Raw genomic sequence first — 57,671 nt, 5'->3', positions numbered from 1 at the left:
TCGTAGTTGCCCACGCCCGTATCCATTTTTAGGTTGGCTCCGTAGTGAGGGCCGTCTTGAGCGACCATAGGCATAAACGTCCCTTTTTTAACTTTACCGTTATCTAGGTTTTTTAGCTCGTAATTAACTTTTAGATAAGGAATCCACTCGCCGGCCGCAAAACCGTTTTTGTTTCCCTCGATAGCGTGTATGTCGGCCTCTAGGTGGATGTCGGCTTTGCTAGGAGCTAGGTCGATGCCTTTTGGCTCCATATCTATAGGCTCTAGATAAACAGCGGCTATCTCCATACCGTTGATCTCTACCGGATCGCCGATAGGAAACTCACCTGCTAGGGCAACTGAAGCAGCAAGGCTAAACGCCAAAGCTGTTTTAACAAATTTATTCATGTTCTCTCCTTTAAATTGGTTTGTAAATTTACTTTTATGCTTCGCGGCAACCCGTGAAAGCTAGAAACGTCAAATTTAAGCCTCTTTGGCTTGCTTTTTTTTCATTATGATCACGCCAATGATTAGCGCCGATATCATGATAGCCTGCGGTACCAAGCTCTCGTAATACGGATAAATGCCCAGCCACTCGATAGTAGGGAAGCCTTCGATCTTAGTCGGAACGAAAATTTTACCCTCGACGAACTCCATAAGTCCCTTGCCCACAAACACGATCGACATATAAAAGATGATCGTCGAAGTGACCAAGAAAAACGGTTTGATCGGGATTTTGATAGCAAAAATTTTAAATACGTAGTAAGTAACAAGCAAGACGGCTAGCCCCACTACAAATCCCAGCGCTATCATCGAGTAGCCCGCGCTATCTTTAGCGTCGAAAATCAGCGCCTGATAGAAAAGCACGGTCTCCGCGCCCTCTCTAAATACGGCTAAAAATACCGTCCACCAAAGCGCCTTAGCAGAACCAGCCGATATCGACTCGCTGACGTGACTTTGGATATATTTGCTCCATTTTTTCGCGCCTGCGTTTGAAAGCAGCCAAAAACCTACGTAAAAGAGCAGTCCCACGGCGATAAGCATTACCGCGCCCTCCATCACCTCTCTTTTTTGACCTGCAGCGCCGGCAAATATCAAATTCATAATCCACGCCATAACAAAGCTTAGCACGACCGCTACGCCAAGCGAGCTATAAACGATACTCATGCGCTTTTCGTTGCCGGTTTTTAGCAGATACGCCACGACTGCCGCCACGATGATAAGCGCCTCAAATCCCTCGCGAAGTATGACCGTAAGCGCGTAAACAAATAGCGCCCAAGGCGAGCTACTGCCGCTTGTTTTTTCTAACGCGGCGTCTAAATTTGCGCCTAGGTTATCGGCTGCTTGCTGGAGTCTCTCGACGCTCACGCCCGCTTTCATCAGCGCGACTACTTCGCCGAAATTTCCTTCTATCTTAGTTTTTAGGCCTACGTCTATCGCGCCTACTTTGTTTTCCATGCCGCTACCTTCGAACTCGTCGAAGTAAATATCCTGCGCATCGCTCATAGCTTTATCTACGTCTTTTGCGGCGTAAAGTTTGATCGCATCGGCAATTTTTGCCTTTATGTTTGCAACGACGGGCGCAAAATCAGTAGCCGCGTCATCCTCGGCGCTATCAGGCAAAACTACGTTGGTAGCTAGCGAGCCCGAGTCCATAGGTAGCTTGGCGACGTTTTCGTATATCAGCGCATCAAGCTCTTCCAAATTTGACTTTAGTACGTCGGCGGCTACATCGTTGTTTATCGCTATTATCGCCGAACCCATGCGTTTTTGGATGTCGCCGTCGATACCCTGACCGCCGTCTATAAATCTACGGATAGCCTCTTCTAACTTCGTGTTGCGATATAGCTCAAATTTGGCTTTGTTGTTTATCTGCTGTTTTGCTGCGTCTTTATCGCCCTTTTCGTAAGCCGCGCCCGCAGCGCTAAGGGCTGTTTTTATGTCGTTATAAACCACTTGCCAGTGCGGCTCTATAGCGGCGATACTTGCAGGCTGAGCCGTAGCTTGGCTAGCTTCGGGTGCTTTAGCTGTCTGCGCGGCGTCTGCGTTTTTAGGATCTGAGTACTCGCCGACTAGCTTATGTCCGGTGTTTATAACCGGCAAAACCTCATCCATTTCTTTATTTAGATCGTCCATTATGGCTTGTATCTCTTCTACCGATTTTTTGGCGATGATTGCCTTGCGGATCTTGCCGAATTTAGACTCCATCGAGTAGGCTTTTTCTCTCGAAAAATTTACCCTGATTGCTGCTTCGATATTTTCAAAATGCCCAAAATAAGCATTTTGCGTAGCGGTTTTGGCTTCGTCGATCTTGCCCTCTTTATACTGCTGCATGATACTTACGAATGAATCTTTTATACTCTGTATCTCAGGCGTGTAGTCCGTATCCGCTGCATTTAGCGCAAACGGGATAAACAAAGCGAATATAAATCTCAAAATTTTAGTCATAAAAACTCCAAAAAAATATGTTTTGTGTGCGTATTCTATCATTAAAAAACTTTAGCGAAAATAAAAACGGCTATCAAGTACCTATAGTATCAACAAGCTGTTTTTTTGATTATCAAGTCTCTTTAAATTTTGATTTTAGCGAGTAGAAAAGTAACTAAATTTTAAAAATTTGGGATAATTATAGAAAAGAAATTTAGGAGCGAGATCGCTCCTAAATTTATTACGACATCGCGACGGCTTGTCTTAGCATAACGCGCTTGCGAAATACGTTTGAAACCTCGGCCGCGTCGCCCACAAGTAGAGCGTTCGTAGCGCAAACGGCGGCGCACATCGGCACTTTGCCCTCAGACATCCTATTTTGTCCGTATAGCTCTCGCTCCTCGTGAGAGTTCGTCTCCTCCGGTCCTCCGGCGCACATAGTGCATTTATCCATAGAACCCTTGACGCCAAACGCCCCGTCTCTAGGAAACTGCGGCGCGCCAAACGGACACGCATAGAGGCAGTATCCGCAGCCTATGCATTTGTTTTTATCGTGAAGCACGATACCGTCGGCTCTGATGTAAAAACAATCCACCGGACAAACCTGTTCACAAGGAGCGTCGGTGCAGTGCTGGCAAGCTATCGTAGTAGATAGCTCTTTGCCCTCTATGCCGTCAAAAAGCGTGATAACCTTGCGGCGATATAGTCCCACAGGTAGCTCATGCGCAGAGGAACAAGCGACCTGACACCCAAAGCAGCTGATACATCTGTTCGTATCTACGAAAAATTTCATTCTTGCCATCTTTATGCTCCCTCTTTACCTTGCGCATTGTTTTCGCCGTATTCGTGGAAGAAGGTCTTAAAGCCCTCTCCGTCTGCTTTTTCTATCCTACATAGACCGGCGTTAAACTCTGAAATTTGAGTTACCGGGTCAAAGCCGTAGTTGGTTACGGTGTTAAAGCTTTCGCCTATAGTATAAGGCTTGGTGCCCTCTGGATAGCGGTCTTCTAGGCTAACGCCTTGCATAACTCCGGCGAAGTTATACGGCATACAAATTCTATCCGGAGTTACCATGTAGCTGTGGTAACAGCGGACTTTGATCTTAGTGCCTTGCGGAGAGTGTATCCACATCATGTCGCGATCTTGGATACCGTATTTTAAGGCAAGCTCAGGGTGAACGTTAGCAAACATCTCAGGCGTTATCGCCGCTAGATATTTACTGGTTCGCTCTATCATTCCGGCGCCGCTTAAATTTACTACGCGCTGCGTACTAAACACGATAGGGAATTCCTTGCTCCAGTCTTTTGCCTGCTGCTCGGTTTTAAATTTAGTCTCTACGCGGAAATTTCTAGCCTGATCGTCGAATGTCGGATACTTTTGAACGAGATCCCAGCGCGGAGAGTGGATAGGCTCGCGGTGTTTAGGGATCGGATCTAGGAATTCCCAAACGATCATTCTAGCTCTTGCGTTACCGTAAGGCACTACGCCTTTTTCGCGGCATTTTTCTAGTATAAGTCCGCTATAGTCCATACTCCAGCTAGCGCCCATCTTTGCTTTTTCCTCTTCGGTTAGAGTTATGCCTAGTACTTTTTCGATATTTTCTTTGGTTATTTGCGGATAGCCGCCTTTTACCTGCGAGCCGACTAAGGTTGCATCCTCGCTAGCTAGTTGGCTAACGCCGTTATGCTCTAAGCCGAAGCGATTTCTAAATCCGCTGCCGCCTTCGGCATAAGGCTTACTCATATCGTAAAGTATCGGCGTACCAGGGTGTTTAGTATCCCATGCAGGCCAAGGTTTACCGTAGTACTCGCCTTTTACTTCTCCGCCGATACCCATTAACGTATCGGGATCGAAATTTTGCCAGTTAGCCTGATGCCTTCTAAACATCTCCGCCGTTCTACCGCCGTATCCGATAGAGCTTCCTATGCGAGCGATTTCGTTTGTCGCATCGTCAGGCCATACGAAGTCGTCTTTTACCTGCTTTATCTCGCGGTCCACGATGCCCATCTTCATGCCGCGGACGTATTCGTCGTAAAAGCCGAATTTTTTAGCGAATGCAAACATAACCTCTTGATCGGGCTTACTCTCGTAAAGCGGATCTACCACCTTAGTTCTCCATTGTCCGGAGCGATTCGTAGAGTTTAGGTGTCCCTCGTTTTCAAACGCGGTAGCAACCGGCAAGATATAAATTCCGTCTTTTCTATCGCTTAGAATTGCAACTTCGTTTACGAAAGGCTCAGCTACGACTAGCAAGTCAAGCTTATCTACGGCTTGTTGAATTTTAGTTAAGTGCGCCATAGAAGTTAGACCCGTTCCTTGCACCCAAAGAACGCGAAGCTTACCGCTAGTATATGTTTTTTCTTCTTTTAAGACGCCTTGCCACCATTTTGATAGCGACCAACCCTTTTCGTTTCTCCAGTTTCTATCCTCAGGATTTTGCGGATCGTGATAAAAATACTCTTCAAATACGGTATTTTTTACCGGAGCGCCGCCTTGTTTAGGTTCTTTCGTAGATACCGCGAAGCGTTTAATAAATTCGTCGTAATCAACGCCCCAGCCCTTACAGTAGTATTTCCATGCCGCGTCGGCTAGCCCGTAATACATCGGCAAGCTATCTGAAAGATTACACATATCGGTAGAGCCTTGGACGTTATCGTGACCGCGAATAATATTACAGCCGCCGCCCGGTTTACCCATGTTGCCTAAAATTAGCTGCATGATAGGTAAAATTCTCGTATTTGACGTACCTACGGAGTGCTGAGTGATACCTAGCGCCCAGATAACCGTTCCCGGTTTATTGTGAGCCATTATGCGCGCGGCTTGCATTAGCTTATCTACCGGTACTCCGGTAACGTCCGAAGTTACCTCAGGCGTCCAGTGCTCGGCCTCTTTTCTAATTTCCTCGATACCGTAAGTTCTATTTTCTAAAAATTCCTTATCTTCCCAGCCGTTTTTAAGGATAATATGAATTAATCCGTAGATTAACGCTACGTCCGTTCCCGAACGCTGTCTTAGATAAAGATCCGCTTTTGCCGCAGATTTCGTAAAATTCGGATCGGCTACGATAAGTATCGCGTTGTTCCTGTCTTTGGCCTGCAAGCTGTGCTTCATACCGCCGACCGGATTTGCGACGGCCGAATTTGCGCCTATCATAAAGATGGCTTTTGAGTTTGCAGCCATATCTCCGAAGTGATTCGTCATAGCGCCGTAACCCCAAGTATTCGCCACACCGGCGACTGTTGCGCTATGTCAAATGCGTGCTACGTGATCGTTGCTGTTTGTACCCCAAAATGCCGCAAATTTACGGAAATAATAACTCTGCTCGTTGTTAAATTTGGCTGAGCCTAGAAAAACCACGCTATCAGGACCGTCTTCTTTGCGGATTTGTAGCATTTTATCGCCGATCTCGTTTACGGCTTGCTCCCAGCTTATTCTCTCCCATTTACCGTTTACTTTTTTCATCGGGTATTTTATGCGCTGTTTGCTCTTGGTTAAGTCGATTTGATCGATACCTTTTGAGCAGTGGCTGCCTTGAGAGATCGGGTGAAACATCGCCATATCTTGGCGAACCCATACGCCGTCTTTTACCTCGGCTTCGATGCCGCAGCCTGCAGAACAAATAGAACAAATAGTTCTAACTTTTTTTGAGCCTTCAAAAGGATTTTTTATCTCCTCGTTAGTTGCTTTTCTAAACGTCTCGTTTTCACCAAATGCCATCGTGCTACCGGCACCAAGAGCGGCAAGCTTTAAAAACGAGCGTCTTCCTATACGTGAATCACTCATGGTTTTCTCCCTTAGTAAGCGATCTTATAGTAGTATTCCCACTCTTTGCTTTTTCTGTAAAGCACCTCTTTTTTGTTCGACTTACCCACGACTACGCCGTTGTCGTCGGGAGCAAGCTCGTCGCTAGTCGGCTTTGCGATAGCTGCGGCGGCTAACATAGTTCCGCCTACCGCGCCGACCTTCAGAGATTTTTTGAGGAAATCTCGTCTTGATCCTTGCATGTTTTCTCCTTTTTATCCCAAATTTGAAATTTTTGAGACGTTTTTAGAAAGATATTGTTCAAATTTTGCATATTTCCTGAGCGTAATGCGCCTTACAGACGCATATTTTAGGATACTTGCATATTTTAAAATATCACTGTGCAAATTTAGCATATTTTGAGAATAAACGAAGTAAAAATATTAGATTAATTAAGAAGCTTAATAAATAATTAAGAAAACCTAAAATTTAGCTTAAACTTCGATACTACGTATCAAGTTATAAACGTATATTTTATCAATTTCCAGAGGTTTTGAGCCAAATTTATCAAATTTAGCTCAAATTTTTATTAAAGATTATTTTTGTAAATCGCTTAAATTTACTATATAAGGCACGGAGCGAACACCTGCGGCAGCATATTTTTTACGTAGCTCATCCATAGTTTTTACGTTTTCTTCGCTAACGGCTCCGTCTGCTACGGTATAATCGCTTGCATAATACTTTCGTAAAATTTGGATTTTGTCGCTATCGGTTTTTGCGCTTGCAACATCTTTATATATCAAAAAGCTCTTTTGCAAAGACGAAACGTCGTGCACCGGAGTTAAAATCACGTTTACGTTACTTTCTTTTAGCGTTGCTTCTATTCTATCTAGCTCGGCTCGGCAGTACGGGCATTCAGGATCTGAAAACATCACGATAGTAGGTTTATTTTTGTCGCTTCCCAGCGTGATGATATTTTCTTTTTTCTCGTTCTTATAGGCTTTTGAGATATTTTTCGTCGCTATTTCATTTTTCATATCTTGCAGATACGATTTATGCTCTTTTAAATCTATAATGTCCGGAAAAAGCAAGTCGTCTTTAGCAAAGATAACCTCGTCTTGGCTGACTTGGCCGTTGCTTAAATTTACCGTGATCGCTTCTATACCGCCGGCTGCGGGTTTGCGACCGGTTACGGACACCTTTACGCCTTCGCCGAGCATCTGAGAGTAAAAATCGACCACTTGCGCGTCGGTAGCGGCAAACACCGCGCAGGCCGCCGTCAGCGATAATACTACTTTTTTCATTTCATTCCTTTTTTAAAAATTTGCGCGGATTATATTTGCTTTTTTTAAATAGATAAAAAATCACGCTTTTAAAACTCGGTCGGTGCCGTTTTTAACGATATTTGGATCTAGATCGAGCTGCTCGAGGTAGGCGATTATGTATTTTCTGCTCAAATTTAACGCCTCTTTCGCGTTCGTTACGTTTACGAATCCTTGCGCGGCGATGACGGCTTTTAGCTTGGCAAGCGCCTCGTTTAGGGCTTTTGACGTTACGAAAAGATTATGCGCGAGCCTCACCACGCGTCCGATGCCCGTTAGCTTTTTTAGCGCGTTATCGCCGCTAACTCGGTCTATCTCAAGCTCGTCGTAGATGTTATAGGGCGCTAGGGGAGCTAAATTTCCGCTTTGCAAGATCTCGTAAATTTTCTCTTCGAGCCTGATTTTTAGCTTGCTCATATCGACGCCCGTTTTGGTATAGACGCCGTCGTTTTTGGTTATCGCGCCCGCGCTTTCTAGCTCGTCAAGCGCCTTTTGGGCGATGTTTTCGCTAGCCCATGAGAGCTTTAGGCTGATGCTAGTAGCCGAAAATACAGCAAATTCGTTCTTTTCTATCATAAATTTGACCGCGCTTTTTATCCGATCGACTGCGCTTAGATCGTAGATGTTTAGCGCTTTTTCATCGACGAATACGTTTGGCGTTTGTTTTGCTATAGCTACGGCCTCCTCGTGATTTAGCCCGAAGCGCTGATAGGCCGAGATGATGCCAAAGCCGTTTTTATGCGTATCTTTTAGCATCGCAAAGGCGCTTACGAAATCCTTTTTAAGCAGCGAGTTTAAAAACGAAATTTTGCTTGATTTTTTCATCGGTTCGCTCACGGCGTTTAGCACCCTGCCGCCGCCTATGACGCGACCGTTTGCGATGAGCACGAAGGATTCGTCAAATTTCAAAAACATATCCCGCTCAAATTTAAACGTCGCAAATATCCCGCCGTCTTTTTGGCTTAAAATCAGCGCTTTTGCAGCCGCGGCCTTTGCGCCGACGCAAAACGTCACATTCTGCCCGTGCGTTAGCTCGCGCGCGAAAACGATCGCGTCTATCTCGCGAAATCCCCTAAAAAAGCCCTTTTTACTAAGCAATTGGCCTTTTTTTAGATCATTTAGCTCGATACCCGTCAAATTTAGCGCCACGCGGCTGCTAACTCCCACGCGGTCTACGAATTTATCGTGGCTCTGCACGCTTCGCACCTGCGCTTCTTTGCCGGCGTCATAGTTAAACAGCTTCTCGTTTTTGCTCACGCTGCCCTCTATCACGGTGCCCGTGACTACGTTTCCGATACCTTTTAGGCTAAAAACGCGGTCGATGTAGTATCTAAAAACGCCCTCTTGCTCGCGGTTAGCCGCCTTTAGCGTGAAAAGATAATTTCGCAGTTCGTCGATGCTCGCGCTATCCTTGATACTAACCGGGAAAATCTCCAAAATTTGCAGATTTTTGTAGTTTTGCGCGGCGGCGTAAATTTCGCCTTTTCGTTGTTCGATCAGCTCGGGAGTAGCCAAGTCGCACTTGGTAAGAGCTACGACGAGCGAACGAACGCCAAGGATATTTAAAACCTCCAAATGCTCCAAAGACTGCGGCATTAGCCCGTCGTTTGCCGCCACGACGAAGAGGCACGCGTCAAATCCGTACGCGCCGCTGATCATAGTTTTGATCAAATTTTCATGCCCCGGCACGTCGATAAATGCGATATTTTCGCCGTTTTTGCTCAAATTTGAAAAGCTAAGATCGATCGTGATCCCGCGCTTTTGCTCCTCCTCTAGCCTGTCGCCCTCAAAGCCGTTTAGTTCCTTTATCAGCGCCGTTTTGCCGTGGTCGATGTGCCCGGCCGTTCCTATTATTAAGCTCATTTTTCATCCGTTTCGTTGATTTTTTCTATCAAATTTTGTACGTCCGCGTCCAGCACGCTGCGAAGATCGAGCAAAAACTTACCCTCCTCTATACGCCCGATCACGAGATTTTTCCTAAATTTAGCCTCGTTTTCGTTCGCGTTTCCTTTGACGGCTAGAGCGATGCTAGGTATGCGTTTGTTGGGCATCGTGCCGCCGCCCACATAGGTCGTAGTGCGCACGACTTCAAGCGGATTTTTTAGTTGCGAGTTTATGAAATTTGCCGTGTTTTCCAGCTCCTCTACGCTTTTATATAGCTGCTTTATCGTCGTTATAAGCTCAAATTCGCGGTTTGCGTAGGCTTTCGCGCTTTCAGCCAGTAGCGAGATGATCACCTTATCCACGCGCAGCATTCTTAAAAGCTGATTTTTCTTTAGTTTTGCTATTAGTTCTCGTTTGCCTAGGATTATGCCGCACTGCACGGAGCCAAAGAGCTTATCGCCGCTAAAGCTAATGAGCGAGGCGTCTTTTAGATTTTTTAGATTCGGCTCGTTGCGCCCCAGACCGTATGGCAGCTCGCCGTAAAATCCGCCGCCAAGATCGAAATAATCAATGAGATTCCGCTCTCTTGCCAGCGCGCCAAGATCCGGCATCGCTACTTCCTCGCTAAAGCCCACGATGTCGAAATTTGATCTATGCACCTTTAAAATTAGCTTCGAGTTTTCGTTTATCGCCTCCTCGTAGTCGCGCAGATTGGTTTTATTCGTCGTACCCACTTCGCGCAGGATCGCGCCCGAGTTTGCCATGACTTCGGGCACGCGAAAACTCCCGCCGATCTCGACTAGCTCGCCTCTGCTGATGATAGCCTCGCCGCCTTTTGAGAAGGTATTTAGCACTAAAAATACCGCACTTGCGTTGTTGTTTACTATGACGGCGTCCTCAAAACCAAAAAGCTCCGCCAGCAGCCCGCCTACGTAATCGTAGCGGTTTGAGCGACCGCCCTTTTCGACGCTGTATTCTAAATTTGAATACCCCATAATCACGGGCTGGGCTCGGCGTAAAATTTCGGGATCGATCGCGCTGCGGCCGAGGTTGGTGTGGATGATGACGCCGGTTGCGTTTATCAGGCTGCGCAGGCTCAAATTTGACGCCTTTTCGTATCTTGCAAGCGTGTTTTGGACGATGTCGTCAAGCCCCGGGCATTTTTGCCCGCCTAAAATTTGAGCACGAAGGCTCTCTAGCTCGCACCTAGCGACTTTGGTTAGCAAGCTAACATCAAGCCCCGAGAAACGCTCGTTTTTTATAAATTTATCTATCTGCGGAAGTTTTCGTAGTTCGTTCAAATTAGCTCCTAGTAAATTTGTGTTACCGAGCGCGATTTTAGCATAAAATTGGATAAATCTAATCTTATTAAAAAAAATAAATGTAAAAATTCAGAGCCTATTAATGGCTTTAGTATTAAAATGCGCTCAATTTTGATAACACGTAGCGCGGGGAGAAAATCATGAAAGAATTCGGTTTTTACAACGATTTTGACGAGAATTTGATGCTAAACGAGCAGATCGAAGTAAACGGCGAAGGCGAGTATCTAGTCTCAAATTCGCCCAAACTAAAATCAAGCGTCGTAGCGCCTGAGATAAATTTTTATCTAAAAAATACCGCCGACTCGGTGCTAGATAAAGCTAAAAATACGCTTTTGCTTTATGAGGCTAGAGCTAGCGCCTTTGACCTAGCGCGCGACATCGACTACGAAAAGCAAGTCGGCAAAAACGTTGTGATCGTTAGCAACGGCGGACGCGAAAATTTGGCGAATTTGCTAAAGGAAAAAGGCTTTAAAACCATCGAGCTAACGCATTTTGAGATCAAATTCGTCTACGGCGCCGCAGGCGAGCTAAGCGTGCTAGTACTGCGCCCCGACGGCGAGTTTGAGGTGGATTGCGACTTTTTCCTCGTCGAAAACGCGCGCGAATACATGCTAAAGCAAAGCGGCTGCTACGAGATCGCGGGTAAAAGCGACGAGGAAATCGCCGCGCAGCTAGACGCGCAAAGCCCGAAATTTAAGTTTAAAAGCCACGTCCACTACGACTCCACGATCTGTCAGTATCACGAGCGCAGACACGAGATATGCGGCAGATGCGTCGAGGCCTGCCCTACGGTAGCGATCCTAAAAGAGGACGAGACCAAGCACTTAGTTTTCTCTCACGTCGACTGCGTAAACTGCGGCGGCTGCGTTAGCGTCTGCCCTAGCGGCGCGCTTGACTACTCCGATATGCCGAGAAACTCGTTTGCCCAGATAGCCAAGCTCTACCGAGATAAGATCGCTCTAGTCGTGCCTGCAAAGGCGAATTTAGAAAACTTAAGCCTAAATTTACCCGCAAACGTGCTGCCTTTTGCCGTGAGCGGCGAGAGATTTTTGAGCGAGACGCATCTGCTTACATTACTTCAAGAAAGCGGCGCGCAGGTCGTCATATACGAGCAAAATATCGGCAAAGGCACCAAAGACGCGGTGGATATTTTAAATCAAATTTACGAGCTTAAATTTAACGAAAAAGCCGTCCTCGTCGCGCAAAACGAAGACAAGCTAAAAAGCGCCCTATCTCAGGCTAAATTTATCGAAGGCTCGCAGCACTCCATGTCAGAGTACGCGCTGCCTAAACGCGAAATTTTCGCCAGACGCCTAGAGTGGCTTGTGGACGGGCAAAATTTAGGCTCCGTTAGCACCACCGAGCTCATCAGATACGGCCGCGTCGAGATAAACCGTGACACCTGCACGCTGTGCCTAAGCTGCGTGGGAGCCTGCAACGTCGCTGCCCTAGTCGCGGACAAGAAAACAAACTCCATAGTCTTTAACCCGAGCGTCTGCACCGCGTGCGGATACTGCGAGCTTAGCTGCGCGGAAAAAGACACGATATTTTTACGCCCGGGCAAGATCGATCTGGAGCCTAGTTTCTTTACCTTTAGCGAGCTAGCTAGAGACGAGCTTTTTGCCTGTATCGAGTGCGGCAAGGAGTTTGCGACCAAAAAGGCCGTCGAGAAGATCGCCTCGATCATGGAGCCTAGATTTAACGGCGATAAAGCCAAGATAAAAGCGCTGTACTGCTGCTCGGACTGTAAAGCCAAAGTGATGATAAAAGCGCAAATGGATCAAATGAGAGAAGAGGTTTTAAATGGATAATAACTTAACTAAAGCGCGCGCGTATTTTTACGAGTTTCTTGCCTATCCGCTATTTTTTCACATGCAAGATACCAAATTTAACCGCTGGCGCGAGCAGCTAGCCTACATAGCGACTAGTCCGGTTACGCCCCAAAGCGAGGCCGCGTTTGCAAATTTGGCAAAATTCGACTTTGAGAAATTCGCTAGAGAGCAAAACGACGTGCTTTTTGACTTTTCTTACTCCAACATCCCGCTAAACGCCTCATTTTACGAGGACGGACGCGACGACGGCGCGGCTAGACTGCGCGTTATCGAGTGCCTGAAGCTAAGTCCGTACCGCAGAGACGCGAACGTCTGCAAAGACAGCGAGGACTACGTCGGATTTATATTTTTAGCCACGGCGACTTTTTTGCGCGATGAAGCAGCCGGCGCGGCAGATATCAGTAGCAAGCTATTTACGGACGTTACGAATAAATTTATAGATGAATTTATCAAATTTTTATCCGCTCACAAAAACGCCGACTTTTTCGCCTCTTACGCGACTATCTTGCGCGATTTTATCGAGCTTGAGCGCGCGGTGCTAGGCGTGGAGGCTCCTCCTGCGCCGATCGGAGATAGCGCGGCGGTAGCCTCGATGAAAAAAGAACCGTTTCAAAGCAAGATGCCTACGGCCAAAACTAAACTCCGCTGGGAGGAGTTCTCGCCCGTTATCTCGCAGGAGTTTGACGACTAAATTCGCGTTTGCGGCATGATCGGTTTTAAACGAAGCAGCGCGGCTTGCCTGTAAACCCGCAAACGAATTGCCGCGGCTTGCTTAAATTTACCCTGCAGGCGCAAGAACCGAGCGCCTTGGCTTAGCTAAATTCGGCTTGGAGGTGCTCGCGTTAAATTTAATCCTTTATTTATCCAAATTTAGCTACGACTTAGCCGCACGAGCTTTTAACGTTTATGCGGATATAAAGGCTAAATTTAGCGCGCTCAAATTTGCGTTTATTTGTTTGAATTAGCCTGCTTTCGTGTAGGCGTGAAATTTACGTAAATTTGCAGGTTTTAAATCCGGCCGCAAAATACATACGGCGCAAATTTAAAGCAGTCTGCACAAAACCTAGCTTTTTGTCTTAATTTTATAGCTTCAGCCGTTCTTTTTAGTTCGCTCGAGAAAATTTATAAATCCAAAAAGCACCAAGCTAAGCACGACCAAAATCACGCTCAAAATGAGCGCGCGGCCGTTTTCGCCGTCGTAAACCGCATTATAGATAGCTAGCGAAACGGTGTCGGTTTTGCCTACGATATTGCCGCCTAGCATCAGCGTGATGCCAACCTCGCCAAGACCGCGAGCCAGGGCTAAAACGAGCGCCGAAACGACGCTTTTAAATACGTTTGGAATAAGGATAAAAACGGCGATCTCAAAGCGATTTTTGCCTAGGCTTTGACCCGCTTCGATTAAGCTTTTAGGCAGGCTTTCAAGCGCGCTTTGAACGGGTTTTACAAAAAGTGGCAAGCCAGCCAAAAACGAAGCGATAACGAGGGCTGAAAAGCTAAAAACGATCTGTAAATTTAACGCCTTGCCGATCACGCCGTTTCGCCCCAAGATATAAAGCAGCAAAAATCCCGTAGCAATCGGCGGAAAAATGAGTGGAAACATCACGGCCGCTTCTAAGACAGCCTTAAATCTGCCGCGGTAAAACGCCAAAAAATAAGCTGCGCCAAGCCCCAAAAACAGGAGCAGTACAAAAGTAACGGCAAGCGTTTTGGCGCTTAAAAGCAGCGGGTGAATAAGCCAGGCGAGTTCCTGCAAATTTTTTCCTTTTTTCGTTAAATTTCGCTTTTCGTTTGAGTTAAAATTTAGCGAGTAAATTTTAGCGTTTTTATTAAATTTGACGTCAAATTTGAGCGGTAAAAATCGTCAAATTTCGCTCCCGTGAAGCAAAATTTGACGGTAAATTTAACCGAGCCAAAAGCCGGCGATTTAAACTATTTTAGTCCAAATTTAGCGAAAATTTCCTTCGAGCGAGGAGTTTTTATCTCGTCTATAAATTTAGCGCACGCCTCGCTACCCTCGCACGCCGGAAGCTTTGCCGCCGAGATGAAAACAGGGCTATAAAGCGCCTCGTCGATGTAAATCACGCTGCCAAACTCACCCTCTCTAGCCACGGCTTCGGTCGAGTTGATAAAGCCAGCGTCCACTTCGCCGTTCGTGACGTAGGCGACTACTTGCGGTACGCCCGCAACGGGTAGCATCTTAGGCGCTAGATCGGCCTCTAGTCCCGAGTTTTTCAAAAACTCGGTAGTCCTCACGCCGTAGATCGCTTTTTTGGCGTCCGGCATCGCGATTTTAGCTAGATTTTTTAGCTCAGATACGTCTTTTATCTGCTTGCCTTTTGGCGTGACTAGCACCAAAGCGCCCTTGCCGATGCGCTCATAGCCTTTTATATCCAGATCGGTTTTCTTTAAAAACGCCTCGTCGCCCACGATCGCAGCCATCTTGCCCTCTTTTGCCTGGATAGTTATCTGGCCCAAATTTGCAAATGCGCCCTCGATCTGCACGCCGTCTTTTTTGAGATTTTCTATCACTTCAGTGACCGGTTTTTTGTACCCGCCGCCAGCTCCCACGAGCAAATTTTCGCCGCCAAAGGCAACCGCGGCCGCGATAGAAATAAGTAGTAATTTTTTCATAAAATTCTCCTTTGTAATAAAATTTAGTAATTTTATGAAATATATCATTATACATTGATAAATTTTACTATTTTCGGAGCTTTTTTAAAGAAGTATAAATAAAAATATTTTATATCGACTCTAGTCCGTTTTTAGTTAGACGGTACATCGCGCTTGCTACGTCGCTTATAAATTCCTTGTCGTGAGAGACGATTATCTGCGTGACGTCGAGGGATTTTAAGATAGCGGCTATCCTTGCTTGCATATCCGCATCAAGCGCGGTCGTAGGCTCGTCAAGTAGTAAAATTTTAGGCTCGGCTACCAGTATCCCAGCTAGCGCGACGAGCTTTTTCTCGCCTCCTGAGAGATTAAACACTATCTCGTCTTTTAGATGCCAAATTTCAAGCTCGCGTAAAATTTTCTCGGCTTTTGTCCTAGCTGGCTCTTTGTCCTCGCCGCGGCTAAGTAGCGAAAACATCACGTCATCAAGTACGCTAGGGCAGATGAAACAATCGTTGCTTTCTTGAAAAAGATAGCCCACGTCGCGGCGAAACGGCTTATACTCCTCTAGATTTGAAATTTTATGATGAAAAAGCTCTATATAGCCCAAAGAGGGCGCTTTAAGCCCGGCCATTATCTCGAGCAAGGTACTTTTACCGCAGCCGTTTGGGCCTATGAGAGCGATTTTATCCTTGTGCGTCGCGTTTAAATTTAGATTTTCAAAAAGCGTTCTTTCGCCTATTTTGGCGCAGACGTTTTTTAGGCTTATCGTGCAGCTCATATCAGGACTCCTAAACTAAAAATATAACAACACGCCGTTAAAGCGATTATAGCGGCGTCTTTCGCGCCTATTTTGAGGCCTTTAGCTCCGTAAAGTTTGCCCTCAAATCCCCTGCAAACAAAGGTTTTTTCAAGAACGCTAGCCTTATAAAACGCTTCCAAAAAAAGCATAGCGACTAAATTTGCGTAAATTTTATAGGTAAAAAGCGAGGTTTTAGGCTCAAATCCGCGAACTTTTAGAGTCTTTTTTAGCCTTGCAAATATCGTTTTAAGATCGGCCGTAAATTTAGCGCTAAAATAAAAAATCGCCGTTAGTTTATCGCCTAAATTTAGCGACGAAACGGCAAGCGCGATACTGAAATAATCGCTCCTATAAAAGGCCAGCCGCCCAAAAAGTATGATCAAATTCGACCTTATAAATATCAGCTTTGCAAGCGCGTATTCTTCGTAAAGAACGAGGCTTAAGACGACTAAGATTATAAAAATATTTAGTTTTAAAACGGATTTTAAAACTTCAAAAAGATTTTTAAAATTTAAAATCGCTAAAAAAAGCACGGGCACAATGAAAACGGCGTCCGTAGCGCTTGAAAGCGAGACTTTGAAGCTAAAAAAAGTAAAGCAAACCAGCAAAACGGATAGGTTCATTTGCCTCTTTTTACTAGATAAATTCCGCCGAAAAACAGCCCGATCCCGGAAAACGCAAGGATAAATTTAAGCGCATAAGCCTTAAAATCCTCTTCGCTCTCGTCAAATTTGACGCTTGAGACGTCGCTTGACGCGTTACTTTCGGCGCTTTTTGGTTCTTCTTTATGCGCAGTAAATTTTATCCTTTTTTCATGCGCCAGTCCGCCGTCGATTACGATTTCAAATTCGTCAGCGGGGATTTTAACCCTAGCAAAGCCCTTTTCGTCGGTTTGTGCGCTTGCGATCCGGGCGCCGTCTTTTATGAAAGATACGGGGCAATTTTTACAAGGGGAATTACCGTAAAAATAGCTCTTTATCTCGACGAATTCGCCCTCTTGCTTTGTAAAGCCTTTTAGCGAGTGCGCATTTAGGATGCCTGCAAAAAGCATGATCAAAAGTATTTTTAGCAAATCAAAAGATCCTTTTTAACCCTATAAATAAAAGAAAGCGAAAAAAGCGAGATGATCCCCTCAAGCGCCATAAGGGCTAAATTTGAAGTAAAAACGAGCGCGGCTACGGGGGCGAATTCTTTACCGTTTAAAACGAGCGTCAAGGATAACAAAACCGAGGAACAAAGTATAGGCAAAAACCCTATCAAAAACCAGAAAAACGACCTGTATCGCTTGAAAGACAGCTTTAAAAGATATGGGCTAAGAAGCGCGGGAGAGGCGATGATCAGTAAATTTACGCCAAGGGCGCTCAGGCCGCCGTAACCGAAAAGCAAGGCCTGAAAAAACAGCGCGATGAAAATAGCCAAAACCGCATTTGCGCCCAAAAACGCTCCCGCAAGGCCGCTTAGCACGAGATGTATAGACGTAACGCCGATAGGCATATGGATAAAAGACGCAGTAAAAAACATCGCGCTGACGGCCGCTACTTTGGGTATCTCGCCGGTTTTTAGCTTGTAAAGCAAGCCAGACACCCAAACTACGCAAACGGCCGAGCAAGGCACGATGATCTCGGGTTTTAAAACACCTTCGCTAATGTGCATTTATTTATACTCTTTAGTTTGCACCCAGATGACGGCTCCAAGCTCCACGGGGTACTCTTTGCCCTCGTGTTTTATCTTTTGGTCGTCGTCTATCAGCGCGGCAAATCCCCACCAACCCTCAAGCGGCATCGCAAAACTAAATTCGCCCTGCTCGTTAGTGTTTACGACCTGCGTCACATGCGCATCGGACGGAGCTTTTAGCCCCTTGGTATTATAGTACTCCACCTCGACGGTTACGTTTTTAGCGCGCTTTCCTTTATAGTAAACCACGCCTGAAAATAAATTTCCCTTATAAAGTCCGTATGGACGCGTTAGCGGCACTATCTCGGCTTTTAGCCCGGTCGGTTTATCCCAGCCATCGCCGTAGCCGTAGGCATCGACGACGGTTTTTGTTATATGCCTTATAAATTTATCCTCCGCAGGCTCGAAATAGGGCTTTGGATCCATATAAAACTGATAGACGCCCGGCTCCTTTACGTCGTATTTAGTCGTAAAGTAGCTAAATTTATCCTCTTTAAGCTCTTTTAGGTCTTTTATAGCCTCTTTTTTACCGTTTATAAAAACGCCCGCCTCGTTTGGAAGGGTCAGGTTCATCATATCGCCCTCAAAAGGATGGCTAAATTTGTAAGTAATCTGCAAATTCGCCTCTTTCTCGTCGTCTACGGTCGAATTTGACGGTACGACCATACCAAAATGCGCATAAGCGCTAACGCCTAAAAGCATAAGCGCCAAAGACTTGATTTTCATTTTTGCTCCTTTTGAAGGTATTTGGTAAATGAAATTGTACCCCTGCAAAGCTTATTATTTATTAAATTTTTGAGATAAATCATATTTAAAGTATAAGAAAAATATTTTAGTATTATTTACATCTGCATAAAATAATAAAACTGATAACAAAACGCGGCTTAAGAAGTAGTAAAATAGGCACACAAATTTTAGGTAAATTTAAAAAAGAGCGTCAAGCTACCGCTACAATTCAGTTTACATAGCTTGTATTTACGGGTAATTTTTCGCCGCAGAAGATAGCCTCCGACCGCAAAAACTTAGGGGTGTATAAAAAGCCGCATTTTGGGGATAAACCACTCCGTCTCCAAAATGCGGAAAATTTACAAAAAGTCAAATTTGAACCCGTCGCAAGCTAAGTAAATTTAGCTCGCTTTTGATTAAATTTACGCCGCTAAAACGCCCAACTAAACTTAGCATTTACGCCGTTTGATTTTACGTTACTGCCGTATGCTCCTACGTAGCTAAGGCCGACTCTAAAATTCCTAGTAAATGCAACCTCTATACCAAGCTCGGTAGTGGCTACATCTTTTAGCTTTTCGCCCTCTAGTTTAGTTGCGCCAAGGCCGGTTACGTTCATATGAGCGCTCGGAGTTTTGTCGCCGAAGAAGCGGTTGTATGCTATATCGGCTTTTGCGATTAAGCCTACGCCGTCCATGGTAAATGCTATGCTAGGTTTTACGCCTACGCTTGCTACTTGCAAGTCTCTATCCTCGTTTTTAACCTGCACTAAAGAATTTGCTACATCGTCGTTTTTAAAGCGGATATAGGTTAGTCCTGCATAAGGCTCTAGGCTAAAGCCGTTTTCATAGCTTAGTCCGGTATAGGCGATCTGAGCAAATGCGCTAATCGCTGATGCGTCGGCGTCTTTATACTCGTAAGCCAAAGGAGCGTATGAGCTAACGACTCTTTTTTCTTGATCAAATTTCGAGTAGATAGCGCCTAGGCTGATTTTGATAGGATCAAGTCCTATATCGCCGTAGATACCCGCATGCGCGTCTTTGCTTTTGACCGCCTTGCTATCGCCTAGTTTGTGATTTGTTTTGCCAAGCCCTACGAATACGCCAGCTTTCGAGCTATCGCCTACTAGAAAATCGACGCCTACTAGATTCGTAAATGCATTCGTGCCTAGTCTGCCGCCGGCGTTATTGTCAGAGGTTACTCTGCTTGCGCTACTAAGTAGCCAAAGCTCGACTCCCGTGTCGATATCGGCTCTTTTAGCTCCGTTTTTGTTTTTAACCGAATTTGCGAGCACAAACGAGTCTATAGCGGAGTTATTTTGCGCTTTAAAGTCTAAATCATTTGAAAAAGCGCCAAAGTATGCCGCCGCTACGTTATGAGTGGCTCCGAGCATAGACGAATAAATAGCGCTGCCCGGATTTGCCTCGACTAATCTTGCAAACGACTTCTCGGCGCTAGTAGAGGCTACCTCCTCCATGCTTTTGCCTTTTTGCAAGGAAAGAGCTAAATTTGAGCCGGTAGCAACTTCTTTAGCGGTTTTAAAGAATGCATAGCTATCCTCGACGCTAGCCAAATTTACTCCCGCAAAGTTTCCGCTCGCACTTAGGGTTTTCTTTAGAGTAGGATTTGCCGCCAAATTTGCAAGCTCGGCGTTTGATAACATAGCCGCTTTCAATAAAGAGCCCTCTTTAAAGGTTAAATTTAGGTTATGTGCGCCGTCGTTAACTACGAATGCGCCGCCTGCGTTTATAACAGCATTAACTTGCGTAGCGTCGCTTGCCTTGGTCGTGCTCACGAAACCGCTAGCACTTGGCGTTTTGTAAGCAATAGCGTTTAAAACCTCAAATTCGCCGCCCCTATGGACGTTTACGCTTCTTGAAGACGAGATTGATTGATTTAGAGCCGAGACTTTACCGCCGTATATATCGACCGCTCCGGTAAAGCTATTATCTCCGGCAAGAGTCAAAGCGCCGTCTCCTCTTTTAGTTAGCGAGCCTTCATAGCCCTCGGCCACCCTTGCGACCCTAGCCTGCTCTCTTGCGGTTTCAAAGGTCATCTCGGCTTTTTCTTCCGCGCTCAAATTCGGCTTAGCGTTAAGAGTCGCTTTTCTAGCCGCCCAAGCCGCAGCGTCGCTATCGTCCTCGGTTTTTCTAAATTTGATGGCGACGTCTGAAATGTTATTTGTCCAGATATCGTCTTGATCCATCGCGACGTCGAAGTTTCCTAAAAACTGTCCGGGACCGAACATCGCCTTGCCAAGATCGAGTATGCCCCAGCCCCAGACGTTGCTAGGTACGCCCTCGCCGTCGCTACCCCAACGCTCTAGCATGCCGCCTGCACCGTGACCGGCTCTTAGCGTCCTTTGTCTAGCCGTAGTTAGCATAGTTTCTCTAATCTGAGGCATGCTCATATACGGATAGCGCTGCATTATGACGCCCAAGGCTCCGCTAACGTGAGGAGCGGCCATAGAAGTACCGCCCGATGATTTATATATAGCTTTGCCGTATGTTGCATTGTCGGTAAGCTCGACGTACGCGGAATAAATCTCTTCGGCCGGAGCTGCGATCGTCCACCACTTCGAGTGTCCGGCAAGGTTAAATTCCTGAATATCCGAGGATGCCTTATGTCCTCTTATGTATTCGCTAGAATCATTAGGATAGCCATCCGCGCCGGTTTGGCCTGTGACGTTGATCCAGTAGTCCTCGGCATCCGGTCTAAAATAAGGCAATGCCGCGCGAGTGAAAGATTCGGCCATTAGGCTCCTATTTCCAGCCGTAAATACCTGGATAACCCCTCTTTTTACCGCTACTTCGTAGGCTGCATCCAAAAAGCTTTTTTCGCCGCTAGTTACGAACTGATAATAAGCCTTTTTCGCCTCGTTTATATCTTTTAAATTTATATGGTCTTTTGCTGCGGTAGTTTGATTGGCCACCGTTACGTCGTAAAACTCCACATCGTATTCAGGCACGGCTCGCCAGTCATAAGTAGGCTTATATCCCAGCGCGCCCGCAAAAGACGAATTTACGCGCCTATTAGAACCCCAGCTGTTGTTTATCACTTTCGCGCCCGCGTCGGCCAAGGCGGTGTAGCCTTTTAAGAAATAGTTGTAGTCTTGATTTGGCCCGTAAGTCATATTATCGTTGCCGCCGGTATTTGCGGAGTATAGCTGCGCGCCAAACGCAACGCCGTGCATGCCGCTACCGTCTCTACTAGCCGCCATCGTACCGCCCACGTGGGTGCCGTGAGCGTCATTTACGCCCCTTACCCAACTACCGTCGTCGTTAAAAACTTCGCCTTTTTTAAACACGCCGTTGTCGTTTTTATTAAAATTTCGCTTGCCGTCTTTTACTGGCTGATTTTTATCTATCGGGCCGTTTCCTAGCGCGGCATCAGGATATCTCATGCCGTTTTTGCCATAGTTACCGATCGTTTTTACTGTATGAATCCTACCGTCTTGAAACTCTGGGTGGCTCAAAAGTACGCCAGAGTCCATGGCGCCGATCTTTGTTCCGCTACCGTTAAAGCCTAGCGCGTAAGCCGTGGAGGCGTTCATAGAGACTAGTCCCCAGTCTTTTTTATACTCCGCGCTCTCCCAGCTAGAAGTGTTTCCGGAAACGCCGGCCTCGGTGTAAGCATAAGCTCCGCTTGCGGCTAATAGCAAACAGGTAAGCGCTGAAAGAGGCAAATTTGAGCCCTCGCTGCTGCGTAAATTTACGAATCTACGCGATACGTTTGAATACATTATTTCCCTTTCGCTTAAAAAAATTTAAAATGTGTTATTATACTAAGCTTTAATTTAAAGATTAATTATAAAAAATAAGAAAATTTACCAGCAAAATATTCAAATTTGATAAAATTTATCGCAAAACGGCGATCAAATTTTAGGTAAATTGAAATTATGTTATAATCGCGTAAAATTAAAATAAAGGTAAAAAATGGGGCTGAAATCTGACGCCTGGATACGCAAAATGTCGCACGAAAAGGCGATGATAGTGCCGTTTGCCGAGGAGCAGGTCGGACGTGGCGTGGTTAGCTACGGAGTGTCTAGCTACGGCTACGATATCCGCGTGGGCGACGAGTTTAAAATCTTTACGAATATCGGCGGTACCGTAGTCGATCCGAAAAATTTCGACGAGAAAAACGTGGTTGACTTTAAAGGTGGCGTCTGCATCGTTCCGCCAAATTCATTCGCTCTAGCGCGCACGATCGAGTATTTTAACATGCCAGATAACGTGCTAGCCATCTGCCTAGGCAAAAGCACCTACGCTCGCTGCGGGATCATCGTAAACGTCACGCCTTTTGAGCCCGGATTTAAGGGGCACATCACGATCGAGATATCAAATACGACGCCGCTACCGGCTAAAATTTACGCGAACGAAGGCATCGCGCAGGTGCTATTTATCGAGGGCGACGAACCGTGCGAAGTGACATACGCGGACAAAAAGGGCAAGTATCAGGCGCAAGAAGGCATAACCCTGCCTAGGATTTTGAAGTAAAAGCGAAAAATACCGCGTCCCAGGTTAAATTCGCCGAGCGAAATTTGATAAGGCACGGTTTTTGCTCCGACTGAATAAAATTTAAATAAACGGCGAACTGGTTTTGCGTTTAGACGAGACGGATTAAAATTTTACGACGGAAGCTACCTCGTCGGTAGTGACCGAGTGAAATTTTAATCCTTCTGCTTGCAATTGCGACCGCAAGGAAAGCAAAGCGAAGTATAAACCAAAAAGACGAGCTGTCAAAAAGATAAAGCCGTAATTAAGGAAAATATATGTTTAACGGAAAATCCATCCTCATCACCGGCGGCACCGGTTCATTCGGCAAAAAATACACCGAAATTTTACTCTCCAAATTTAAACCAAAAAGGCTAGTTATCTACTCTCGCGACGAGCTCAAACAGTACGAGATGGCGCAGGTTTTTAAAGACCCCGCGATGCGATTTTTCATCGGCGACGTACGCGACGAAAAACGCCTGATGACTGCGATGAACGGCATCGACTACGTCATCCACGCAGCAGCCATGAAGCACGTGCCTATCGCGGAATACAACCCGATGGAGTGCATAAAAACCAATGTTAACGGCGCGCAAAACGTCATCGACGCAGCGCTTGAGTGCGGCGTGAGCAAGGTCATCGCGCTCTCGACCGACAAGGCGTGCAACCCCGTAAATTTGTACGGCGCGACCAAGCTTGCCAGCGATAAGCTATTCGTCGCGGCAAACAACATCGCGGGTAGCAAAAAAACGCGATTTAGCGTCGTTCGCTACGGCAACGTCGTGGGCTCTCGCGGCTCGGTCGTACCGCTGTTTAAGAAGCTAATCGCGGAAGGCGCGAAGGAGCTGCCGATCACGCACGCGGATATGACGCGGTTTTGGATCACGCTAGAACAGGGCGTGAATTTCGTACTTAAAAACTTCGAGCGCATGAAAGGCGGCGAAATTTTCATCCCCAAAATCCCGTCGATGACGATGATAGAGCTTGCTCGCTCCATGGCGCCGCAACTTGGCGTAAAAATAATCGGCATCCGCCCGGGCGAAAAGATGCACGAGGTCATGGTCGGCAAGGACGACGCGCACCTAACGTACGAGTTTGACGACCACTATGTAATCAGCCCGTCGATCAAATTTACGAGCAAGGACGATGATTTTAGCATAAACGCGCTAGGTGAAAAAGGGCGTCTCGTGGAGGAAAATTTCGAGTACAGCTCGGATAAAAATAAAATTTGGCTCGGTAAAGACGGACTTTTAGAGATGATCGAGGCTAGTAAATAATTTGGCCGAAATTTATAAAATTTGAGCCGAAGCCTTTAAATTTTAGAAAAACGAGGCGAAGTATTTTTGCGTTTAGACGAGGCAGAAATAAGCCGAGCGAGGGCGCATACATATAGTATGTAACCGAGCTTCGGCGAAATTTCTAACGAAGTATAAACCAAAAAGACAAGCCGCAATAAAGATAAGCCGAAAAAGGATAAAAATGATACCTTACAGCAGACAACAAATCACCGACTCCGACATCGCCGCCGTCGTGAGCGCTCTAAAAGACGACATCCTAACGGGCGGCGACAAGGTCGGAGAATTTGAAGAAGCGATCGCCCGGTACGTCGGCGTAAAGCACGTCGTAGCGATGAACTCGGCGACGTCTGCGCTACACGTGGCGTATCTAGCGCTTGGGGTGCGAGAAGGCGACGAGGTCGTAACGACGCCCATCACGTTTGCGGCGACGGCAAATGCGGCGCTAATGGCGGGAGCGGAGGTTAAATTCGCGCCCGTTAAATTTGACGGAAATATCGACGAAAACGCGCTTGAAAGCCTCATCACGTCTAAAACCAAAGTCATAACCGCGGTTGATTTCGGCGGCAATCCCGTAAATTTGGGCGCTATCTTAAAACTAGCCCGCGAGCGCGGCATAAAGGTGCTTGACGACGCTTCGCACGCGCTGGGCAGCTCACAAGGCGGCGTCAAAGTCGGCGCAAAAGCGGACGTTAGTATTTTTAGCTTTCACCCGGTTAAGCCGCTAACAACCTTTGAGGGCGGCGCGCTAGCGACTAACTACGACGAGATCGCGCGCCTAGCACGCCTTTACCGCTCGCACGGCATAGCCAAAAAACGCCTCTGGGACAGCGATATGAGCTTGCTCGGATACAACTACCGCTTGCCCGACGTCGCCTGCGCGCTAGGGCTAAATCAGCTAAAAAGGCTAGACGAAACTATCGCGGCGCGCGAGAAAATCGCTAAATTTTACGACGAAAAATTTGAGAAAAACCCGTATTTTAGCGTGATCGAGCTACCAGACGACGTCGTTAGTTCGCGCCACCTCTACCCTATCTTGCTATTTCGCCAGTTTTGGTGCGCCAAAGAGGACATATTTGCCGCCCTTCACGCGCGCGGCATCGGCGTGCAGGTGCACTATAAACCGACTTATAAATTTAGCTTTTACCGCGAGCGCTACGGCGATATCTCGGTGCCTAGCGCCGAGGATTTTTACGCCGCCGAGCTTAGCATCCCGTGCCATCAGTGCATGAGTTTAGAGGACGCAAATTTCGTCGCGGACGCGCTTTTTGAGGTTTTAAAGAGCTTTGACGCTCCGCAAGGTTGTAGAGTTTGATCCTGCTCCACGCCCGCGGCAACGAAAAAATCGGTATCGGCAACCTCGCAAGGTGCTACGAACTAGTAAAATTTCTAGCTCCAAACCGCGACGTAAAAGCGATTTTCGAGTGCGACGAGAAGCTATTTTCCAGATTTAGCCAAAACGCGATTAGAAGCGAAAATTTGGAGCATTCAAAGGAGCTGATTTGCCGACTAAAACCGCAAATTTATATTAACGATTTGCTCGATGCGGATAAAAATTTAAGCGATATCGCGCGAAACGCTGGCGCGCGCAAAATCGTAAGTTTTAATACCTTAGAATACGGCTTTGAGCCGGACGCGCTATTTATAATGGACGAGTTTGACTACCCCGCCGCAAGCGGAAATTTTGAGGTTTTTCGTTCGTTTGGCTACTACATCGTGGGTAGCGACGTAGTAAAAAGGCGCGCTAAATTTACGCCCAAGACGCGGCTAAAAAATATCTTGCTATCTTTCGGAGGCGCCGATCCCGCGACGTTTAGCGAGTATTTTGCAAACATAATCGCAAACGACGGTCGCCTTTATACGCTAGTTTTGGGGCCTGCGATGAGCGATGAGCGAAAGGCGAGGATAAAAAGCGTTCAAAAACCGAATTTAAGCTTTATCGATAGCCCCGCAAATTTGATAGATTTAATCTTAAATCACGACGCATTAGTCACGTTAGGCGGTATGAGCGCATACGAGGCGATGACGCTAGGTACGCCCGTTTGCGGCGTAGAGTGGAGCTATCTAGCCTACGTAGTAAGAAGTTTTGCAAAGCTCAAAATGATAAATAATTTAGGCGATATTAAAGACGCCTACGAAAATTTATTAAATTTAAATTTAGCAAGCGTAAATGAAATTTGCGAAAACGCCTACCTCAAAATAAGCGGCGACGCGCTAGCGAAAATAGCGAAAATTTTAGACGGATTTGAAAATGAACGAAGTTGAATTAAAAATTTGCAAAGGCGGCGATCTGGGCGCTAACTCCTACGTAATAACCTGCGGCGAGCGCGCTATCGTCATAGATCCGGCCGACTTTACGCAGATTACGGACGCTTTACGCGGCAAGAAGCTTGATTTTATCGTTATCACGCACGAGCATTTTGATCACGTCTTAGCGCTAAACGAGCTAAAAAGCCGCTACGGCGCCAAAGTAATCGCGCAACGCAAAGCAAGCGAAAATATCGCAAATCCGAGCAAAAATTTATCGAGATTTAGCGATATGATTTACGACGTTATGAAGATTAAAAAAACGCGCGAAATGCCGGAATTTAGCGCGCAAAAGGCCGATACCGAATTTGACGAAAATTACGAGCTTTCGTGGCTGGGGCATACGCTTACGTTCGTTCATACGCCGGGACACTCCGAGGGCAGCTGCTGCGTGAAGCTAGGAGGGCTGCTGTTTTCGGGCGATAGCTTATTTGAGGCCGTAGATACGTCGTTTCTAGGCGGCGCGAAGGCAAAAGCCGCATACGAGAAAATTTCTATGCCGTACTTTCGCTCGCTAGATCCGTTTTTGCGCGTTTGCCCCGGACACGGCGAGAGCTTTATCCTAGGCGACAAACTAAACGCGCGCCAAAAAGCGACGGAAATTTTTAAAAATCGTCCGAAATTTACGAATTTTTTCGTGAATTTCGGCGAATTTAACGAAGCGCTAAAAAACGCTAAAATTTTAGTACGCGCAGAGTGCTGTTTTTTACTCGTAAAGCAAGGCGGATTTTATAAATTTTACTATTTGGTCGATAAGCTTGAAAATTTAGCGAATTTAGACGAGTTTTTTAGGCTGATAAACGAGCCCGTCGTAGCCGAAATCGTCTCGAAAAACGCCATTTCGAGCGATTTTTTAAAAGGCGTAAAATTTAAGCCGTATAAAATTTACTCTCGTTATAGATCCGTTAAAAAAAACAGAAGCTTTAACAACGTTTTACCGGCGGATTTAAGCGACGCAAGCGAAATTTTTGAGCTAATTAGCGAGACTTTTGATCCGCTTAGCGATTATTTACCGAGTTTTGAAGAGCTATCTGAACTAATCGCAAAGGGCCTAGTTTTTGTTATCAAGCAAGAGCGCGCGATAGCCGGAGCGGCGATATTTGAAATAAAAGAAAAAATTTGCTATTTTAGGCTAAATTGCGTAAAAAAAGAGTTTCAAAACGGCCTTATCGGCTTTGCGCTAGCCTCGGCTCCAAAGCAAATGCAAGAGGCTCAGACTTTTTACACCTGGATAAACGACGAGAACAAAGAAGCCGTTAGGCTAAATTCCGCGCTAGGATATAAACCAGACGGCCTAAAAAACTATATCTTTATAAAGGACGACGAATGAATTTGCAAACCATACGAACTTTAATCATCGATTCGCTCAAAGAATACAACCAAGAGCTACAAAGCAAAGAGCTGCAAAACCCGACGATAGATACTAGGCTTTACGGCTCGTCTAGCGCGCTAGATAGTCTGGGGCTCGTCTATATAGTGAGCGATTTGGAGGATAAAATTTATCAAAATTTCGGCAAAAGCATCGTACTGGCCGACGAAAGAGCGATGAGTCAAAAAACCTCGCCGTTTAGAAGCGTGGAGACGCTGGCTAATTATATTCAAAATCTTTTAGAAGAACAAAATGGCTAAGGCGATAATCGTAACGGGCACCTCAAAAGGCATCGGAAAAGAGCTTTGCGAGCGGTATTTACGAGAGGGCTATTTAGTCGCGGGCTGCGCTAGGAGCCAAAGCAAAATCGCGCACGAAAATTACAGACATTTTAGCCTAGACGTAAGCGACGAAATCGCTGTCGTAGCGATGATAAAAGAGGTTAAACGAGAATTCGGCGGGATAGACGCGCTGATAAACAATGCCGGCATCGCCTCTATGAATCATTTTTTAACCACGCCCTTTGATAGCGTAAAAAAGGTATTTGAAACGAATTTTTTCGGTACGTTTTTATTTAGTAGAGAAGTCGGCAAAGTCATGATGAAGCAAAAATACGGCCGTATCGTAAATTATACCACCGTCGCAAGCGCGCTAAGACTAGAAGGAGAGGCGATCTACGCCGCCAGCAAAAGCGCGATAGAAAATTTAACCCAAACGCTGTCAAAAGAGCTAGCGCCATTTAACATAACCGTAAACGCGCTAGGCCCTACGCCGATAAAAACCGACCTAATAAAGGCCGTGCCGCAGGACAAGATAAATGCGCTTCTTGAAAGACAAGCAATAAAGAGATTCGGAAATTTCGGCGATATAAAAAATGCGATCGATTTTTTTATCGACGAAAAAAGCGACTTTATCACGGGGCAAATTTTATATTTAGGCGGAGTTCATAACTGATGCGAGAGATGATCGAGAAATTTAAAGACGGCAGCCAAACGGCGATAATCCATAAAGACAAAAAATATAGCTACGCAGAACTTTATCTAAAAATAAAAGAGACGCTAAATTTTATAAAAAACGAGATCAAAAGCGGCGAAGTAGTCGCGATTTTGAGCGATTATTCGTTTGAGAGCGTCGCGCTTTTTTTTGCTCTTTACGAAAATAAAAACATAATCGCGCCCATAATCTCAAACGCGCAAGAAGAGATAAATTTAAAACTAAAAGAGTCTTTTTGCGATAAAGCGATCGAAATTTGCGGCCAAGGGTTGAACGTAAAAGAGCTAAATCCTGGCGGAACGCATCAAATTTTATCGAATTTAAAAAAGAGCGGACGAGCCGGCCTCACGCTATTTTCAAGCGGTAGCACGGGTAAGCCAAAGGCGATGATACACGATTTAGACGCGCTAATAGACCTTTATAAAAATAAAAAGCAAAAGCGGATGAATATGCTCGTTTTTTTGATGTTTGATCATATCGGCGGCATAAATACGATGTTAAATATCTTATCAACGGGCGCTACGATGATAATCCCTCAAAACAGAAACGCCGATGACGTCTGCAAGCTAATTAACGAGTATAAAATAGCCGTTTTGCCCGCAAGCCCTACGTTTTTAAATCTGATTCTTATCGGCAAATCTTACGAAAAATACGATCTAAGCTCGCTAAGGATGATAACCTACGGCACGGAGACTATGCCGGAAGGGCTTTTAAATAGGCTAAAATCGGCGTTTGCCAAAGTTAAATTTTTGCAGACTTTCGGCACCAGCGAGACTGGCATCGCGTCCACGTCGTCAAAATCGTCCGATTCTACCTTTATGAAAATAGACGATGAAAATTTGGAGTATAAAATCGTAGACGGCGAGCTGTGGCTAAAAAGCAAAACGCGAATTTTAGGCTATCTAAATGCGGAAATGGATAGCTTTACCGATGACGGCTGGTTTAAAACCGGCGATTTAGCGCAGCAAAGCGAGGACGGCTTTATAAAAATCATCGGCAGAAGCAAAGAGATCATAAACGTAGGCGGACAAAAGGTGCTTCCGTGCGAGGTGGAGTCGGTGCTGCTTGAGATGAAAGAGATACAAGACTGCCTAGTTTATGCGGAAAAAAACGCCATCACGAATCAAAGCGTCTGCTGCGACGTGGTTTTAAAGTCGGGCGTCGATGCGAACGGTATCAAAATTTTAGTTAGAAAATTTTGCAAAGATAAACTAGATAATTTTAAAATCCCCGTTAAAGTAAACGTCGTGCAAAAGACCGAATTTACGCAAAGATTTAAGAAAATAAGAACGAAAAGCTAAGCAAATTTGGCGTTTGCCTAGCTAGAATTTTAAACGACGCCGCGCTGCCTCGCTAAATTTACTTTGCTTCGGGCAAGGCGTAAATCACCGTTTCTTCCTGCGTGCATTCGTAGTGGCGCATAAAAAGCTTGCAGTCCGGTATCCATAGCTTTAAAAGCAGCGGTATATCCCATAAGTCGCTAAATTTATGATAAATGCAAATGGCAAGCTTTGGTTTATGGCTTATTATATCATCCATCGCACCTAGCAACGCGTACGTTTCAAACGTCTGCACGTCCATTTTGATAAAGGTCGGGATATGGTTTATAGCGTCGCTAATCGCGGCTACGTCGATCTTTTGCTCCGAAATCTCAGCGCTTAAAGTCGCTCCCAAACCCTCGCCTTGCATATAAAAAGTCGCATTTTCGTGATGGACGCCGGCTTTTATCGGAGTGATTTTCTCTTTTATTTCTTGCGGTAGTTTGCTTACGAATTCGCTTAAAATTTTAAAATTTCGCTCGTCGGGCTCAAAGCTATAAATATGCTTAAATTTATTATCCACGGCTTTTAAAAACGCTTCTATCGTATCTCCCGTATATCCGCCGCAGTCTACAAAAACCTCTTCGTCGCTAAATTTCACTACTTCGTCAAAATACTGCTTTTTAACGTCGTCCTTAACCTCTAAAAGATAAGTATAGTCCTCGGTGAGTTTAAATTTCAAAGCGGCTTTAAAAACGCGCCTTGACTTCTCGTCGTTAAGCAAGCCGTAGAGAGTAACTATGCGCGAAATTTCGGGCGTCGTAAAGACGTGGTTTAGCTCGTTAAAGTCGTATTCTTCAAAGCCGGTTTGCTTTTTATCGAAAAAGCTATCGCTTATAAAATTTTTCGCAAGACTTCGCATACTATAAATATGCGTAAAGCCGTTATCGTAGAGCAAATGCGGAAGCTGAGCGAAAATTTCGGCGTTTATAAAAACGACCGTATTTGCCGGGTCTGCGTAAAATTCCTCTTTCGAGATCAAATTTGCTTTAAATTTATCGTATTTTTGCAAGTCTAGGTAATCGTAGTCTTTGCAGTTTGCAAATATCCCCTCGCCGCTATCTCTTTGGGTTACCCAGTCGTATACGCCGTAAATATCCACTCCGTAGGTTAGTTTTAAAAATTTAGGCAATACTTTTAGATAATAGCCCGTACCTAAAATAATTAACTTTTTATCTTTACAAAGCATCTTAAACCGCTCTATCTTTTCTTGTTCGTAGATATGGTTAAATTCGCCCTCTTGCGTGGCAAAAAGCGCGTCTACGAGCTCTTTAAAGTCGCCGTCTTTTATTTTCATTTTTGATCCTTCGGTATGGCGTACACCACGGTCTCGGCTTGATAGCATTCGTAGTGCCTGATATACAAATCATACTCGCTAACCCACTGCTTTAAGAGTAGCGGTATATTCCAAAGGTCGTCGAATTTATGATATATGCTTATGGCAAGCTTAGGCTTATATTTGACGATACTCTCCATCGCGCCTAGCAATGCGTACGTCTCGAATGTCTCTATATCCATTTTTATATAAGTCGGCGCAAATTTGACTACGTCGTCTATGGCGCATACCTCCACCTTTCTATCGGTGGCTTCGTTGGTGCATGCTATCGCCATCTCTTCGCCTTGTAGGTAAAATACGCTGCTTTTATAATAAACTCCCGCCTTTATAGCTTTAATCTTATCTTTTTGTTCAAGGCCTTCTACGTATTTAGTTAAAATTTTAAAATTTCGCTCATCGGGCTCAAAGCTATAAATATGCTTAAATTTATTATCCACGGCTTTTAAAAACGCTTCTATCGTATCTCCCGTATATCCGCCGCAGTCTACAAAAACCTCTTCGTCGCTAAATTTCACTACTTCGTCAAAATACTGCTTTTTAACGTCGTCTTTTACGTTTATCAAATAAGTATAGTCCTCGGTGAGTTTAAATTTTAAAACCGCCTTATAAACCTCTTTTGATTTCTCGTCGCTAAGGAGATTATAAAGCGTAACTATGCGAGAAATTTCGGGCGTCGTAAAGGCGTGGTTTAGTTCGTTGACGTCATACATCGCAAATTCGGTAGCCTTTTTATTTAGCACGCTCTGGGACAATAAATTTTTACCCAAGCATCTCATACTATAATAATGCTTAAATCCGTTATAGTAAAGGAAAAAAGGCATATATAAAAAAGACTCGCTATTTATAAAAACGACCGTATTTGCCGGATCTGAGTAAAATTCCTCTTTTGATATAAATTTAGCCTTGTCTTTATATTTATTATACTTTTGCAAGTCTAGATAATCGTAGTCTTTGCAGTTTGCAAATATCCCCTCGCCGCTATCCCTTTCGGCTACCCAGTCGTATACGCCGTAAATATCTACGCCGTAGGTTAATTTTAAAAATTTAGGCAATACTTTTAGATAATAGCCCGTACCTAAAATAATTAACTTTTTATCTTTACAAAGCATCTTAAACCGCTCTATCTTTTCTTGTTCGTAGATATGGTTAAATTCGCCCTCTTGCGTTGCAAAAAGCGTATCTACGAGTTCTTTAAAGTCGCCGTCTTTTATTTTCATTTTTGATCCTTTATTAGCTCTTTTAGTTTGTTTCTATCTATCTTGCCGTTTACGTTTAGCGGCATCTCATCAAGCATTACAAAGCGCGTCGGCAGCATATATTTAGGCAAAATTTTGCCTAAATTTAGCAGAATTTCTCTTTGCGAAGCAGCGGTTTGCGAAGTATAAATTAGCACGATAGCCCCATCATACAGCGCGCACGCGCTATCTACGCCGCCAAGAGACAAGGCGGCCGTCTCTATCTCGCCCAGCTCTATACGGTACCCCATGTGCTTGATCTGAAAGTCCTTGCGGCCTTTATACATTAGTTCGCCGCGCTCGTTATAGTAGGCTAGATCGCCCGTGCGGTAGATTCGCTCGGGATATGCGGGATTTAGTGGATTTTGCGTAAAAGCGCTAGCGGTTTTAACCGGGTCGTTGTAGTATCCAAGAGCTAGCGAGGCGCCGCGCACGCAAAGCTCGCCTAGCGTATTTCGCGCGGTTACTAGCGCGTCGTTTTCATCTAGCAAAAAGACGTCGGTATTTTTACAAGGATAGCCTATGGGCAAACTCTCCTCGTCGCTAAAATCGCGATCGACGACGTAATACGCGCAATCGACGGTCGTTTCCGTCGGTCCGTACAAATTTGCCAAAACGGCGTTTTTAAAACGAGATTTAAAATAATTCATCGTTTTTACGGGCATGACTTCGCCTGCGAAAATTATAAATTCAAGGCTTAAATTTACCCCTCTTAGCAAATCCAGCGCAGCGATATTCGCCATGACGGAAGGCACCCAAAATATAAAATTTATCTCGTTTTTTTCCAAATATTCCACTACTTTAATCGGAAACGTAAAAAGCTCTTGCGGTATCAAAAACAGCGTAGAACCCGTTTTTAGCGTCAGATAAATATCAAGCACGGAGTTGTCGAAAATAAAAGGAGCTTGGCTCGCGATTTTTAAATCGTCTTTAAAACTAAACGTCTCGCACGCCCACTCGATGTAATTTATAGCGCTTTTGTGCGAGATTGCTACGCCCTTTGGCGTACCGGTGGAGCCCGAAGTATTTATGATATAAAGCGGGTCGGTATCGATCGTATTTTCGTAATTCGCCCGATCGAATTTATCCTCGCCTTTTAAATTTATCTCGTCAAAGATGATTAAATTTACGCCCGAATTTTTTAAAATTTGAGCATGCTTCGCATCTGTAACGATAAATTCGAGGTTTAAATTTTTGATGATGGCTTCAAGCCTAGACGCGGGATTTTTGACGTCTAGGGGCACGTAAAAGCAGCCGTTATAAAGCGTCCCCAAAAAGCATTTTATAGCTTTCACGCTTTTTGGCAAAAGTACGCCCACGGGCCTGTTTTTAGTTATATTTAAGCTCTGAAAATGCGCGGCTATCGCCTTAGCCTGCGAATTTAGCTCGCTAAAATTCACGCTCTCGTCTTCATCTCGTATCGCCGTTTTAAGAGGAAACCTTAAGGCCGAATTTTGCAAGTAGGACAGCATATTTTTTTGCATTTTTTACCTTATTTGAGATGATTAAAATTTTAGCTTGATTTTATTGTATTTTAGTTAAAATCAAGCTAAAATTTTAAGGAGGATTTAAGATGGATACAAACGAAAAAATGGCCCTAATAGCCGAGCTTTTAGAGCTTGAAGTAAGCGATTTTACTCCAGAAACCAAGCTTGAGGAGCTTGAAGAGTGGGATTCGCTCGCGGCTATCTCTTACGTCGTTATGATGGACGAGCACTTCGGCGTGACGGCAAATCCTAACGATATAAGAAATTTCAAAACGATCCAAGATATATTAGATAGTATGAAATAATGGCGTTTGATCACATTAAAAACGTAAAAATTTCGGCGGTTTGTTGCGCCGTACCGGAAGATAAACTCGCGCTTGAAGATTTTTATAAAAAATTTGACAAAGAAAGCGTGGAAAGATTCGTAAAAGATACCGGCATTAGGCAAAAATTTTATAGCAAAAACAACAAGACTATCACCTCCGACCTGTGCTTTGCCGCGGCAGAGGAGATAATCAAGAAAAAAAACATTTCAAGAGACGAAATAGACGCGGTCATTTTAGTAACGCAAAGTCCCGATTATAACGTACCCGCTACGGCGATAACGCTGCAATATAGACTGGGCCTATCTCAGGAGTGCATAGCCTACGATATAAATTTGGGTTGTTCTGGTTATATTTTCGGCTTGCATACGGCCGCATCGATGCTGCAAAGCGGATACCTAAAAAAGGTTCTTTTATTGGTAGGCGACGTAACCGAACCTAGCATATTCGGAATAAACGGCGGTACGGCTAATATATTCGGCGACTTAAACGACCTTCTTTTCGGGGACTGCGGGAGCGCGACGATAATCGAATACGACGAAGGAAACGAAGGGCTTAGATTTGCCCTGCAATCTATGGGAGACGGGTTTAAAGCTATCGGAGCTTGCCATGGGTCAAGATACGCATACGCCGGGCATCCGCAGTTTGATATGTCTTTGCATATGGACGGGCTAGCTGTAGTTTCTTTTAGTATAACCAAAGTTCCGAAGCTGTTTAAGGCGTTTTTTGAAAAATTTCAGGCCTCTGCGGAGGAGTACGACTCGGTACTGCTTCATCAAGCAAACAAGTCTATGCTAGATACGATAGCTAAAAAAATAAAAATGCAAGACAAGTCGCGCCTAAGCCTTGAAAGATACGCCAACACCTCATCGGCTAGCGTACCAAACGCCATGTGCGACTACTACGGCGACAAGGACGGCGACGAGAGCGTTAAAGTCATAATGTCGGGCTTTGGCATAGGGCTATCGCTGGGTGTGGCGGATGCCTATATAAGTCCAAAAGATATTTTGCCTATCATCCAAACCGATATCACGTGGGACGAGGGCAGATCAAAAGTACTAGAAGCTAATGCTAAATCTAAAAAATAAAAAAATACTAATAATGGGCTGCGGCGTCATAGGCGGCGCGGCGGCTAAAATTTTAAGCGAGTCGGGCGCTAAAATCGTCGTAAGCGACAAGGACGAGCGCGCTTTGGACAAGGTTTCGTTAAATTTAAGCGACGGTCGCGCGATAGCCTTTGACGCTAGCCGTGTAGAAAAAATCGAAAATTTTATACGAGACGTCGTAAATTTCGACGGCTTAAAGCTTGACGGACTGGTTTACGCCGTAGATAAAAATTTAACCGCGTCTTTGGCGGATACTTCGCTAGAGCTTTTGCAAGACGTTATGACGGAAAATTTCTTCGCGTTTATCCAGGCCGTTAGGGTTTTTGCCGGCGAAGGAATTTATAACGCAAAAAGCAGCATAGTAGCCGTCTCAAACTACGCGTCGCTAGGAGCGGACAAGGGGCAAATAGCCTACGGCGCGTCAAAAGCGGCGATGGATAACGCTATACCCGCAATCGCAAAAGAGATATACTCCAAAGGCATCAGGATAAACTCCATCCGCCCCGCCGTCGTGCAAAGCGATAAAGAGCCCAGCCAAAGGGAGCGAGAACTAGTCGCAATGATGCAAACGGGCGCGATCGATCCCGAAATTTTAGCCAAACAGATCGCATTTTTGCTAAGCGAGAGTTCAAGCGGCGTTTACGGCAGGCATTTTGACGTCAGAGGCTATCTGGTATGATAAATTTCAAAGATAAAAAAATTTTAGTAACGGGAGCAAGCTCTGGCATCGGTAGGCAAATAGCCGTCAGGCTTAGCGAACTGGGCGCTAGCGTAGCGCTAATAGCCAGAGACGAGGCTAGGCTAAAACAGACGCTATCTATGATGAAAGAGCCGGCCAAACATAAAATTTTTGCTTACGATTTACAAGATATAGACGGGATCGCAGGGTTAGTTTCAGACTGCGTTAAATTCGACGGGGTTAAATTTAACGGATGCGTCCACGCTGCCGGAGTGCCGTCCATATATCCGTTTAAACTGCTAGACCACGCGACGAATGAAAAAATTTTTAAAATAAACGCCTTTTCGGGGCTTGAAATAGTAAAGCAGTTATCCAAAAAACAAAACTCCGACGACGGCGCGTCCGTGGTATTTTTTTCGTCTATTGTAACGAAAATGTTTTTAAAAGGACAAATTGCTTATATCATCAGCAAGGCCTCGCTAGACGCTATCGCCAAGCCGCTGTCTTTGGAATTGGTAAAAAGGAAAATGCGTATAAACACGGTCATAGTCGGCGGCGTATTAACTCAAATGGTAAAAGATACGCAAATTTTTAGAGACTTAAAAAACGACGAGAAAGACCCGTACACGACGTCTGATATATGCAGATTGCTAGAACCGCAAGAAGTGGCGAATATGGCGATATTTTTGCTAAGCGATGCGGCTAGGTATATCGTAGGCGAAAATTACTTCATAGACGGCGGAAATTTTAGATAAAGAGACGATATGAAAGAAAAAATAAGAGAAATTTTAGTAGATATTAGACCCGAATACGACTTCTCGGGCGATGAAAATTTTGTCGAATCTGGCATGCTAGATAGCTTTGACGTGCTTACGTTAGTTACGGATTTAGAAGAAAAATTCGGCGTAAAAATAGACGGCGGCGATATCTTGCCCGAAAATTTCGGCAGCATCGAAGCTATAGAAAATTTAATCGTTAAAAGCGGCGCAAAAGCCTAATGAAAACCAAATTTTTCGGTAAAAAAATCAGCGGCATTTTGGCTTTGCTTCCGCAGACGGAGTATAAATTCGAAGACGATATGAAATTTAACTCGCTCTCGCAGAAGCAAAATTTAAAGCTAAAAAATACGATGGGTTACGACAGGCACAGATTTTTTAAAGACGAGACGTATTTGTCCCAAGTGGCGGTCTACGGACTAAACCGCCTTTTTGAAAAAGGACTGCTGAAAAAAGAGGAAATTTCCGCGCTCGTAGTGGCTACGACGACGCCTGATTTTTTAATGCCGGCAACCGCTAATCTAATCGCCGGCGAGCTAAATTTAAGCCCGGAAATTTTTTGCATGGATACAAATCAGCAATGCGCCGGCTTTATTAACGGATTATTTCAAGCCTTTATGCTGCTAAATAACGAAGGCGCTAAAAAAGTAGCCCTGATAACGGGCGACGTTTTATGCAAAAATCCCGATAGAAGCGACACTAGCAGCTATCCGCTAGCAGGCGACGCTATTTGTATTACCGTCGTAGAAAACGGTGAAAACGACGCGTTTTTCCACTGCGTAACGGATGCTAAGGACTACGATGCGCTGGTGTTTCCGGCGATGGGTTTTAGAAAGCCGACGAACGAGGAAAAAGCTAAATTTTCAAGCTCCAAATACGGAGGTCGCGACTGCTTGCAGCGCATTCATATGGACGGACAGGCGGTGTTTCAATACGTAATGCAAAACGTGCCTAAATATATCGCCCAAAGCCTAGCTTACGCGGGCGCGGATAAAGACGAGCTGGATTATTATTTTTTCCATCAGCCGAATAAATTTATGGTCGATAAACTAGCTCAAAAACTAGGCGTTTCAAGTCAAAAGGCGCCTAGCAACGTAGTTACTTTTTACGGTAACTCCAACAGCTCCACGATCCCCGTTTGTATCGCTCACAACGCCAAAGAGCAGATGACGGGCGGCGGTATTTATAAATGCATGCTAGCGGGTTTTGGCGCGGGGCTAAACTACGCCTCTATCGTAACGAGTCTTGGCAAATTTGATTTTTGCGATACGGTGATTACCGATTTTTAGCTAAAATCGCCATCTTTTATCTCATAAATTTTATTAAATAATTTTGCGGATTTGCTATTTTTTACGCGTTCATCGTCGTAGCCGTATAGCCTAACTAGGTGATGTAAAGCCTCGCTGTTACTGCTAACGGCTATATCTTCGCCGCCTTGACCGACTCTAAAAACCCTGCTATTTTCGGGCTTTATATCGTAAGATATAAGCTTGATTTTTAGCCGGTCGCATATATACATCATGCAGTTATGCACGGCTACGCCTCCGCCTTCAAATTTATATAGCTCGTCGGTCAAATAATACCCCAGATAAAACGACCCGTCGTCAAGCTTTTTTAAATTTATCACCGCATAATCCTCGCCGTCGCACGTTATCAAAAACGCGAAAAATTTATCGCGCTTTTTTAGCGCTTCACGGTAGGCTTCGTGTTGCTTAACCGTGATAGGTTCGGGCGAATTTGATACGGTTCTAACATATTCTTGATTTCTATATTCTAAGATTTTGCGGTACTTCTCGTCGCTTAAATTTACGAAATTTATGATTTCTAGCCGTTTTTTTCTCATGCTTTTTCCCTTGATTTTTGCACCGCTTCGTATAAAAACTCCGCTCTTATCCAGTCTTGTGGCGTATCGATATCCTGCACCAAGTGACGCGGCAAAACGATCGCTATGCTATCTCGCCCGAAGAAAATTTCATCGCTCGAAGGCGCGTCTAAATTCGTCCAGTAAAACTGCCCCGCGTCTTGATAAGCCTCCTCTAAATCCTGGCTTCTTTTGGCGAAATTTTCTCTCCAAAACATCTCGCATCGCCCGTCCTTGGCGATCTTAAACGTCCGCCAGATGGGAAACGGCATAGAAGTGCACGAAAAGGCGTTTTTGGCGTTTGATGCGCGTAGCTTTTCAAGACCTAGTTTAATGTAAAATTCGTCTATCAGCGGCGCGGTAGCGTAAATCGTACAGACGAATTTTATCCTATCGCCTCTTGCTTGCAAAAATTTTATCGCATGCTCTACGACGGCGCCCGTCGCGGTATAATCGTCGCTTAACTCTTTTGGGCGTATAAACGGCACGCTAGCGCCCGCATTTCTCGCAACGTCCGCTATCTCCTCGTCGTCTGTGGATACGATAATCTCGTCAAAAATCCCCGCCCTAATCGCCGCTTCTATGCTGTAAACGATCATCGGTTTGCCGCAAAAAGGCTTTATATTTTTTCGCGGGATTCTTTTGCTGCCGCCGCGAGCGGGGATGACGGCGATGATTTTGGCGTCCATTTTTTTCCTTGTTTTTAGGGAGATTATAGCCTAGCGGGGCAAATTTTATGATAAAATCAAACTAAAATTTCGGAGCCGAATTTATGAAAATAGCAAATTTCGATACGAACGAAAAAGTCCTTTTAATCGCCGAACTCTCGGCAAATCACTCAGGCAGCTTAGAACTTGCCGTCGAAACTATCAAGGCGGCTAAACGCGCGGGAGCCGACGCCGTAAAACTGCAAACATACACGGCCGATAGCCTGACGCTAAACTCCAAAAAAGAGGATTTCATGCTACGCGGCGGACTGTGGGACGGGTATGATTTATATAGCCTTTATCAAAAAGCCTTAACTCCGCGCGAGTGGCACGAAACGCTTTTTAAAACGGCCGCAAACGAAGGGTTAATCTGCTTTTCAAGCCCGTTTAGCAACGACGATGCCGATTTTTTGGAGCGCTTTGACCCGCCTGCTTACAAAATCGCTAGCTTTGAGGTAACCGATTACGATTTTATCCGGCACATAGCTAAAAAAGGCAAACCGGTCGTCATCTCGACCGGCATCGCTACCCTGCGGGAGATCGAAGACGCGGTTCAAATTTGCAAAGAGTGCGGCAACGAAAACGTAGCGCTTTTAAAATGCACGTCTAGCTACCCCGCTCCGCTTGAGGGGATGAATCTACTCACGATCGCCGATATGAAGCGTAAATTTGACGTAGAGGTCGGTTTTTCAGACCATACTCTGGGTATCGTAGCGCCCGTAGTCGCCGTGAGTCTGGGCGCTCGCATCGTAGAAAAACATTTTATCCTAAACAAAGAGGTGCGAAGCGTGGATGAGGCGTTTAGTCTGGACGAGGATGAATTTAAACAGATGGCAAGCGCCGTAAGAGACGCGGAAAAACTACTAGGCAAAGCCGTCTACGAATTAGACGAAAGAGCGCTCGCCAGCCGCAACTACGCCCGTTCGCTTTATGCCTGCGCAGATATCAAAAAAGGCGAAATTTTTAGCGAGCAAAACGTAAAAAGCGTGCGCCCGGGCTGGGGTTTACATCCTAAATTTAAACGCGAGCTAATCGGCAAACCAGCCAAACGAGATATAAATTTCGGAGATAGATTAAGCAGCGAGGATATGTAAATTTAGCGCATATCGTAAGGATTTGATACCGCGCTAGCCGGCAAGCGCGCTTTACTACGTATACGCTAAATCTCCGGCCGAGTTTGCGCGAAATTCGGGCGTAAATTTGGAACGAATTTAGCTTTAAAATAAAATAGCAATATAAATAAGGAGGCAAAATGCCGCAAAACGAATATTCGACTATGGATGATTTTCAAGTCGTAAAAGAAAAAGAAAACGAGCAAAAAAACGCAAAAAAAAGCTCTGAAGCATTTGAACCAAGCGCCAATCCGATATTTCAAAAAAACTTGCAAGCCCTTTTTCAGCAAGACGAAATTTTAGCCGCCCGCCTTTGGGGAATGGACGAGATGGCGGATTACGACGTATTTGTCGGCAAAGACCCGATCGATATAAACATCATCAACAATAAAACCTTAAAATACGTCTACGAAAATCCCGTCAAAGACGTCCAAAATACGCTAGAATCCGTCGAGAACGAATATAAGCGCTATCCGATTATGTATTTTTACGGGCTAGGCAACGGGATACTTTATAAAGCGCTTTTAAAAAACGAAACGCATCAAAAAATCATCGTCGTAGAACCGGAAATCGAAATCATCTATGCGGTGTTAAATTTGATCGACCTTTCAGACGAATTATCCAGCGAAAGGCTAACTCTTTTTTACTCCGAGTTCGCAAACTACACGCAGTTTTATTATCTGGCGTGCAATAGCAAATTTACCGCATACGCTAAAATTTACAATCTTCAAATTCACTCACCGTTTTACGATCAGTTTAGCGACGACTACGCAGAAATAAACCAATCCTTTGCAAAAGCCATCTCTCAAATGGTGGCTGGTCACGGCAACAGCATAGACGACAATCTAATCGGAGTGAGGAATAATATAGAAAATTTAACGGCGATGCTCACAAACTACTCCTACGTCGATTTGATAAAAAAGCGCTATAAACTAATGGACACGGCAGTCATCGTTTCAACGGGACCAAGCCTTGATAAACAACTTGAGACGCTTAAAAAATTTGCTCCGTACGTTACAGTCATCAGCCTTGACGCATCGCTACCGATATTAATGAAACACGGCATAAAGCCTGATTACGTAACTTCGATAGAACGCGTAGAGGCCACGTCAAGTTTTTTTAAAAAAAGAGATAAAAAAATAGACAAAGACGCTTACTTTATCATCGCGTCTTTGACGCATAAAAAAACGATTAAAAATATCTTACCTCGCCGCCTAGTCCTAACCATGCGCCCTCAGCAAAACGAAACGTCGTTCGGGCTAAAAGGCTACGGCTACCTAGGGATCGGGCACTCCACGGCAAATCAAGCCTATCAGCTAGCCTACGTTTTAAAACACAAAAATATCGTTTTAATCGGTCAAGACCTAGCCTTTGCTCCGGACGGTAAATCTCACGCCACCGGGCACGCGTTCGCGCAAGCCGACGAGTATCTATACGTCAAAGCCTACGGCGGCGAGGGCGAAGTTCGCACGACTTACGTATGGGACAAATTTAGGAATCAATTTGAAGCCGATATCGAGCAGTCTAGCAAAAAAGACGTAACGACGTATAACTGCACGCAAGGCGGCGCCAGGATAGAAGGCAGCATAGAAAAACCGTTTTTAGAGACTATGCAAGAGCTTTGCAAAGACAAAAAACAAAAAAATCTCCCCAATATCGCGCCGATAAAAGAGAAAAGAGCGAATAAAGATATGTTAAAAGCATATAAAGTACTCGTAAAAAAGCTAAGCTTTGAAAACGAAGCCAAACGTATAATCGAAGAGACGTTTTTAGAAGTCGTACCGAAAATAGACGAAATTTCAAAACTAAGAGACGAAGGGAAATTAAGCGAAAAACACTTTCATAAGCTCGTTAAAATTTCAAATAGGATAGATAAAGCAAAAGACGCTATCTCAAAGCCTAAATTTAAGCCTTTTATCGAAAATATAGTGGCCATATCCGTATATTTCCAAGAGCTTGAACTAGCTAAAATCTCAGTCGCCCCGAGCGATACCACGATGCAAAAGGTAAACAAGCTAGCCGAATGGGTAGAAATCCATAAATACTGGCTATTTTCAGTAGCTGGCGGACTAAACGCAGAGATAGAAACCATCAAAAAAGCTTCCAGAAATTTAGTCCGCGAGCTAAAAAAACGAGGACTCATAACCAAAAACGAGATAGGTCAAGCAAAGGAAAATTTCAGACTAAGTTATTAAATTTCGATCATAAATTTAGCTTTATTTTTATTTTTAGCCTTTATTTGCTAAAATCACGCAAATTTAGCTAAATCGGACGAAAGATTGTTTTCAAATATTTATACGTATAGGTTTTTTATCGTAAATTCGGTCAAAAACGAGTTTATAACCAAATTCGCAAAAAGCAAGCTGGGCGTAGCGTGGGCGATACTGCATCCGCTAGCCCAGGTGCTCATCTACGCGACCATACTCTCCTCCGTACTCTCGGCCAAGCTGCCCGGCATCGATAGCAAATACGCCTACGCTATCTACCTAATGAGCGGAATGCTTTGCTGGATGCTTTTTAGCGAGATTTTTTCGCGCTGCATCGGCATTTTTACCGACAACGCCAACATAATCAAAAAAATGTCTTTTCCCAAAATCGTACTTCCTGCTACCGTAGTTTTAAGCTCAGTGATAAACAATCTAATTTTATTCGCCGCAATAGCAGTCGTATTTGCTTTTTTGGGACATTTTGCCGGCGCAAATTTGATCTTTTTGCCGATCTTTTCCCTCGTTACGGTGATGCTAGCCGTCGGATTTGGGCTGTTTTTTGGCGTGATAAACGTCTTTATGCGCGACGTAGGCCAGATCATCGCCATCGTATTGCAGTTTTTATTTTGGCTAACGCCCATCGTTTATATGACGAGCATTTTACCGTCAAATTTGCAAGAGCTTATCTACATAAACCCGCTAGTTGGCGTCGTTAGCGGCTATCACGATATTTTGATCTACGACAAGACGCCCGATTTTTCGCTTTTGATTTATCCGGCAGTTATCGGCGCGGCAAGCCTTGGGGCCGCATTTTTCGTTTACAAACGAGCCGAAGAAGAGATGGCGGACGTTTTATGATTTTATCCGTTCAAAATATCTGCAAAACTTACTTGGACTACGAGAGCAACGTTAAGCGATTTGCCTCGTGGTTTAGTAAAAATAAAGAAGAAAAAAACGTAAAAACCGTGCTAAAAGACGTAAGCTTTGACGTGGGAGCCGGCGAGGTAGTCGGGCTAATCGGTCAAAACGGAGCGGGCAAGAGCACCCTTTTAAAAATCATATCGCGCACGCTAAAGCCCTCAAGCGGCCGCGTAACGAGCGGGGCTAAAATTTCGTCCATCTTAGAGCTAGGCATGGGCTTTCACGGCGATCTAACAGGCAGGCAAAACGCCTATCAGTCCTGCTCTCTCATGGGCTACTCAAAAGAGCAGATCGACGAAATAATAGCCTATATCGAAGACTTTGCCGAGATAGGCGAGTATTTTGATTATCCCGTGCGAATTTACAGTAGCGGCATGCAGATGCGCCTTGCTTTTTCGGTCGTCACGGCAAATCGCCCCGATATACTTATCATCGACGAGGCGCTATCGGTCGGTGATGTGTATTTCCAGCATAAAAGCTTTGATAAGATAAAAGAATTTAAAAGCCTAGGCACGACGCTCATCATCGTTTCGCACGATAGCGGCGCGATAAAATCGATCTGCGATCGCGTGATCTTGCTAGAAAAAGGTCAAATTTTAAAAGACGGCGAGCCTGAAGCCGTACTTGATTATTACAACGCCCTAATCTCAAAAAAACAAGACGTACAAATCTCGCAAATAACCCTAGAAAACGGCAAAACCGCAACCGTATCGGGCAACAAAAAAGCCTGCATAAAAAACGTCGAAATTTTAGACGCCGCAGGCAAAAAGATACAAAATTTAGAAGTCGGCAAAAAAATCAAACTAAAAGTAACGGTGCAAGCAAACGAAAATTTGCCGTCGCTAGTACTGGGCTATCAGATCAAAAATCGCTTCTCGCAGGTCGTCTACGGCACCAACACTTACCATCTAAAGCAAGCTTTAAAAAATCTCAAAAAAGGCGAAGAATACGACTTTAGCTTTGAATTTGACGCAAATTTGGGCGTCGGGTCGTTTTCGGTCACGATAGCGCTGCACGATAGCGACAACCATCTGCAAAACAACTACGAATGGCGCGACAACGCGATCATTTTTAACGTCGTAAATTTTAGCAAGCCCGATTTCGTCGGTCTTGCGTATCTTGAACCGAGTTTGGAAATAAAGAGAATAAATGGATAAATTTTATAAAAGTTTCGAAGATAAATTTAGAGGCCATAGAAGCGAGATCAAAAAACGCTTGCTTGCTTACGAGCCGTTTTTGCAAATTTTAAAGCAAAACTACGAAAATCCGGCGGCGGCCGATCTTGGTTGCGGCAGAGGCGAGTGGCTTGAAATTCTAAAGCAAAACGGCTTTACCGCTCGCGGTTGCGACTTGAGCGAGGAGATGATAAAAGAGTGCGAAAAAAACGCGCTTGAGGCTAAAAATCAAGGCGCGATAGAGTTTTTAAGCGAGCTAGAAGACTCAAGCCTTGCGCTAGTTAGCGCATTTCAGCTTGTGGAGCACTTGGAGTTTAGCGAGCTTTGCGAGCTAATCAAGCAGGCGCACCGAGTTCTCAAAGACGGCGGTATCTTGCTACTAGAAACGCCAAATCCGGAAAATTTACGCGTCGCCACGCTAAATTTCTACCTCGACGTGACGCACGTTAAGCCTATCCCACCAATGCTGCTTGAGTATCTGTGCGAATTTGAGGGCTTTAATAATACGTTTATGATGAGGCTAAACTCAAATTTGAGCTTTAGCGAGGATTTAGAGAACCAAAACGTCACGCTAAGAGACGTTTTGAGCAGCGTCGGGCTTGATTACGCGGTTTTGGGGCTTAAAAACGGCGACGAGAAAACGCGCGAAGCGTTTTTAAACGCGGCTAAAAGCGGTTATAGTTTCGAAGAGTTAGCCGATAGATTCGACGTATCGGCATTTGAAAATAAAACACAGATGCTCGAGCTAAAAAACGACGTCTGGAAGGGCTTTTTGGAGACGAAAGAAGCGCTGTGGAAAAGCTCGCTTGAGCTAATGGAGAGCAAAAATCAAATCGCTAATTTGCAAAATGAAAATGCGCGCCTACACGAAGATTTAGAAAATCTACTGGGCAAATATCTCGCGCTAAATCACAAAGTCTATGTCCTAGAAAACGAAGCTCCCGTTATCAAAAACGATATCGAGCAGCTTAAAATTTTCGTCGCTAAATTTAAAAGAGTCGCAAAGCCGCTTATTTGGGTCTATAAATTTTTGAGATTTTGCAAAAATTTAGCCAAAGAAAATCTCAAAAAAGCGCTTAAATTCGGTATAAATTTGACGGAGAGAGCGGCAAATAGCCATCCTAAATTTAAGAAAAACCTCAAAATATTTTTAAATAAATTTCCGGCTATTAGAGCGAGAATCTTTAGCCTAAAAGGCCAGGTTAGAGACGATATCTACGTCTCGCAAGAGGGCGTTTTTGAGCCGAGCGTTTTTGCTTTAAGACACTCAAGAGAGTACGAGCGAAATTTGGAACTAAAAAACCTTAAATTTAACGAAAACTTTAGCGAGCTAACCGTCATCGGCAGCATCAGCGGACACTACAGTTTAGCCGCGATAAACAGAAACATCGTATTTAGGCTGCTCGGTAAGGTAAAAAACGTCTTTGTTATCTGCTACCACGAGAACTACTTCGATAAAATCGAAGACATCGCAATAACCAAAGACGAGTACGAAACGCTAAGAAGCATAGTACCCGATAAAAACGCGCACCCAAAAAGAAGCGACGACAAGGTCGCGATCTACCACCACTACCCGCTGATAGAAGACGTTAGGGAGGGCTACGGCTTTGAGATTGCGGTGTTTTTCTGGGAGGAGTCGCGCATCCCTCCTAGGACGATAGAAATTTTAAACTCCAAGTATAAAGGCATTTTAGTTTCGACCTTTTTCATCAAAAAAATTCTCATCGACAACGGTTGCTATAAGCCGGTAAAAGTAGCCGATATCCCGCTAAAAATGCCGCCCGAGCCAAGCGTTTTGCAAGAAAATAGCGAACAAAAGCGCGAGATAAAGCTTTTCCACATCTCCTCGTGCCTACCTAGAAAGGGTGCGGACGTGCTGCTGCGAGCCTTTAACGAAGCTTGCAAAAAAGCCAAATTTGAGCTAAGCCTAACGATAAAAAGCTTCCCTAATCCGCACAACAGCGTAACCGAGCAAATCGAGCTTTTAGTCGATAAAAAATACCGAAGCAAAATCCGCGTCATACTAAACGAAGATTTAACCGCGCTTGATGTGGCAAATCTATACGAGCAGTGCGATATCGTCGTGCTACCGACGCGCGGCGAGGGGCTAAATATGCCCGCGATCGAAGGCGTGCACTACGAAAAGCCCGTTATCTCCACCGACTATAGCGGCCAGTGCGAGTTTTTGGACGACAGCTGTGAGTTTATCGGATATAAATTCGCACCCGCGGTTACGCATTTTAATCTAAATTATTCGTTTTGGGCGGAGCCTAGCGTAAAGGATCTGGGCGAAAAAATCATCAAAGTATCCGAGCAAATTTTACAAAACCGCGCTCCAGACATAAAACCGCTAAAACACAAAGTCGATGAAATGATGTTCGGCGAGAAAAACGCGCTAAATTTCATCTCGAGCATCTCGCATCTAAAATCCTTTAAAAATGAGCCAAGCGAGCTAAAAATCGCCTACTTTTCGACGTATAACGCCGTTTGCGGCATAGCCGAATACTCAAAATACCTAACGAACGAGCTGGTACGGGCGGGCGCAAATTTAGAAATTTACACTTGGAGCGAGCAAAAGCGTACCAAGGAGCCTAATCTAGCACAAGAAAACGGCGTAAAAGTTTATGAAATAGAGCGAGAAAAACTACTATCGGGGCTTGAGACGGATGCAAATATAATCTGGCTGCAACATCATTTTACGTTTTTTGAGATAGACGAAAAGCTAAAATCAGACGTCGCCGCGCTAAAATCACAGGGCAAAATTTGCTTCATCACGCTTCACGCCACGAAGCAAATCCTAAACTACCCGCGCCAAACTCAGCAAAACTGGCACGATACGCTTTACGAATTCGACCGCGTGTTTGTCCACAGCATCGACGATCTAAATACGCTTAGACTACTCGGACTTGCCGATAACGTCACGCTAGTGCCGCACGGAACGCAAAATTTGGCGCCCGAGCAAAACAAACGTAAGGAAACGGACGGCAAATTTAAGGTAGGATTTTTCGGCCTACTCTTTGCGCATAAAAATTTACCCGTACTGCTGCAAGCCTTTGCTAAATTTAGCCAAAATACGGACGCGAAGCTAATTATCATTAGCCCCGTCGCAAACGCAGATAGCGAGGCGGAACTGCAAAGATGCCGTAAGCTTTGCGAAAAGCTAAATTTGGACGAAAAAGTGGAGTGGAATACCGAGTTTTTGCCGATAGAGGAGGTAAATAAAAAGCTAAGCGACTGCGATGTCATCGTGCTGCCTTACGGGCAAACCGATGAGGGAGCCAGCGGGGCGGCCAGGATAGCGCTAAGCGTGTGCAAAAACGTTATAGTAACGCCGTCAAGGATCTTTAGCGAGATGAAAAACGTCACGATAAAAACGGACGGATTTAACGATTGGCACATTTTAGAGCAACTAGAAAAAGTAAAAAACAGCGAAATAGACGCTAAAATTTATGACGAGCGCGCAAAATGGCTAAGCCAAAACAGCTGGAGCAGTATCGCGGGGCTTTACCTGCGGATATTTAGAGCCGTAGCGACGGATAAAAATTTTATGCGACATTTAAAAAACGGAGAATAATAATGAAAAAAGCGATAATCACGGGCGTCGGAGGTCAAGACGGCGCATACCTGGCTAGATATCTGATCGACCTAGGATACGAAGTCTACGGCGGATACAGGCGAGCGGTGAGCCCGAATTTTTGGCGATTAAACGAGCTAGGCATTTTAAACGAGCCAAATTTTCATTTGGTGGAGTTTGAGCTAACCGACCCGTTTAACATCCTAAGCGTAGTTAATGAAATAAGACCCGAGGAAATTTACAACCTAGCCGCTCAAAGCTTCGTGGGCGTTAGTTTTAAAGAGCCGTTTCACACCGCAAGCGCTACGGGCATCGGCGCGCTAAACATACTAGAGGCGATAAAGACGGTTGATAAAAGCATCAAATTTTATCAAGCCAGCACATCAGAGATGTTTGGCAAAGTCCAAGCCGTCCCGCAAAACGAAACCACGCCGTTTTATCCGCGTTCGCCGTACGGAGTGGCAAAGCTTTATGCGCATTTTATAACCGTAAACTATCAAGAAAGCTATGATATTTTCGCTTCAAGCGGCATTTTATTTAATCACGAAAGTCCGCTAAGAGGGCTTGAGTTCGTCACGAGAAAAATCACGAATACGGCCGCAAAAATCGCTCTGAAAAAGGCTAAGACTTTAGAACTTGGCAACCTAGACGCAAAACGCGACTGGGGCTATGCAAAAGAATATGTCGAAGGTATGCACGCGATGCTGCAAGCCAAGGCTCCCGATACCTTCGTACTAGCTACCGGAGTAACGACCACGGTTAGGGATTTTGTGAAACTTAGCTTTGAAGCGCTAGATATCGGGATAAAATTTGAGGGCGAGGGTATAAACGAAGTCGGGCTAAACGATAAAGGCGACGTAATCGTAAAGATAAATCCGGCATTTTTTAGACCAGCCGAGGTCGATCTGCTAATAGGCGACGCCTCAAAAGCCAAGCAAAAGCTCGGTTGGAGCGCAAAGACCGATCTAAAAGGACTTTGCGATATGATGATAAAATCAGATCTAAGACGCATCGAGGCGGGATTTGAGTTCTAAGCGAGTTTTTATTACTGGGATCGAGGGTTTTACGGGTCGCTATTTGGAGCGGTACCTTCGCGGGCTAGGCTACGAGGTATCGGGCGGCGCCTTAAGCCCTAGCGCGCCGCATCACGAGCGCCTTGATCTGCTTAACAAAGACAGTATAAAAGCCGCCTTTAGAGTCAAATTTGACTACATCATCCATCTGGCCGCAGTTTCGTTTGCTATGGCAGATCCCGCTGAGATAAAAAACGCAAATGAAATCGGCACCATAAATTTGCTAGAGGCTCTAGGTTCCGTTAAATTTGAAAAGGCAATCTTTGCAAGCTCGGCTAGCGTCTACGGCGGAGGCGACGCGCCTATGAGCGAAAGCTCCGCGCCAAATCCGCAAAGCATCTATGCCCAAAGTAAAATTTATATGGAAGAGCAAATCGCTAGAAGCGGACTTCCTTTTATCATCGCGCGTCCCTTTAACTATACGGGCGCGGGGCAGAGCGAAAATTTCCTCATTCCAAAAATCGTGCGACATTTTAAAGACGAAGCTTCCGTAATAAAGCTCGGAAATTTAACGCCAAAGCGCGAATATAACGACGTAAACGACGTCGTGCGGATATATGCGCAACTACTAGAGCTCGAAACTAACGGCGAAATTTTTAATATCGGCTCGGGCAAGGCTTATAGTATCGAGCAAATTTTACAAATTTTACGCCGCTTAAGCGGGCGCGATATCGCCGTGCAAAGCGATGCCAAATTTATCAGGACAAACGACCCCGCCCTACTCGTCTGCGATACGGCAAAGCTGCTAAACTACGGGATAACTTCTTGCAGCGGCGATATAGAGGCGTTACTACGCCTAATGCTAGCTAGCGACTAGGTGGGTTTTACGAATTTACGCGCCTTGCGTAGACCGGCTATAGCAGCACTTTTCGGCGCTAAACGCGAGCAAACGGGCAAATTTCGGATTCGGCAAATTTATACGTAAGATAGCCCGCCGCCATCTCGCAACCGTCTCAAATAGCTTAATTTTATGCTATTTGCGTCCATAAAATCCTTATGTTTTTAATTTGAAGGATTCGCAAATTTAAGCCTTTATCAAAAAAAGATAACTAGCCGTCGTCTGTAGGCAGACCGGCTATAGCCGTACTTTGCGGCGTTAAACGCGAGTAAACGGGCAAATTTCGGATTCGGCAAATTTATAACGTAAGATAGCCCGCCGTCATCTCGCAACCGTCTCAAATAGCTTAAATTTGTGCTATTTGCGTCCATAAAATCCTTATGTTTTTAATTTGAAGGATTCGCAAATTTAAGCCTTTATCAAAATTTGTTTCAAACACGGCAAAAGCGCCTTGTCTAATCCAGTTATTTGCCGTTATCTAACGTTTAAGCGCAAATAGGCGCGCCCAAAGAAAAAGCTAAGGCTCCGGCGCCTACGCCGTATCACGAAAATTTGCCGCTTTTGAACGCAAATTTAAGCCGAATGAATTTTGCGCTAAGGCTACGAAAACGGCACTAAATCTACAATCTAATATCCAAAGCCGCCGCCTAAATTAGCTTAGCAAATACGCAGTTTTAGGTTGCTATCATGCGCGCTTATGTGGATAAAATGCGCTAAAATACCGTAGCTACGGCTTTGGTTGCTAGGATTATTAGGCGCAAGCGTAAATTTAGCATGGCTTGCTCTAGACGCGAGACTCGGCGCACCCTGACAAATTTTTTAATCCGCAAAAACATCAAACCGTGCGGCTTCTTGCTGGAGGCTAGGCGCGTTTTTGCAGTCAAATTTAGGCCTAAATTTAGCAGCCGTCTTATCGCGCCAGCCGCGCAAACTGCTTGCAGTAAGCTATTCTTTGTTGTTTTGCCGCCGTTTCCTACCTGCTAGTACCCTCCATACGCGCTGCGGCTATAACCAAACCGCCACCTGCGAATTTAAAGAGGCGGAGCGAAAAAATATTTTTCGTACGCCAAAATGCTCACAAGTCGCATTTATATAAATGTCCGCTACGCTCGCTCAAAGCAATACGTCGTAAAGCGCCGCCTTTACCGCTCAAGCGACAAGTTTATAAAGGCTGCGCAGATGGTCTAAGAGCTGGATTTATTAAAAAACCCAAAGCATCGCCTAGACTGTAAAAAGCAAAACAGTCTAAATCAGACTTGCGTGCCGCTACATGCCGTAAGTCTTGCTAGGATAAGAGCGGTGATTTAAGAGTAAAATTTCCGTAACGGCGCGCCGCAAAAGCTAATAAGACTGCTTAGGCAAGCTCGGTATAAACGCGCGCAAAACCGCTATTTTGCAGTTTTATAGCTACGGCGCGCGACCGTAGTTTGACCTAACTTGGTCGCACTTGCCAATAAAACGACTAGAGCGAGCAATGTCATATTTTACGGCGCTTTGCGAAATAGTTGATTTTGCTTTTGGCATTTAAAATTTGCGGCGAGCTTTATGCTTCGGTAATTATAGTCGGACGCAAGACCATAGCCGCCTTTACTAACGACGCCGCAAGAGCAAAATTGTCAGGCAGCCTTAAAATGCGGATGCAACCCGAATAATAAACGCCCGTTTTATCTGGTAGGCATCAAAGACTAGATCATCAAATAAGCGGTTACAAGGGCGCCAACCTATATAAACTGAAAAATAAATACCCCCTAAAGACATATTTCTTGCGGTACCTAAGCGGCTGTTAAAATTTACCTCGTTTCAAACTCCCAAGTTTGAGTTTCATGTAGCCAAAAGCGATATTGCCACTTTAGATTACGTAAAAACTCGTTTGACTCATCAGCCTTAATGCCGTAAACAGGATTTGTGAGCATGTTTTCGCCGATCGTTTGTCATAGCTGCGAAATCTTGCGAGCTTTATCGTTAAATTTGCTACCGTCCGTATTTAAACGGCATTTGGATAGATGCGGATACTATAACTGCATCTAACGCCCGTAAACCCCTCACGTCTAAAAATATACTTCTAGAGCTTAGGCCACCGTGCTTTCACCACCTGATTTGAAAAATTAACGGGATTATGACTACGGATGTACGAGTCCGTGCGTCTAAATAGGCGATTTTCATTACTGCTTTTGCGCTAAAGCATGCTATATTAGCCGACGCAAGTGCTAAATTTCTAAAATTTAAATTTAGTTTACTTGACGACTTAAAAATATATGGAGTAACTTACCAAGGCAAATTTACAAATAGCGTAAACTATAAATATAGCTGAAACTTTGAGTTGTAAATTTCAATTTTGTTGGTACATAAAGCAGAAATTAAAATCCAAGTAGAGGTATAAGGTAAATATTAGGGAAAGAGTTTTAAACCGTAATCAAGAAAGTATGAAAATCGGTAGAGCCAAGCTCTACCGAAAAAAGAGATTAGAGGCTGTTGATGGTAATTTCGCCGTCAGTTCCTAGCGAAGCGTTTAGGTTCGCTGTGTTTACACCCGATAGTTTTACTATATTTTCGTCCGCTTCAAATCCGGTCGCTCCTGCTGCACCTTTGTTATAAAATAGATACGTGTCGTTTTGGTAAGAAAAAGCATATACTTTCTTATCTGTAATAGCCGTATTAAACAAACCTGTTTCTTTGGCAAACTGAGCGAAATTCGCATATGCATTACCGTTAGGGTTTAGATTAACTTTTTGTATATCAGCAACAGTCGATCCGGCGCCGTTGGCGATTTTAATCTTATCACCTACGTTAATATTTTCGATAACCGCATATTTTAGATTATCGCTACTTCCGTCAAATCCGCCACCAGTAGCTATCTTTGATGCGCTCACATCAAAGGTATCGTTACCCGAGCCGCCTTTTATAGTAATGACTTGCTTGGTAGCGGTTACTGTTCCAGTAGTTACCTTGTTTGTACCCTCGCCGGTTTCAATAGTGATATTTTCTTTGGTTTGTGCGTCTGCCAGCGTGATCTCGTCATTACCCGCAGTACCTTTTATACTTTCGATTTTAGTATTTGCCGTAACGGTCGTGATGGTACCGGACTCAACATTTCTTAAGCCGCTAAAGTCGATCTTCGTAAGCTCTGCCGCGTTTGTGCCGCTAAATTCATATTTATCCTGCAAACCTTCGCCCATATCTCCAGAGACGGTAACGGTTTTTAGATCCTTACCCACAGTAGCTACTTGTGTCGCAACTGTTACTTTTAGCGTGTCATTTTGCCCAGAAGCGCTAACTGTAGCGTTAAAGTCTTTAGAATTTGCATCCTGTTTAGCTATGAGGCTTATCTGTCCGGCTGTGCCGCTAGTAGCATCGAGTGCCGTTTGCGTAGAGCCTTTATAGACGATAGTGTCTGCTTGTATGCCCTTTAGAGAGTTTGCGCCTATAGTACCGCTTAGGTCGATAGAAACCTTATCGGCCGTCACTTCATTGGCTGTACTAAATTTTACCAAACCTCTAGTATTTCCGGCATCTATATCAACGGTACTACCTGCTTTTAAGTCAATTTTACCGATCTGAGCACCAGTTCCGCCACTGTTTATAACGTCTTTTAGAGTGATCTTTAGGCTATCAACGACTCTATCAGCAGGAGTAGAGTGGTCTATGTCGTCTATTTTTAAAGTCGTAGACGTAGCGGTTCTATCATGGATGCTTTTGATATTAGTAGCGTTGATTACGATATTTTTGGCTATAAGCTTACCTATATCAAGCTTGCCTTCAACATCTTTAGCTGTGATATTGATATCGTTTTGAGCCGTTAGAGTGCTGCCGACGCCTATTTTAACGTCATGTCTAACCGAACTAACGTCAAAGGTAATCCCGCTTTTCTTAGAGGTTATGTCACCGCCTATTTCTAGCCATCCTACGTTATTTGCCACTAAATTCACTTCGCCGCCGACTTTTATTACGCCTACTTTTACGCCGTTAGTGATATTTTTTAGATTAATATTTGCACCCGCATTGCTGGCTTCTTTTGTCGTAATATCGCCAATGTTAAGATTTTTAACCGTTGCGCCGCCTAGAGTACTAGTGGTTAGGTCGTTTACTTTTACGCTTACGCCGTTTTCGGAACTTATAGAACCTAAATTTTTAAGGTCGATGAGAGAACCTACCGCTAAAGGCGCACCTCCTTTTACGTTTATATCGGAGACAAATTTAAGCGTATCGTTATTACCTAGATCAAAGCTTCCAGAAGTCTTTAAATTTAGTTTAGCAATATTTGTAGAATTCGTATCGGTTTTTAGAGTAAATTTATTAGGGTTTGCGCTAACTATGTTTACGGTTTTTAGCAAGGTCGAGTTATCTAGACTTATACCTGAATCTACCGTAGTGTTTACGTTTAGATTTAAGGTATTAGCTTTAGGTAGCTCTAGTATGCTATCTGAGTTAGTAGAGCCGGCAGTCGTTATGACTGAAGCGTCTAAATTTACGGTAACGTTTCTAGATTCTGATAATCTAATCTTGCCCGCCATAGCCGTAGGCGAAGTCGCATTATCTATCTTATAGTTTACGGTCTCTACGGAGGTATCGTTTACGTGGACTTTACCTGCGCCGCTACCTTCTGCGTCCGTAGCATAAGGGCTGACTTTTTTAGTTAAATTTACCGTTTTGATACTTGAGCTAGTTACGACTAGTTCATTGTCTAGCTGACCTACTTTTAGGGTCTCTATATCGTTTTGTCCGACCAAGTCTAGTCTAGTTACGCCGCTAGGGTTTTTATCCAATAACTCGATATTTTCTACGCCCTTTAACGTCATCTTTTTTAGACCTTGGAGACTTCTAACCTGGAGAGTATCGGTGCCGGCGCCAGCGTCGATAGAGGAAGAATTAACAGTAAGCTCGCCAACCACTATAGTGTCGTTGCCGCTACCGCTTTTTACAGAGCTATATTTGCGGGAATCGCTTAGATCCGCAGTTAAATTTCCGGTCATAGTAGAGGCGTCAAGGCTTTTTACGAAATCTGTACTAGCAGGGGTCATATCCCTATCTTTCGTTGCGATATCTAGATCCGCTGCGCCTTTTACCGTTATAGCTTTATTTTGAACTTCTTTTATATAGCTTTTAGCATCTTTTGTAGCTATATTTAGCGTTTCGATACCGTTAAATTCGACCTTCATTGACTTTACATGCCTATCGGTGGCTGTAGCCTCGGCAACGGCAGTCTCTCTGCCCACGTTATTTAGGGTTAGATTTTGCACATCATTAGAGCCGCTAGTTAAATTTGTATTATAGATAATACCTATTTTGGTTGCATCTTTTTGGCCGTTTACCGTTAAATTTACGATGCTTGCAAGATCGGTTATTCGAATACCGTTTGTTCCGGTAGTGGATACCGATTTTAATCCGTCAATCTTAGCGGCATTAAAAATTCTTTGAGAGTCGGAAGTGTTTGTTAGGTTTAAAATTTCGATATTTTTCGCATAGCCGTCTACGAAGCCTGTAAAGCTATCGTTTACCGCAACGTTTAGCGCGTCGGTACCTCTGCCGCCGTCTAGCTTATCGTTTACTTTTAGAGTGTTTCTATCTGCATATGAGCTGGAAACCGCGCTAAACACGTCTAGTCCCTCGCCGCCGGTTATGGTTTGATCCTCGGTAGTTAATGTGTGAGTGGTAACGGTAGCCATTGCGTCGATTCTAGCTTTTTGTGCGGCTAAATTCGTAGAGTTTGTAGATCTGATAATCTCTTGAAACGGAGTATAGTCATATCCGCCGTTGCCGTCGCTATCTATAGAAGCGATCTTTTGAGCCATGTATGCCGATACTTCTGTTTTGTTTGCAAAGGTTTGCGCAGCTACCGGATCAGCCGCTCTAGCCTCAGCCGAGGTTGCTACTTCAAATAATTTTACTAGCGTATCGCCCCTTGAGTTTCCTAGTTGCAAGTGTCTAACCCATGCATTGATGCCGTCTGGGTCTTGGGTATAGTCTTTGCCTAGGATATTTTTATAGATAAGCTCTACATAGCCTCTATCAGTGCTTACGTCCACGCCCATACTTGCAAAATAAGGCGGTGTAGCCGGGGAAGCTAGCATTTCGTTTGCCATCTGGGCTACGGTTTTGGTAGCGCCTGCTGCTACCCATGCGTTAAAGCCCGCACCCTCGGGCGCTCTGTTAAATAATGCCACATAAAGCTGGGCGACTTGCGCTTGTGTTACTGCCATTAAGGACTCCTTTTTTAGTGTTTTCTTGAGTTTTTTGGGTATCTTTACAGAATACTATCGCTAATTATATCATAAAAAAGTCGGAAAATAGAAAATTTAAAAAATCCGCTCACAGAAAAAATGTATATATCAGACTGATACCGAGGCCAAAAATTTGACCTCGGATTATAATCGGCGACATAACGATTAGCTCAAATTTATATAGTTATCTCAGCACCCGAGACGTATGGATTTAGGTTATCGATGTGATATCCGGCTAGTTTGATTAAGCTATCGTTAACCGTAATATCGTCTTGTCCTCCGTTTGCGTCTTGGATCAAATACGTATCGTTTTTATACATAAAAGCGTACGTAGTATTAGCAGCTGTGGACACATCGGCAGCGTTTAGGAATTTATTTATAGCGTTTAGAAGGCTGGTTTCGTTATCTAGGTACATAGACACCTTCTTTATCTCGCCGCCAGCTATATTTGCAGCCATCTTAATCTTATCGTTATCTTTGACATTTACGATAGATACATAGTTGCTTACATCGTTGGCATCATAGTTTACCATGGCGCTAGAGCCTATATTATAGGTATTTACGCCGTTACCGCCGTCTAGGGTTAGGACGTTTGGTTTTCTGCCGGTTCCGCTGGCTAGGACGCCGGTTAGATTAAATACGTCATCGCCGTCGGTACCTTTTACGGTTAGAGATTTGTTGTTAGCACCGAGCAACGCGCTTCCTAGGTTTATAGTTCCGTTTTCTACGTTTTTTAAAGCGCTCATGTCTATTTTTTTAAGACTATCGGCTCTAACGGTAGCGTTTAGCGTGTACTCGTCCATACCGTCGCCTAGGTCTCCGCCTACGGCGTAGGTTTCGCCGGCAAATTCCGAACTTACGGCTCTAAAGTTAAACTCGAATTTATCCTGTCCCACAGAACCCGTTACGTTAGCTTTAGGATCTACGTTAATGCCGGTAGTAGAAGCAA

Annotated in this window: 45 protein-coding genes and 2 pseudogenes (1 of these 47 running past the window's edge); 23 read left to right on the top strand and 24 right to left on the bottom strand. The window is 44.6% G+C overall.

All coding sequences use genetic code 11. The features are described from left to right. The 9 genes and pseudogenes from Q0218_RS11200 to selA all read right to left on the bottom strand — a co-directional run. Positions 1–386: the 5' portion of an iron transporter gene (locus tag Q0218_RS11200; RefSeq protein ID WP_122873224.1), read on the bottom strand. Its footprint begins 136 nt before the window's first position; the window shows 386 of its 522 coding nt (coding positions 1–386); the start codon lies at positions 384–386; the stop codon falls past the left edge of the window. Positions 387–461: 75 nt separating this feature from the next. Next, entirely contained in the window at positions 462–2,426 is a 1,965-nt protein-coding gene (locus tag Q0218_RS11195) for an FTR1 family protein (RefSeq protein WP_297969643.1), read from the bottom strand. 220 nt (positions 2,427–2,646) lie between these two features. Next, positions 2,647–3,207, bottom strand: coding sequence for a formate dehydrogenase FDH3 subunit beta (gene fdh3B / locus Q0218_RS11190; protein WP_297969623.1), 561 nt, complete (start codon positions 3,205–3,207; stop codon positions 2,647–2,649). Positions 3,208–3,209: 2 nt separating this feature from the next. Beyond that, positions 3,210–5,879, bottom strand: coding sequence for a formate dehydrogenase subunit alpha (locus Q0218_RS11185; RefSeq protein WP_297969641.1), 2,670 nt, complete (start codon positions 5,877–5,879; stop codon positions 3,210–3,212). 48 nt (positions 5,880–5,927) lie between these two features. Further along, a pseudogene (locus Q0218_RS11180) lies at positions 5,928–6,122 on the bottom strand (hypothetical protein); the annotation flags it as partial. Positions 6,123–6,199: 77 nt separating this feature from the next. Continuing rightward, complete coding sequence (locus Q0218_RS11175) at positions 6,200–6,409, bottom strand: twin-arginine translocation signal domain-containing protein (protein WP_297969621.1); 210 nt, start codon at positions 6,407–6,409, stop codon at positions 6,200–6,202. Positions 6,410–6,742: 333 nt separating this feature from the next. Then, positions 6,743–7,450 carry a thioredoxin fold domain-containing protein gene (locus Q0218_RS11170; protein WP_297969619.1) on the bottom strand — a complete coding sequence of 236 codons (708 nt, stop codon included), beginning with the start codon at positions 7,448–7,450 and terminating at the stop codon, positions 6,743–6,745. 60 nt (positions 7,451–7,510) lie between these two features. After that, positions 7,511–9,331: a selenocysteine-specific translation elongation factor gene (gene selB / locus Q0218_RS11165; protein ID WP_297969617.1), complete on the bottom strand. Its 1,821-nt coding sequence runs from the start codon at positions 9,329–9,331 to the stop codon at positions 7,511–7,513. After that, positions 9,328–10,653, bottom strand: a complete 1,326-nt coding sequence (gene selA / locus Q0218_RS11160; RefSeq protein WP_297969615.1) for an L-seryl-tRNA(Sec) selenium transferase — start codon at positions 10,651–10,653, stop codon at positions 9,328–9,330. The genes selB and selA overlap by 4 nt, the downstream gene beginning before the upstream one ends. Positions 10,654–10,814: 161 nt before the next feature. Here selA and Q0218_RS11155 point away from each other — a divergent pair, with 161 nt between their 5' ends. Both Q0218_RS11155 and Q0218_RS11150 read left to right on the top strand, forming a co-directional pair. Further along, complete coding sequence (locus Q0218_RS11155; protein WP_297969613.1) at positions 10,815–12,485, top strand: 4Fe-4S binding protein; 1,671 nt, start codon at positions 10,815–10,817, stop codon at positions 12,483–12,485. Further along, on the top strand, positions 12,478–13,197 hold the full coding sequence (locus tag Q0218_RS11150) for a formate dehydrogenase-specific chaperone (RefSeq protein ID WP_297969612.1): 720 nt from the start codon (positions 12,478–12,480) through the stop codon (positions 13,195–13,197). Before Q0218_RS11155 ends, Q0218_RS11150 begins: the two co-directional genes overlap by 8 nt. Before the next feature lie 399 nt (positions 13,198–13,596). Here Q0218_RS11150 and Q0218_RS11145 read toward each other — a convergent pair whose 3' ends face one another. The 8 genes from Q0218_RS11145 to Q0218_RS11110 form a co-directional block, all read right to left on the bottom strand. After that, entirely contained in the window at positions 13,597–14,262 is a 666-nt protein-coding gene (locus Q0218_RS11145; protein ID WP_297969610.1) for an ABC transporter permease subunit, read from the bottom strand. A 176-nt stretch (positions 14,263–14,438) separates the two neighbouring features. Next, on the bottom strand, positions 14,439–15,140 hold the full coding sequence (gene modA, locus Q0218_RS11140; RefSeq protein ID WP_297969608.1) for a molybdate ABC transporter substrate-binding protein: 702 nt from the start codon (positions 15,138–15,140) through the stop codon (positions 14,439–14,441). A gap of 109 nt (positions 15,141–15,249) precedes the next feature. Then, positions 15,250–15,900, bottom strand: coding sequence for an ABC transporter ATP-binding protein (locus Q0218_RS11135; RefSeq protein WP_297969606.1), 651 nt, complete (start codon positions 15,898–15,900; stop codon positions 15,250–15,252). Continuing rightward, a complete protein-coding gene (locus Q0218_RS11130) occupies positions 15,897–16,544 on the bottom strand; it encodes a cobalt ABC transporter permease (RefSeq protein ID WP_297969604.1) in 648 nt (215 codons plus the stop codon). The genes Q0218_RS11135 and Q0218_RS11130 overlap by 4 nt, the downstream gene beginning before the upstream one ends. Further along, a complete protein-coding gene (locus Q0218_RS11125) occupies positions 16,541–16,993 on the bottom strand; it encodes a hypothetical protein (protein ID WP_297969602.1) in 453 nt (150 codons plus the stop codon). The genes Q0218_RS11130 and Q0218_RS11125 overlap by 4 nt, the downstream gene beginning before the upstream one ends. Beyond that, positions 16,987–17,574: a cobalt transporter CbiM gene (cbiM, locus tag Q0218_RS11120; protein WP_297969600.1), complete on the bottom strand. Its 588-nt coding sequence runs from the start codon at positions 17,572–17,574 to the stop codon at positions 16,987–16,989. Before cbiM ends, Q0218_RS11125 begins: the two co-directional genes overlap by 7 nt. Then, positions 17,575–18,321, bottom strand: a complete 747-nt coding sequence (locus Q0218_RS11115; protein ID WP_297969599.1) for a DUF4198 domain-containing protein — start codon at positions 18,319–18,321, stop codon at positions 17,575–17,577. A gap of 430 nt (positions 18,322–18,751) precedes the next feature. Then, entirely contained in the window at positions 18,752–22,060 is a 3,309-nt protein-coding gene (locus Q0218_RS11110) for a S8 family serine peptidase (RefSeq protein ID WP_297969598.1), read from the bottom strand. A 193-nt stretch (positions 22,061–22,253) separates the two neighbouring features. On the opposite strand from Q0218_RS11110, the gene dcd reads away from it, so the two are divergent. From dcd to Q0218_RS11070, 8 genes are all read left to right on the top strand, one after another. Continuing rightward, entirely contained in the window at positions 22,254–22,814 is a 561-nt protein-coding gene (gene dcd, locus Q0218_RS11105; protein ID WP_295143672.1) for a dCTP deaminase, read from the top strand. A 275-nt stretch (positions 22,815–23,089) separates the two neighbouring features. Next, positions 23,090–24,088, top strand: a complete 999-nt coding sequence (gene pseB, locus Q0218_RS11100) for a UDP-N-acetylglucosamine 4,6-dehydratase (inverting) (protein WP_297969595.1) — start codon at positions 23,090–23,092, stop codon at positions 24,086–24,088. A gap of 202 nt (positions 24,089–24,290) precedes the next feature. Continuing rightward, entirely contained in the window at positions 24,291–25,421 is a 1,131-nt protein-coding gene (gene pseC, locus Q0218_RS11095) for a UDP-4-amino-4,6-dideoxy-N-acetyl-beta-L-altrosamine transaminase (protein ID WP_297969593.1), read from the top strand. Continuing rightward, entirely contained in the window at positions 25,418–26,371 is a 954-nt protein-coding gene (locus Q0218_RS11090) for a hypothetical protein (RefSeq protein ID WP_297969591.1), read from the top strand. Before pseC ends, Q0218_RS11090 begins: the two co-directional genes overlap by 4 nt. Further along, positions 26,358–27,743 (top strand): MBL fold metallo-hydrolase, encoded by a 1,386-nt coding sequence (locus Q0218_RS11085; protein WP_297969589.1) that lies wholly within the window; start codon positions 26,358–26,360, stop codon positions 27,741–27,743. Before Q0218_RS11090 ends, Q0218_RS11085 begins: the two co-directional genes overlap by 14 nt. Next, positions 27,740–28,042 (top strand): hypothetical protein, encoded by a 303-nt coding sequence (locus Q0218_RS11080; RefSeq protein ID WP_295143658.1) that lies wholly within the window; start codon positions 27,740–27,742, stop codon positions 28,040–28,042. Before Q0218_RS11085 ends, Q0218_RS11080 begins: the two co-directional genes overlap by 4 nt. Continuing rightward, complete coding sequence (locus Q0218_RS11075) at positions 28,035–28,736, top strand: SDR family oxidoreductase (RefSeq protein ID WP_297969588.1); 702 nt, start codon at positions 28,035–28,037, stop codon at positions 28,734–28,736. Before Q0218_RS11080 ends, Q0218_RS11075 begins: the two co-directional genes overlap by 8 nt. After that, a complete protein-coding gene (locus Q0218_RS11070) occupies positions 28,736–30,076 on the top strand; it encodes a fatty acid--CoA ligase family protein (RefSeq protein WP_297969587.1) in 1,341 nt (446 codons plus the stop codon). The genes Q0218_RS11075 and Q0218_RS11070 overlap by 1 nt, the downstream gene beginning before the upstream one ends. Positions 30,077–30,134: 58 nt before the next feature. Here Q0218_RS11070 and Q0218_RS11065 read toward each other — a convergent pair whose 3' ends face one another. Genes Q0218_RS11065 through Q0218_RS11055 form a run of 3 tightly spaced genes read right to left on the bottom strand, consistent with a single transcriptional unit; the run spans position 30,135 to position 34,149 of the window. After that, positions 30,135–31,391 carry an FkbM family methyltransferase gene (locus tag Q0218_RS11065; protein ID WP_297969586.1) on the bottom strand — a complete coding sequence of 419 codons (1,257 nt, stop codon included), beginning with the start codon at positions 31,389–31,391 and terminating at the stop codon, positions 30,135–30,137. After that, positions 31,388–32,647 (bottom strand): FkbM family methyltransferase, encoded by a 1,260-nt coding sequence (locus tag Q0218_RS11060; RefSeq protein WP_297969585.1) that lies wholly within the window; start codon positions 32,645–32,647, stop codon positions 31,388–31,390. Before Q0218_RS11060 ends, Q0218_RS11065 begins: the two co-directional genes overlap by 4 nt. Next, positions 32,644–34,149 (bottom strand): amino acid adenylation domain-containing protein, encoded by a 1,506-nt coding sequence (locus Q0218_RS11055; protein ID WP_297969583.1) that lies wholly within the window; start codon positions 34,147–34,149, stop codon positions 32,644–32,646. Before Q0218_RS11055 ends, Q0218_RS11060 begins: the two co-directional genes overlap by 4 nt. Positions 34,150–34,238: 89 nt before the next feature. On the opposite strand from Q0218_RS11055, the gene Q0218_RS11050 reads away from it, so the two are divergent. From Q0218_RS11050 to Q0218_RS11025, 6 genes are read left to right on the top strand one after another with little or no spacing between them, the layout of a single operon-like run. Beyond that, entirely contained in the window at positions 34,239–34,457 is a 219-nt protein-coding gene (locus Q0218_RS11050; protein WP_295143638.1) for an acyl carrier protein, read from the top strand. Next, positions 34,457–35,563, top strand: a complete 1,107-nt coding sequence (locus Q0218_RS11045) for a ketoacyl-ACP synthase III (RefSeq protein ID WP_297969581.1) — start codon at positions 34,457–34,459, stop codon at positions 35,561–35,563. The genes Q0218_RS11050 and Q0218_RS11045 overlap by 1 nt, the downstream gene beginning before the upstream one ends. Next, positions 35,544–36,260, top strand: a complete 717-nt coding sequence (locus Q0218_RS11040) for an SDR family oxidoreductase (RefSeq protein ID WP_297969578.1) — start codon at positions 35,544–35,546, stop codon at positions 36,258–36,260. The genes Q0218_RS11045 and Q0218_RS11040 overlap by 20 nt, the downstream gene beginning before the upstream one ends. Continuing rightward, positions 36,257–37,015, top strand: a complete 759-nt coding sequence (locus Q0218_RS11035; protein WP_297969576.1) for an SDR family oxidoreductase — start codon at positions 36,257–36,259, stop codon at positions 37,013–37,015. The genes Q0218_RS11040 and Q0218_RS11035 overlap by 4 nt, the downstream gene beginning before the upstream one ends. A gap of 9 nt (positions 37,016–37,024) precedes the next feature. Beyond that, complete coding sequence (locus Q0218_RS11030) at positions 37,025–37,258, top strand: acyl carrier protein (RefSeq protein ID WP_297969573.1); 234 nt, start codon at positions 37,025–37,027, stop codon at positions 37,256–37,258. Continuing rightward, positions 37,258–38,325, top strand: coding sequence for a 3-oxoacyl-[acyl-carrier-protein] synthase III C-terminal domain-containing protein (locus Q0218_RS11025; RefSeq protein ID WP_297969571.1), 1,068 nt, complete (start codon positions 37,258–37,260; stop codon positions 38,323–38,325). Before Q0218_RS11030 ends, Q0218_RS11025 begins: the two co-directional genes overlap by 1 nt. On the opposite strand, the gene Q0218_RS11020 is transcribed toward Q0218_RS11025, so the two are convergent. Together Q0218_RS11020 and pseF are read right to left on the bottom strand one after the other, a co-directional pair. Continuing rightward, on the bottom strand, positions 38,322–38,879 hold the full coding sequence (locus Q0218_RS11020) for a hypothetical protein (protein ID WP_297969569.1): 558 nt from the start codon (positions 38,877–38,879) through the stop codon (positions 38,322–38,324). The two genes, Q0218_RS11025 and Q0218_RS11020, sit on opposite strands and share 4 nt — an antisense overlap. Next, positions 38,876–39,586 (bottom strand): pseudaminic acid cytidylyltransferase, encoded by a 711-nt coding sequence (gene pseF / locus Q0218_RS11015; protein ID WP_297969567.1) that lies wholly within the window; start codon positions 39,584–39,586, stop codon positions 38,876–38,878. Before pseF ends, Q0218_RS11020 begins: the two co-directional genes overlap by 4 nt. 83 nt (positions 39,587–39,669) lie before the next feature. Here pseF and pseI point away from each other — a divergent pair, with 83 nt between their 5' ends. From pseI to Q0218_RS10980, 7 genes are all read left to right on the top strand, one after another. Further along, positions 39,670–40,698 carry a pseudaminic acid synthase gene (pseI, locus tag Q0218_RS11010; protein WP_297969565.1) on the top strand — a complete coding sequence of 343 codons (1,029 nt, stop codon included), beginning with the start codon at positions 39,670–39,672 and terminating at the stop codon, positions 40,696–40,698. Between the two features lie 158 nt (positions 40,699–40,856). Next, positions 40,857–42,911 (top strand): 6-hydroxymethylpterin diphosphokinase MptE-like protein, encoded by a 2,055-nt coding sequence (locus Q0218_RS11005; RefSeq protein WP_297969563.1) that lies wholly within the window; start codon positions 40,857–40,859, stop codon positions 42,909–42,911. Positions 42,912–42,995: 84 nt separating this feature from the next. Further along, positions 42,996–43,781, top strand: coding sequence for an ABC transporter permease (locus tag Q0218_RS11000; RefSeq protein ID WP_297969562.1), 786 nt, complete (start codon positions 42,996–42,998; stop codon positions 43,779–43,781). Then, on the top strand, positions 43,778–45,001 hold the full coding sequence (locus tag Q0218_RS10995; RefSeq protein ID WP_297969560.1) for an ABC transporter ATP-binding protein: 1,224 nt from the start codon (positions 43,778–43,780) through the stop codon (positions 44,999–45,001). Before Q0218_RS11000 ends, Q0218_RS10995 begins: the two co-directional genes overlap by 4 nt. Next, positions 44,994–48,593, top strand: a complete 3,600-nt coding sequence (locus Q0218_RS10990; protein ID WP_297969558.1) for a glycosyltransferase — start codon at positions 44,994–44,996, stop codon at positions 48,591–48,593. The genes Q0218_RS10995 and Q0218_RS10990 overlap by 8 nt, the downstream gene beginning before the upstream one ends. 2 nt (positions 48,594–48,595) lie before the next feature. Beyond that, positions 48,596–49,627, top strand: a complete 1,032-nt coding sequence (gene gmd, locus Q0218_RS10985; protein WP_297969556.1) for a GDP-mannose 4,6-dehydratase — start codon at positions 48,596–48,598, stop codon at positions 49,625–49,627. After that, positions 49,617–50,483 carry an NAD-dependent epimerase/dehydratase family protein gene (locus Q0218_RS10980; protein ID WP_297969554.1) on the top strand — a complete coding sequence of 289 codons (867 nt, stop codon included), beginning with the start codon at positions 49,617–49,619 and terminating at the stop codon, positions 50,481–50,483. The genes gmd and Q0218_RS10980 overlap by 11 nt, the downstream gene beginning before the upstream one ends. A gap of 2,483 nt (positions 50,484–52,966) precedes the next feature. On the opposite strand, the gene Q0218_RS10975 is transcribed toward Q0218_RS10980, so the two are convergent. Together Q0218_RS10975 and Q0218_RS10970 are read right to left on the bottom strand one after the other, a co-directional pair. Next, the gene (locus tag Q0218_RS10975) at positions 52,967–56,701 is read right to left on the bottom strand and encodes a surface layer protein SapB11 (protein ID WP_297969552.1); all 3,735 of its coding nucleotides are present in this window, start codon (positions 56,699–56,701) and stop codon (positions 52,967–52,969) included. A gap of 197 nt (positions 56,702–56,898) precedes the next feature. Next, positions 56,899–57,671: pseudogene (locus Q0218_RS10970) on the bottom strand (hypothetical protein); the annotation flags it as partial.

The sequence above is a fragment of the uncultured Campylobacter sp. genome (genome assembly GCF_938039245.1).
In the GTDB taxonomy this organism is placed as follows: Bacteria; Campylobacterota; Campylobacteria; order Campylobacterales; family Campylobacteraceae; genus Campylobacter_A.
Note: the sequence above shows the minus strand (reverse complement) of the source record. Positions and strands in the feature narration are given on the sequence as shown.

Excerpts from the sequence above, each read along its gene's own strand:
- Q0218_RS11195 (WP_297969643.1), bottom strand. The coding sequence starts at position 2,426 with ATGACTAAAATTTTGAGATTTATATTCGCTTTGTTTATCCCGTTTGCG.
- fdh3B (WP_297969623.1), bottom strand. The coding sequence starts at position 3,207 with ATGGCAAGAATGAAATTTTTCGTAGATACGAACAGATGTATCAGCTGC.
- Q0218_RS11175 (WP_297969621.1), bottom strand. The coding sequence starts at position 6,409 with ATGCAAGGATCAAGACGAGATTTCCTCAAAAAATCTCTGAAGGTCGGC.
- Q0218_RS11170 (WP_297969619.1), bottom strand. The coding sequence starts at position 7,450 with ATGAAAAAAGTAGTATTATCGCTGACGGCGGCCTGCGCGGTGTTTGCC.
- selB (WP_297969617.1), bottom strand. The coding sequence starts at position 9,331 with ATGAGCTTAATAATAGGAACGGCCGGGCACATCGACCACGGCAAAACG.
- Q0218_RS11155 (WP_297969613.1), top strand. The coding sequence starts at position 10,815 with ATGAAAGAATTCGGTTTTTACAACGATTTTGACGAGAATTTGATGCTA.
- Q0218_RS11150 (WP_297969612.1), top strand. The coding sequence starts at position 12,478 with ATGGATAATAACTTAACTAAAGCGCGCGCGTATTTTTACGAGTTTCTT.
- modA (WP_297969608.1), bottom strand. The coding sequence starts at position 15,140 with ATGAAAAAATTACTACTTATTTCTATCGCGGCCGCGGTTGCCTTTGGC.
- Q0218_RS11135 (WP_297969606.1), bottom strand. The coding sequence starts at position 15,900 with ATGAGCTGCACGATAAGCCTAAAAAACGTCTGCGCCAAAATAGGCGAA.
- Q0218_RS11130 (WP_297969604.1), bottom strand. The coding sequence starts at position 16,544 with ATGAACCTATCCGTTTTGCTGGTTTGCTTTACTTTTTTTAGCTTCAAA.
- cbiM (WP_297969600.1), bottom strand. The coding sequence starts at position 17,574 with ATGCACATTAGCGAAGGTGTTTTAAAACCCGAGATCATCGTGCCTTGC.
- Q0218_RS11115 (WP_297969599.1), bottom strand. The coding sequence starts at position 18,321 with ATGAAAATCAAGTCTTTGGCGCTTATGCTTTTAGGCGTTAGCGCTTAT.
- Q0218_RS11110 (WP_297969598.1), bottom strand. The coding sequence starts at position 22,060 with ATGTATTCAAACGTATCGCGTAGATTCGTAAATTTACGCAGCAGCGAG.
- dcd (WP_295143672.1), top strand. The coding sequence starts at position 22,254 with ATGGGGCTGAAATCTGACGCCTGGATACGCAAAATGTCGCACGAAAAG.
- pseB (WP_297969595.1), top strand. The coding sequence starts at position 23,090 with ATGTTTAACGGAAAATCCATCCTCATCACCGGCGGCACCGGTTCATTC.
- pseC (WP_297969593.1), top strand. The coding sequence starts at position 24,291 with ATGATACCTTACAGCAGACAACAAATCACCGACTCCGACATCGCCGCC.
- Q0218_RS11085 (WP_297969589.1), top strand. The coding sequence starts at position 26,358 with ATGAACGAAGTTGAATTAAAAATTTGCAAAGGCGGCGATCTGGGCGCT.
- Q0218_RS11080 (WP_295143658.1), top strand. The coding sequence starts at position 27,740 with ATGAATTTGCAAACCATACGAACTTTAATCATCGATTCGCTCAAAGAA.
- Q0218_RS11075 (WP_297969588.1), top strand. The coding sequence starts at position 28,035 with ATGGCTAAGGCGATAATCGTAACGGGCACCTCAAAAGGCATCGGAAAA.
- Q0218_RS11070 (WP_297969587.1), top strand. The coding sequence starts at position 28,736 with ATGCGAGAGATGATCGAGAAATTTAAAGACGGCAGCCAAACGGCGATA.
- Q0218_RS11065 (WP_297969586.1), bottom strand. The coding sequence starts at position 31,391 with ATGAAAATAAAAGACGGCGACTTTAAAGAGCTCGTAGACGCGCTTTTT.
- Q0218_RS11060 (WP_297969585.1), bottom strand. The coding sequence starts at position 32,647 with ATGAAAATAAAAGACGGCGACTTTAAAGAACTCGTAGATACGCTTTTT.
- Q0218_RS11055 (WP_297969583.1), bottom strand. The coding sequence starts at position 34,149 with ATGCAAAAAAATATGCTGTCCTACTTGCAAAATTCGGCCTTAAGGTTT.
- Q0218_RS11050 (WP_295143638.1), top strand. The coding sequence starts at position 34,239 with ATGGATACAAACGAAAAAATGGCCCTAATAGCCGAGCTTTTAGAGCTT.
- Q0218_RS11045 (WP_297969581.1), top strand. The coding sequence starts at position 34,457 with ATGGCGTTTGATCACATTAAAAACGTAAAAATTTCGGCGGTTTGTTGC.
- Q0218_RS11040 (WP_297969578.1), top strand. The coding sequence starts at position 35,544 with ATGCTAAATCTAAAAAATAAAAAAATACTAATAATGGGCTGCGGCGTC.
- Q0218_RS11035 (WP_297969576.1), top strand. The coding sequence starts at position 36,257 with ATGATAAATTTCAAAGATAAAAAAATTTTAGTAACGGGAGCAAGCTCT.
- Q0218_RS11030 (WP_297969573.1), top strand. The coding sequence starts at position 37,025 with ATGAAAGAAAAAATAAGAGAAATTTTAGTAGATATTAGACCCGAATAC.
- Q0218_RS11025 (WP_297969571.1), top strand. The coding sequence starts at position 37,258 with ATGAAAACCAAATTTTTCGGTAAAAAAATCAGCGGCATTTTGGCTTTG.
- Q0218_RS11020 (WP_297969569.1), bottom strand. The coding sequence starts at position 38,879 with ATGAGAAAAAAACGGCTAGAAATCATAAATTTCGTAAATTTAAGCGAC.
- pseF (WP_297969567.1), bottom strand. The coding sequence starts at position 39,586 with ATGGACGCCAAAATCATCGCCGTCATCCCCGCTCGCGGCGGCAGCAAA.
- pseI (WP_297969565.1), top strand. The coding sequence starts at position 39,670 with ATGAAAATAGCAAATTTCGATACGAACGAAAAAGTCCTTTTAATCGCC.
- Q0218_RS11005 (WP_297969563.1), top strand. The coding sequence starts at position 40,857 with ATGCCGCAAAACGAATATTCGACTATGGATGATTTTCAAGTCGTAAAA.
- Q0218_RS10995 (WP_297969560.1), top strand. The coding sequence starts at position 43,778 with ATGATTTTATCCGTTCAAAATATCTGCAAAACTTACTTGGACTACGAG.
- Q0218_RS10990 (WP_297969558.1), top strand. The coding sequence starts at position 44,994 with ATGGATAAATTTTATAAAAGTTTCGAAGATAAATTTAGAGGCCATAGA.
- gmd (WP_297969556.1), top strand. The coding sequence starts at position 48,596 with ATGAAAAAAGCGATAATCACGGGCGTCGGAGGTCAAGACGGCGCATAC.
- Q0218_RS10975 (WP_297969552.1), bottom strand. The coding sequence starts at position 56,701 with ATGGCAGTAACACAAGCGCAAGTCGCCCAGCTTTATGTGGCATTATTT.